Source organism: Pauljensenia sp. UMB10120 (assembly GCF_030212035.1).
Classification (GTDB): domain Bacteria; phylum Actinomycetota; class Actinomycetes; order Actinomycetales; family Actinomycetaceae; genus Pauljensenia; species Pauljensenia radingae_A.
This window is the reverse complement of the sequence record NZ_JASODH010000008.1, coordinates 1-57,544: the sequence shown is the minus strand read 5'-3', so window position 1 is coordinate 57,544 and position 57,544 is coordinate 1. Positions and strand designations below refer to the sequence as shown.

General features: G+C 60.3%; 54 protein-coding genes, 1 tRNA gene, 1 other RNA gene and 2 pseudogenes (1 of these 58 cut by a window edge). 38 read left to right on the top strand and 20 right to left on the bottom strand.

What is annotated here, in order from left to right:
• The 5 genes from QP093_RS08405 to QP093_RS08385 form a co-directional block, all read right to left on the bottom strand.
• Nucleotides 1-1,046, bottom strand: the 5' portion of a protein-coding gene (locus QP093_RS08405; protein ID WP_285016087.1) for an ABC-F family ATP-binding cassette domain-containing protein. 724 nt of this gene lie to the left of the window's left edge; the window shows 1,046 of its 1,770 coding nt (coding positions 1-1,046); the start codon lies at nt 1,044-1,046; the stop codon falls past the left edge of the window.
• Nucleotides 1,047-1,193: 147 nt separating this feature from the next.
• Nucleotides 1,194-2,897, bottom strand: a complete 1,704-nt coding sequence (locus QP093_RS08400; protein ID WP_285016086.1) for a hypothetical protein — start codon at nt 2,895-2,897, stop codon at nt 1,194-1,196.
• The gene (locus QP093_RS08395) at nt 2,882-3,643 is read right to left on the bottom strand and encodes an ABC transporter ATP-binding protein (RefSeq protein ID WP_285016085.1); all 762 of its coding nucleotides are present in this window, start codon (nt 3,641-3,643) and stop codon (nt 2,882-2,884) included. Before QP093_RS08395 ends, QP093_RS08400 begins: the two co-directional genes overlap by 16 nt.
• Before the next feature lie 38 nt (nt 3,644-3,681).
• Entirely contained in the window at nt 3,682-4,188 is a 507-nt protein-coding gene (locus QP093_RS08390) for a MarR family winged helix-turn-helix transcriptional regulator (protein ID WP_058236178.1), read from the bottom strand.
• A gap of 43 nt (nt 4,189-4,231) precedes the next feature.
• Nucleotides 4,232-4,855 carry a TetR/AcrR family transcriptional regulator gene (locus tag QP093_RS08385; RefSeq protein ID WP_058236177.1) on the bottom strand — a complete coding sequence of 208 codons (624 nt, stop codon included), beginning with the start codon at nt 4,853-4,855 and terminating at the stop codon, nt 4,232-4,234.
• An 80-nt stretch (nt 4,856-4,935) separates the two neighbouring features.
• Between QP093_RS08385 and QP093_RS08380 the strand changes: the two genes are divergently transcribed.
• From QP093_RS08380 to deoC, 12 genes are all read left to right on the top strand, one after another.
• Nucleotides 4,936-5,006: transfer RNA gene (locus QP093_RS08380), tRNA-Gln, on the top strand.
• Between the two features lie 254 nt (nt 5,007-5,260).
• A complete protein-coding gene (locus tag QP093_RS08375) occupies nt 5,261-6,241 on the top strand; it encodes a ribose-phosphate diphosphokinase (protein ID WP_058236176.1) in 981 nt (326 codons plus the stop codon).
• Nucleotides 6,242-6,402: 161 nt separating this feature from the next.
• Entirely contained in the window at nt 6,403-7,035 is a 633-nt protein-coding gene (locus tag QP093_RS08370) for a 50S ribosomal protein L25/general stress protein Ctc (RefSeq protein WP_092648260.1), read from the top strand.
• A 70-nt stretch (nt 7,036-7,105) separates the two neighbouring features.
• Nucleotides 7,106-8,167, top strand: a complete 1,062-nt coding sequence (locus tag QP093_RS08365) for a mannose-1-phosphate guanylyltransferase (protein ID WP_285016084.1) — start codon at nt 7,106-7,108, stop codon at nt 8,165-8,167.
• Nucleotides 8,168-8,280: 113 nt separating this feature from the next.
• Nucleotides 8,281-9,411, top strand: a complete 1,131-nt coding sequence (locus QP093_RS08360) for a BMP family lipoprotein (protein WP_285016083.1) — start codon at nt 8,281-8,283, stop codon at nt 9,409-9,411.
• Between the two features lie 105 nt (nt 9,412-9,516).
• Nucleotides 9,517-11,094, top strand: a complete 1,578-nt coding sequence (locus QP093_RS08355; RefSeq protein ID WP_285016082.1) for an ABC transporter ATP-binding protein — start codon at nt 9,517-9,519, stop codon at nt 11,092-11,094.
• Nucleotides 11,091-12,317 (top strand): ABC transporter permease, encoded by a 1,227-nt coding sequence (locus tag QP093_RS08350; protein ID WP_257590373.1) that lies wholly within the window; start codon nt 11,091-11,093, stop codon nt 12,315-12,317. The genes QP093_RS08355 and QP093_RS08350 overlap by 4 nt, the downstream gene beginning before the upstream one ends.
• Entirely contained in the window at nt 12,314-13,579 is a 1,266-nt protein-coding gene (locus QP093_RS08345) for an ABC transporter permease (RefSeq protein ID WP_285016081.1), read from the top strand. Before QP093_RS08350 ends, QP093_RS08345 begins: the two co-directional genes overlap by 4 nt.
• 28 nt (nt 13,580-13,607) lie before the next feature.
• The gene (locus QP093_RS08340) at nt 13,608-14,048 is read left to right on the top strand and encodes a cytidine deaminase (protein ID WP_285016080.1); all 441 of its coding nucleotides are present in this window, start codon (nt 13,608-13,610) and stop codon (nt 14,046-14,048) included.
• The gene (locus tag QP093_RS08335; protein ID WP_285016079.1) at nt 14,038-15,333 is read left to right on the top strand and encodes a thymidine phosphorylase; all 1,296 of its coding nucleotides are present in this window, start codon (nt 14,038-14,040) and stop codon (nt 15,331-15,333) included. The genes QP093_RS08340 and QP093_RS08335 overlap by 11 nt, the downstream gene beginning before the upstream one ends.
• Nucleotides 15,330-15,878 (top strand): hypothetical protein, encoded by a 549-nt coding sequence (locus tag QP093_RS08330; RefSeq protein WP_285016078.1) that lies wholly within the window; start codon nt 15,330-15,332, stop codon nt 15,876-15,878. Before QP093_RS08335 ends, QP093_RS08330 begins: the two co-directional genes overlap by 4 nt.
• 20 nt (nt 15,879-15,898) lie before the next feature.
• On the top strand, nt 15,899-16,552 hold the full coding sequence (gene deoC, locus QP093_RS08325) for a deoxyribose-phosphate aldolase (RefSeq protein ID WP_058236166.1): 654 nt from the start codon (nt 15,899-15,901) through the stop codon (nt 16,550-16,552).
• Nucleotides 16,553-16,558: 6 nt separating this feature from the next.
• Here the strand turns inward: deoC and QP093_RS08320 are convergent, their stop codons facing one another.
• Both QP093_RS08320 and QP093_RS08315 read right to left on the bottom strand, forming a co-directional pair.
• On the bottom strand, nt 16,559-18,256 hold the full coding sequence (locus QP093_RS08320) for a phospho-sugar mutase (protein ID WP_285016077.1): 1,698 nt from the start codon (nt 18,254-18,256) through the stop codon (nt 16,559-16,561).
• Between the two features lie 26 nt (nt 18,257-18,282).
• A complete protein-coding gene (locus QP093_RS08315) occupies nt 18,283-19,146 on the bottom strand; it encodes a purine-nucleoside phosphorylase (protein WP_285016076.1) in 864 nt (287 codons plus the stop codon).
• Nucleotides 19,147-19,234: 88 nt separating this feature from the next.
• On the opposite strand from QP093_RS08315, the gene QP093_RS08310 reads away from it, so the two are divergent.
• Complete coding sequence (locus tag QP093_RS08310; protein ID WP_285016075.1) at nt 19,235-19,984, top strand: LOG family protein; 750 nt, start codon at nt 19,235-19,237, stop codon at nt 19,982-19,984.
• A 125-nt stretch (nt 19,985-20,109) separates the two neighbouring features.
• The gene (locus tag QP093_RS08305; protein WP_070725565.1) at nt 20,110-20,274 is read left to right on the top strand and encodes a DUF3117 domain-containing protein; all 165 of its coding nucleotides are present in this window, start codon (nt 20,110-20,112) and stop codon (nt 20,272-20,274) included.
• 67 nt (nt 20,275-20,341) lie between these two features.
• Here the strand turns inward: QP093_RS08305 and QP093_RS08300 are convergent, their stop codons facing one another.
• From QP093_RS08300 to QP093_RS08285, 4 genes are all read right to left on the bottom strand, one after another.
• Nucleotides 20,342-20,995, bottom strand: a complete 654-nt coding sequence (locus QP093_RS08300) for an O-methyltransferase (protein ID WP_285016074.1) — start codon at nt 20,993-20,995, stop codon at nt 20,342-20,344.
• Nucleotides 20,996-21,060: 65 nt separating this feature from the next.
• On the bottom strand, nt 21,061-22,206 hold the full coding sequence (locus QP093_RS08295; protein ID WP_058236238.1) for an Mrp/NBP35 family ATP-binding protein: 1,146 nt from the start codon (nt 22,204-22,206) through the stop codon (nt 21,061-21,063).
• 66 nt (nt 22,207-22,272) lie between these two features.
• A complete protein-coding gene (locus QP093_RS08290; RefSeq protein WP_058236161.1) occupies nt 22,273-22,857 on the bottom strand; it encodes a DUF1003 domain-containing protein in 585 nt (194 codons plus the stop codon).
• Nucleotides 22,850-24,157 (bottom strand): magnesium transporter MgtE N-terminal domain-containing protein, encoded by a 1,308-nt coding sequence (locus QP093_RS08285; RefSeq protein WP_257590375.1) that lies wholly within the window; start codon nt 24,155-24,157, stop codon nt 22,850-22,852. The genes QP093_RS08290 and QP093_RS08285 overlap by 8 nt, the downstream gene beginning before the upstream one ends.
• A 95-nt stretch (nt 24,158-24,252) precedes the next feature.
• On the opposite strand from QP093_RS08285, the gene QP093_RS08280 reads away from it, so the two are divergent.
• Nucleotides 24,253-24,945 (top strand): YflT domain-containing protein, encoded by a 693-nt coding sequence (locus QP093_RS08280; RefSeq protein ID WP_285016073.1) that lies wholly within the window; start codon nt 24,253-24,255, stop codon nt 24,943-24,945.
• Nucleotides 24,946-24,973: 28 nt separating this feature from the next.
• Here QP093_RS08280 and QP093_RS08275 read toward each other — a convergent pair whose 3' ends face one another.
• Complete coding sequence (locus QP093_RS08275) at nt 24,974-26,524, bottom strand: aminopeptidase P family protein (protein ID WP_285016072.1); 1,551 nt, start codon at nt 26,522-26,524, stop codon at nt 24,974-24,976.
• 85 nt (nt 26,525-26,609) lie between these two features.
• Here QP093_RS08275 and QP093_RS08270 point away from each other — a divergent pair, with 85 nt between their 5' ends.
• Nucleotides 26,610-27,458 (top strand): PHP domain-containing protein, encoded by an 849-nt coding sequence (locus tag QP093_RS08270; protein WP_285016071.1) that lies wholly within the window; start codon nt 26,610-26,612, stop codon nt 27,456-27,458.
• On the top strand, nt 27,455-28,090 hold the full coding sequence (locus tag QP093_RS08265) for a MarC family protein (protein WP_285016070.1): 636 nt from the start codon (nt 27,455-27,457) through the stop codon (nt 28,088-28,090). The genes QP093_RS08270 and QP093_RS08265 overlap by 4 nt, the downstream gene beginning before the upstream one ends.
• A 22-nt stretch (nt 28,091-28,112) precedes the next feature.
• Here the strand turns inward: QP093_RS08265 and QP093_RS08260 are convergent, their stop codons facing one another.
• Entirely contained in the window at nt 28,113-29,477 is a 1,365-nt protein-coding gene (locus QP093_RS08260; RefSeq protein ID WP_285016069.1) for a hypothetical protein, read from the bottom strand.
• Nucleotides 29,478-29,561: 84 nt separating this feature from the next.
• Nucleotides 29,562-29,717: pseudogene (locus QP093_RS10080) on the bottom strand (SWIM zinc finger family protein); the annotation flags it as partial.
• A gap of 220 nt (nt 29,718-29,937) precedes the next feature.
• On the opposite strand from QP093_RS10080, the gene QP093_RS08255 reads away from it, so the two are divergent.
• The 4 genes from QP093_RS08255 (at nt 29,938) to QP093_RS08240 (ending at nt 32,423) form a co-directional block, all read left to right on the top strand.
• Nucleotides 29,938-30,363 carry a GntR family transcriptional regulator gene (locus QP093_RS08255; protein WP_285016068.1) on the top strand — a complete coding sequence of 142 codons (426 nt, stop codon included), beginning with the start codon at nt 29,938-29,940 and terminating at the stop codon, nt 30,361-30,363.
• Nucleotides 30,344-31,045, top strand: a complete 702-nt coding sequence (locus tag QP093_RS08250; protein ID WP_285016067.1) for an ABC transporter ATP-binding protein — start codon at nt 30,344-30,346, stop codon at nt 31,043-31,045. Before QP093_RS08255 ends, QP093_RS08250 begins: the two co-directional genes overlap by 20 nt.
• A complete protein-coding gene (locus QP093_RS08245; protein WP_285016066.1) occupies nt 31,042-31,854 on the top strand; it encodes a hypothetical protein in 813 nt (270 codons plus the stop codon). Before QP093_RS08250 ends, QP093_RS08245 begins: the two co-directional genes overlap by 4 nt.
• 98 nt (nt 31,855-31,952) lie before the next feature.
• A complete protein-coding gene (locus QP093_RS08240; protein WP_285016065.1) occupies nt 31,953-32,423 on the top strand; it encodes a hypothetical protein in 471 nt (156 codons plus the stop codon).
• A gap of 145 nt (nt 32,424-32,568) precedes the next feature.
• Here the strand turns inward: QP093_RS08240 and QP093_RS08235 are convergent, their stop codons facing one another.
• A complete protein-coding gene (locus QP093_RS08235) occupies nt 32,569-34,365 on the bottom strand; it encodes a DEAD/DEAH box helicase (protein WP_480295720.1) in 1,797 nt (598 codons plus the stop codon).
• A gap of 234 nt (nt 34,366-34,599) precedes the next feature.
• On the opposite strand from QP093_RS08235, the gene QP093_RS08230 reads away from it, so the two are divergent.
• Nucleotides 34,600-35,229, top strand: coding sequence for a ferritin-like fold-containing protein (locus QP093_RS08230; RefSeq protein ID WP_285016063.1), 630 nt, complete (start codon nt 34,600-34,602; stop codon nt 35,227-35,229).
• Nucleotides 35,230-35,241: 12 nt separating this feature from the next.
• Here the strand turns inward: QP093_RS08230 and QP093_RS08225 are convergent, their stop codons facing one another.
• The gene (locus QP093_RS08225) at nt 35,242-35,466 is read right to left on the bottom strand and encodes a DUF3107 domain-containing protein (RefSeq protein WP_285016062.1); all 225 of its coding nucleotides are present in this window, start codon (nt 35,464-35,466) and stop codon (nt 35,242-35,244) included.
• A 108-nt stretch (nt 35,467-35,574) separates the two neighbouring features.
• Between QP093_RS08225 and QP093_RS08220 the strand changes: the two genes are divergently transcribed.
• Together QP093_RS08220 and QP093_RS08215 are read left to right on the top strand one after the other, a co-directional pair.
• Entirely contained in the window at nt 35,575-38,760 is a 3,186-nt protein-coding gene (locus QP093_RS08220) for a UrvD/REP family ATP-dependent DNA helicase (RefSeq protein ID WP_285016061.1), read from the top strand.
• The gene (locus QP093_RS08215) at nt 38,757-42,125 is read left to right on the top strand and encodes an ATP-dependent helicase (RefSeq protein ID WP_285016060.1); all 3,369 of its coding nucleotides are present in this window, start codon (nt 38,757-38,759) and stop codon (nt 42,123-42,125) included. The genes QP093_RS08220 and QP093_RS08215 overlap by 4 nt, the downstream gene beginning before the upstream one ends.
• 19 nt (nt 42,126-42,144) lie before the next feature.
• Here the strand turns inward: QP093_RS08215 and QP093_RS08210 are convergent, their stop codons facing one another.
• Nucleotides 42,145-43,257, bottom strand: coding sequence for a phosphotransferase (locus QP093_RS08210; protein WP_285016059.1), 1,113 nt, complete (start codon nt 43,255-43,257; stop codon nt 42,145-42,147).
• Nucleotides 43,258-43,490: 233 nt separating this feature from the next.
• On the opposite strand from QP093_RS08210, the gene QP093_RS08205 reads away from it, so the two are divergent.
• Genes QP093_RS08205 through QP093_RS08175 form a run of 7 tightly spaced genes read left to right on the top strand, consistent with a single transcriptional unit; the run spans nt 43,491 to nt 48,044 of the window.
• Nucleotides 43,491-44,702: a TadA family conjugal transfer-associated ATPase gene (locus QP093_RS08205; RefSeq protein WP_285016058.1), complete on the top strand. Its 1,212-nt coding sequence runs from the start codon at nt 43,491-43,493 to the stop codon at nt 44,700-44,702.
• Nucleotides 44,699-45,559 (top strand): type II secretion system F family protein, encoded by an 861-nt coding sequence (locus QP093_RS08200; RefSeq protein WP_285016057.1) that lies wholly within the window; start codon nt 44,699-44,701, stop codon nt 45,557-45,559. The genes QP093_RS08205 and QP093_RS08200 overlap by 4 nt, the downstream gene beginning before the upstream one ends.
• Nucleotides 45,556-46,458 (top strand): type II secretion system F family protein, encoded by a 903-nt coding sequence (locus QP093_RS08195; RefSeq protein ID WP_285016056.1) that lies wholly within the window; start codon nt 45,556-45,558, stop codon nt 46,456-46,458. The genes QP093_RS08200 and QP093_RS08195 overlap by 4 nt, the downstream gene beginning before the upstream one ends.
• Before the next feature lie 55 nt (nt 46,459-46,513).
• Nucleotides 46,514-46,723 carry a hypothetical protein gene (locus QP093_RS08190; RefSeq protein WP_285016055.1) on the top strand — a complete coding sequence of 70 codons (210 nt, stop codon included), beginning with the start codon at nt 46,514-46,516 and terminating at the stop codon, nt 46,721-46,723.
• Nucleotides 46,724-46,730: 7 nt separating this feature from the next.
• Entirely contained in the window at nt 46,731-47,159 is a 429-nt protein-coding gene (locus QP093_RS08185; protein ID WP_285016054.1) for a TadE family protein, read from the top strand.
• On the top strand, nt 47,156-47,584 hold the full coding sequence (locus tag QP093_RS08180) for a hypothetical protein (RefSeq protein WP_092648283.1): 429 nt from the start codon (nt 47,156-47,158) through the stop codon (nt 47,582-47,584). Before QP093_RS08185 ends, QP093_RS08180 begins: the two co-directional genes overlap by 4 nt.
• Nucleotides 47,577-48,044, top strand: a complete 468-nt coding sequence (locus QP093_RS08175; protein WP_157886314.1) for a hypothetical protein — start codon at nt 47,577-47,579, stop codon at nt 48,042-48,044. The genes QP093_RS08180 and QP093_RS08175 overlap by 8 nt, the downstream gene beginning before the upstream one ends.
• A gap of 64 nt (nt 48,045-48,108) precedes the next feature.
• Here the strand turns inward: QP093_RS08175 and gdhA are convergent, their stop codons facing one another.
• On the bottom strand, nt 48,109-49,470 hold the full coding sequence (gdhA, locus tag QP093_RS08170; protein WP_092648285.1) for an NADP-specific glutamate dehydrogenase: 1,362 nt from the start codon (nt 49,468-49,470) through the stop codon (nt 48,109-48,111).
• A gap of 376 nt (nt 49,471-49,846) precedes the next feature.
• Between gdhA and prfB the strand changes: the two genes are divergently transcribed.
• From prfB to QP093_RS08135, 7 genes are all read left to right on the top strand, one after another.
• Nucleotides 49,847-50,971: a peptide chain release factor 2 gene (gene prfB / locus QP093_RS08165; protein WP_070725556.1), complete on the top strand. Its 1,125-nt coding sequence runs from the start codon at nt 49,847-49,849 to the stop codon at nt 50,969-50,971.
• 115 nt (nt 50,972-51,086) lie between these two features.
• Nucleotides 51,087-51,776, top strand: a complete 690-nt coding sequence (gene ftsE, locus QP093_RS08160; RefSeq protein ID WP_058236236.1) for a cell division ATP-binding protein FtsE — start codon at nt 51,087-51,089, stop codon at nt 51,774-51,776.
• A gap of 7 nt (nt 51,777-51,783) precedes the next feature.
• Complete coding sequence (gene ftsX, locus QP093_RS08155; protein ID WP_285016053.1) at nt 51,784-52,698, top strand: permease-like cell division protein FtsX; 915 nt, start codon at nt 51,784-51,786, stop codon at nt 52,696-52,698.
• 12 nt (nt 52,699-52,710) lie between these two features.
• Nucleotides 52,711-54,075, top strand: a complete 1,365-nt coding sequence (locus QP093_RS08150) for a peptidoglycan DD-metalloendopeptidase family protein (protein WP_285016052.1) — start codon at nt 52,711-52,713, stop codon at nt 54,073-54,075.
• Between the two features lie 63 nt (nt 54,076-54,138).
• Nucleotides 54,139-54,666 (top strand): SsrA-binding protein SmpB, encoded by a 528-nt coding sequence (gene smpB, locus QP093_RS08145; protein ID WP_058236136.1) that lies wholly within the window; start codon nt 54,139-54,141, stop codon nt 54,664-54,666.
• A 125-nt stretch (nt 54,667-54,791) separates the two neighbouring features.
• Nucleotides 54,792-55,168: a transfer-messenger RNA gene (gene ssrA / locus QP093_RS08140) on the top strand.
• A gap of 175 nt (nt 55,169-55,343) precedes the next feature.
• Nucleotides 55,344-56,489 carry a site-specific integrase gene (locus QP093_RS08135; protein ID WP_285016051.1) on the top strand — a complete coding sequence of 382 codons (1,146 nt, stop codon included), beginning with the start codon at nt 55,344-55,346 and terminating at the stop codon, nt 56,487-56,489.
• A gap of 255 nt (nt 56,490-56,744) precedes the next feature.
• Here QP093_RS08135 and QP093_RS08130 read toward each other — a convergent pair whose 3' ends face one another.
• Both QP093_RS08130 and QP093_RS08125 read right to left on the bottom strand, forming a co-directional pair.
• The gene (locus tag QP093_RS08130; RefSeq protein WP_285016050.1) at nt 56,745-57,299 is read right to left on the bottom strand and encodes a DUF2746 domain-containing protein; all 555 of its coding nucleotides are present in this window, start codon (nt 57,297-57,299) and stop codon (nt 56,745-56,747) included.
• Nucleotides 57,296-57,544, bottom strand: a pseudogene (locus QP093_RS08125) (hypothetical protein); the annotation flags it as partial. The pseudogene QP093_RS08125 and the gene QP093_RS08130, both read right to left, overlap by 4 nt.

Genomic DNA, 57,544 nt, shown 5'->3' with positions numbered 1-57,544 from the left:
ACAGTCTTACCCTGACGTACTCGCCCCGACGTCGGCTTCAGCGCACCGCTGATGACGTTGAGCAGGGTTGACTTGCCCGCACCGTTCGGGCCGAGGATAGCGCTGCGCTCTCCGGGTGCGATCCTCCACGTCACGTCGCGCAGAACCTCGTTCGTTTCAAACGAAACCGACACGTCCAGCAGATCCACCACCTGTTTGCCCAGGCGTGCCACAGATAGCCGCTGCAGTTCAATCGGGTTGCGCACCTGCGGTACGTCAGCGATCAGCTCATTCGCCGCTTCGATACGGAACTTCGGCTTGGACGTGCGCGCCGGCGCTCCGCGACGCAACCAGGCAAGTTCCTTGCGCATCAGGTTATGGCGCTTCGCTTCGGTCGCAGCCGCGATCCGGTCACGTTCCACACGCTGCAGGACGTACGCTGCGTATCCGCCTTCGAACGGTTCAACCGTTGTGTCATGCACCTCCCACATGCGGGTGCACACCTCATCAAGGAACCACCGATCGTGCGTCACAACGATGAGCGCACCGTCGCGCGGACTCCACCGGTACTTGAGATGGTCAGCCAGCCACGCGACCGCCTCGATGTCCAGGTGGTTCGTTGGTTCATCCAGAATCAGCACATCCCACTCGCCCACAAGCAGGCGCGCAAGATCGACGCGTCGGCGCTGTCCACCTGAAAGATCACCGACGAGGGAATCCCATGCGATATCCGAAGCCAGTCCAGAAATAATGGATCGGATATTCGCGTCGGACGCCCACTCATACTCCGGGCGATCTCCCACTAGTGCTTCTTTGACGGTGTGAGACGGATTCAGACGATCAGACTGGCTGAGGTATCCCAGGCGCAGGTCGCGACGATGAGTGACGCGACCGCTGTCAGGTGTGATCTGGCGGGTCAGTAGCCGCAAGAGTGTGGATTTGCCGTCTCCGTTGCGGCCCACCACGCCGATTCGGTCGCCCTCGTCAACTCCGACGGTGACCTGATCAAGGACGACGGTCGTGGGGTATTCCATATGCAGGTTGTCTGCGCCGAGAAGATGTGCCATATCGGCACATATGGTACGTCAAAATGCGCTGGTGAGGAGACCCCGGAATCCCCATATCAATCGAGATGATGTGAGTGTGGGGTTCGAAGAGCAGGATAAATGGCCTCTTACCTGCGTAAATGGTGGGATCGTGCGCGTGGATTCCGATCAGGCCGCCTTCGCGTGGCCTGGCCAGGCCTTGATCTGCTGCAGAAGCGTCACTGCGTGGCGATCCCACATGTGACCGCCCACGATGACGCCGACGACCAGACATACCAGCGACCAGACTGGGGCAACGATGTAGCCGATCCAATCTGGCAGGATGCCGAAGAAGCCGAGTAGCAGAACGACTGAGGCCGGCAAAGACGCCACAAGAGCCGCGAGCCACTGGGCGAACTGCACCAGCATCGTGGCAGTGAAGCTGCCGGTGGATTTTGTCGATATCGGGTTCGCGCCGGGCGGAGGAACAGGGTAGAGCCAGCGTGCATGCAGGATCTGGCCTGCGCCGGCAGTCGCGCAGAACAGGAGCACCGTGGTGACTGCGAGGTAGATGAGCGAACGCCCTTGAATCCCCGCGGCGAAAGCCAGCAGTGCCATGACAACGGCGAAGAGGCTGATCGCTGAGGGTAACGCGCCCACAAGACGCCCCAGACGCTCGTCGCGTCCGCGTATTCCAGCAGTGATGCTCAGCCAGTTCGCCGTTGAATCCCATGCCATCAGGGTCGCGACGACACCGCCGAAGAGCATTGCACCAAAGAGCGTGAAGAAAATGGCGAACGTGTTGCCAAAGCTGAAGTCCGAATTCGACCCCATAAACGAAATCGCGATACCCAGCACGGGCAGGACGCCGACCGCGATCAGCTGTGAGAGCAGACGCGGATCGCGGATAAACTCGTGACTGGTGCGGGCCGCCAGCGCGGCCGCTGCCCGTGGCAAACCCAGACGCAACCACGGGTCGACATACTTGAAGGAGCGCTGGTCAGCGCGCGCCGAGGGAGCAGCCTGCGTGGGATCGATCAAGTGGCGTCCCTCTGCAATCGCCTGACGGGCCTCAGCACTGACTGGCCGTGCCTTGCCATTCATGGCGAAGGGGAGTACGTACTGCCACAGCTTCCATCCTGCCCACAAAGTGACCAGTGAAATGGCCAGCCGCGCGAGGGCAACAAGGTAGTTGCCTTCATAGACGGATTGACTGATCGCGAACGGGGCGCCCATCGGTGTCCAGCCGACGATCGTACCGAGTCGGGTGACGAAAGCGGCGTTGAAGTTGTCGATTCCGGCATTGACGTACAGACCCAGAGGCGTGACGAAGAGAAACAGCGCGACCGTTGCGATGACGCCCTGTAGATCGCGCCTACGGGTGGAAGCCGTCATCTGAACGCTCATCCACGTCGTCACGGCACGTGACCACACCAGCGATATGGCAAGTGCCAGGCAGGCGCTGATCACACTGACGAGCGCCACCACCACATGGCCGGAGACAATCCAGGCGACGAAGGGAATCAGAAGAAATAACGCAGTGCCAATGCCGGCGAATCCCACGAAAGCTGCGGCAATCATGCCGATCGCGAAACGCCGTGAAGGTGCGGCAAACGGTGCGAGGCGAACCGGATCCAACGTGTTGTCAGCCGATGCCATAAGCGCAGGAGCTATCACCCATGCCAGCACAGCTAAGGCACTGATCAAAGTGAACATGACGCTGGCCAGGTCGGCGTAGCCCTCGAAGATGGAAAACACGGCTCCGACGGCAATCATTCCGACGTAGCCGGCGATGCCCAGGGCCCCCAGGAATGACAGGACGAGGAAGGCTGTCTGACGCTTCATCGAGTTCCACGTCAGCTTCGCTTTCATCCGCATTAGGAGTGCAACCATGACAGCCCTTCGTGAGTGATGCGGCCTCCGACGATCTGAGTGAAGCGCTCTTCGAGGTCACCGCCTGCAGCTACCTCGTCAGTCGTGCCGGAAATTACGACCTGACCGTGATGGATGATCGCAACGTGGCTGCACAGTTTCTGCACGGTTGACATTACGTGACTGGACAGCACAACTGTGCCGCCCTGGCGCACGAACGATTTGAGAATCTCACGGATATTGGCGGCCGAAACTGGGTCGACCGATTCGAACGGCTCGTCCAGAACCAGGACGCTGGGGGAGTGGATCAAGGATGCGCCCAACGCGATCTTCTTGGTCATGCCGGCCGAATAATCGCCGATCATTTTGTCAGACGTTTCAGTCAGATCCAGGGCTTCGAGCAGGTCCTGGGTACGTGAGCGCGCAATGTCAGTGTCCATCCCGCGCAGCAAGGCCACGTAGGTCAGGAAATCCGGGCCGGAGAGGCGGTCCAGCAAATGCATGCCGTCAGGCATTACTCCGAGAAGTTTCTTAGCCTCGGTTGGATTGGCCCACATGTCAACGCCGTGGACGTAGGCTGTTCCTTCATCTGGGCGCAACAGGCCGGTCGCCATCGTCAGGGTTGTGGTTTTGCCTGCACCGTTGGGGCCGACGATTCCATAGAACGAGCCGGCGGGAATATTCAGGCTCAGGTCGCCTACTGCGACGAGATTGCCGTACACCTTGACCAGGTGATCGAATGCGAGTGCCGGTGGTTGGTCAGTCATAAGTCCCCTCGCGGTAGTGGTCGGACGCTACTTTTAGGCTAGTACTTCGTTTCGTAAGATGCGAGGATAATTCTGAGCAGGTCAGCAAGATCGTCCTGATCGCCTCGGGAAAGCGGCGCCAGAATCTGCTTTTCACATTCGAGCAGGGAGATCAGCGCCGCATCAACGTGCTTCTTGCCGGTGGGGGTCAGGGTGACGAGGACGGCGCGCCGGTCATCCGGAGCCGGTGAACGCGTTACAAGGTGGCGACGTTCGAGGCGGTCAATACGGTTCGTCATTGTCCCGGAGGTGACGAGCAGTTCGTCCATGAGGTGCCCGGGCGTCATCGAATACGGCTTTCCGGCGCGGCGCAGGGAGGAGAGCACGTCGAATTCCCACGGGTCAAGATCGTGTTGGGCGAATGCCTCGCGCCGCTTGAGATCCAGATGGCGCGCCAGTCTGGCTACGCGCGAGAGCACAAGCATGGGGGAGGGGTCAGTGTCCGGGCGTTGACGTGCCCACCCCTGAACGATCGCATCGACCTCGTCTCGCTGCGTTTTTCTCATGACACCAAGATACTTGTTTTCGAGATACTTTCGCGAGGGGGGCTCACGCAGAATGCATACGCAATGACGGATCAGTCTTGAGGTTGCGCAGCCCGTACCACACCAGGTTGACGGCGTGTGCTGCCACAACTTCCTTCGGCATGGAGCGATCTTCGAGCCACCACTGCCCGACCTGCGCGATCAAACCGACAAGCATCTGCGCATACAGCGGTGCCCACCCCGGTTCCATATTCGAGCGTTCGAACTGTTCGGCCACAAGGTATTCCACCCGCATCGCAACATCGCCGAGCACCGATGAGAAAGAACTGGATGTACGGTCGTTGGGTGTATCGCGCACGAGGACGCGGAAGCCATCCGTATTCGATTCAATGTAATCCAGCAGTGTCAGTGCGGCCGCCTCGAGGATCTCACGCGGATGCGTGGACGATTCCAGCGACGTCTGGATCGCGGAGACAAGGGACTGCACCTCACGGTCCACGATCACCGCATACAGACCTTCTTTTCCGCCAAAGTGCTCGTAGACGACTGGTTTGGAGACGCCTGCCTGCGCGGCTGCCTCCTCCATGGACGTGCCGTCGAAACCTTTCTTTGCAAAGAGGGCGCGACCGACTTCAATGAGTTGCTCACGTCGCGCCACACCGCTCATCCGGACTCGTTTTTCTGCCATAGCAGTACTCTAGAACGTGTTGAGCTCCACACTTTAAGCTTCTGATTCTTCGCGCGACTGTGACATAATCGGGTGGTCTATCCGCCTTGGTGTAACGGCAGCACAGGGGTTTTTGGTGCCCTTAGTCTAGGTTCGAATCCTGGGGGCGGAGCTCAATGTACTGAGCAAAGTTGCACTATAGCAACGAAAAACGGTTTTACGTCATCCTCTCTGGGGGTCGCGTTCCCCGAAATAATCTCGTGCCTGCACGACACCGGAACAACAGTGCTAATCGATCCTGAAATAGCCTTGAGGGGCCTGTATCGAGTAAAGCACGCCACATCAACTCACGGATCAGGGGGATGAACCTATAGCATAAGAGACGCCGCATCCGTGTAGCGGCAGGTTGAAGGGGAGGACAACCGTATGAGTGGCTTGGTCGCCAGTGGTGAAAAACGACTCGTGCTTGTATCAGGACGGGCACACGTCGATCTTGCAAATCAGGTAGGTGAGCATCTGGGCTGCGGTGTCTCTGCGACCACTGCCTACGATTTTGCCAACGGAGAGATCTACGTTCGATTCAACGAATCTGTGCGTGGAGCCGACGTCTTCGTGCTGCAGTCGCACACCACCCCTATTAACAAGTGGCTGATGGAACAGCTCATCATGATTGATGCCGCCAAGCGCGCGTCAGCCAAGCGCATCACCGCTGTTTCACCGTTTTACCCCTATGCACGTCAGGATAAGAAACATCAGGGTCGTGAACCGATCTCCGCTCGCCTCGTGGCCGATCTGTACAAGACAGCCGGAGCTGACCGCGTGATGAGCGTGGATCTGCACGCCTCGCAGGAACAGGGCTTCTTCGACGGTCCTGTTGATCACCTGTGGGCCATGCCCGTGCTGGTCGACTACGTGCGCGGACGCGTGAACCTGTCGCACGCCACTGTCGTGTCGCCGGACGCCGGCCGCATTCGCGTGGCTGAGAAGTGGGCTGCGAAGATGGGGAACTGCCCGCTGGCATTCATTCACAAGACCCGTGACACCACTCGCCCCAACGTCGCGGTCGCCAACCGCGTGGTGGGTGAAGTCGACGGGCGTGACTGCGTGCTGGTTGATGACCTGATCGACACGGGCGGCACGATTGCTGAAGCGGTCAAGGTACTGTACAAGGCCGGTGCGAAGTCAGTGCTCGTGGCGGCAACGCACGGCGTCCTGTCCCACCCGGCAACCCAGCGCCTCTCTGAGTGTGGAGCAACTGAAGTGGTCGTCACTGACACGTTGCCCATCACTGGGGAGAAGCGTTTTGACAAGCTGACGATCCTGTCGATTGCGCCTCTGCTGGCTCGCGCCATTAAAGAGGTCTTCGAAGACGGATCGGTCACATCACTGTTCGACGGGGTCGCATAGAGCGCCCCTTTCGGGTTAGGCTATGTGTCGTTGCTCCGGCGAGGGCGTCGCATATCTGCGGTGCCGTGATCGACGAAGCTTTTACCTGCGGTGCGCCCGCGCGCAGAGAGAAGCCTTGTTGGTGTCGTCGGCGAAGAAACGACTGAAAAATGGAGGCTTCAATGAGTGAAAATCATCTTGATGCGCAGCTGCGCAATGACTTTGGTAAGGGTGCAGCACGCCGCGCACGTCGTGACGGCGTGATCCCCGCAGTCATGTACGGACACGGTTCCGACACGATGCATCTGGGACTGCCCTCGCACGAAACGTTTTTGATTGTGCGTTCTAACCCGAACGCAGTCGTTGAACTGTCGGTCGATGGTGAAACCTACCTGACATTAGTGAAGGACGTCCAGCGTCACCCCGTGTCACGCAACATCCTGCACGTCGACCTGCTGGCCGTGAAGGCCGGCGAAAAGGTTGATGTTGAGGTTCCGATCTCCGTCGTGGGCGAGCCGCAGGCCGGCCTGACGCACACCGTCGAAACCTTCCAGGTCATGGTGGCTGCGCCTGCTACCTCGATCCCCGAGTTCATCGAGGTCGACATCGAGGGCGCCGAGGACGGCCTGGTGATCCACGCAGGCGACCTGAAGTTGCCTGAGAACGTTGATCTGGTCACCGACGAAGAGGTTGACATTCTGTCGGTCGCCGAGATTCAGGAAAACGAAATTCCTGAACCTGAAGCAGCTGCAGAAGGCGAATCTGAAGGCGCAGAAGCCGCTGAAGCCGCTGAGGAAGCATCTGAAGAAGAGTAAGACCCGACTCTCCGGTCATAAACCTCCGGTCGCCGTGGAGCGGCCGGAGGTTTATGCATATTCTGGAGCCATGACGACCCATATCGCCCCGACCATTCACGCGATTATTCCGGCTGGAGGCTCAGGTACACGCCTGTGGCCACTGTCGCGCCGAAACCGCCCGAAATTCCTGCTCGACCTGACGGGCAGCGGCTGCTCCATGCTGCAGGAGACAGTGGCGAGGCTGACGCCTGTCTCCCGGTCCATCACGGTCGTCACCGGCGCCAGGCATCGTGACGCTGTCGCCGCCCAGCTGCACGACGAGTGCACAATCCTTGCGGAACCGGCTCCACGCAATTCGATGGCAGCGATCGGGTGGGCAACCTACTCCATTCTCAGGCGTTTTGGGCAGGACGCGATTGTCGGCTCATTTGCAGCTGACCATGCCATCGCGCACCCCGATCAGCTGCACCAGGCGATCGGGCGGGCAGTTCAGGCAGCCCGCAGCGGTTACCTGACAACGATTGGCATTGCGCCCACCTCGCCATCGACCGCGTACGGATATATCCATCCCGGGCCTGCACTTGGGGGAGCCAGCGGCGCCTATACAGTCAGCGAATTCGTGGAAAAGCCCAACGAGTCAACCGCCCGGCGATACGTGACGGACGGCTACCTGTGGAACGCTGGAATATTCATCGTGCGGGCGGGCACGCTTAGGGACGCCCTCGCCCATGAGAATCCACAGATGGACCGCGCCTTGAACGCGATCGTGGACCCTGACACCGACCCGAACGAGCGCGAAGAACTATGGGAGTCCATTGAATCGATCGCCATTGACTACGCCCTGGCCGAGCCGCTCGCCGCGCGCGGACGCGTCGCGGTGGTGCCTTCGCAGGATCTGGGGTGGACTGACGTGGGGGACTATCCCTCGCTCAACACGTTCGGCCAATCGGAGCGATCGGTCGTACGCGTTGATGCGCCGGGCACCAGCGTGCACTCGTCGACCGATCAGATGATTGCGCTGGTCGGGGTGGACAACATGACCGTCGTCGTTCAGGACGATGCGATTCTGGTGGTCAGCAATGACCGCGCTCAGGACGTATCTCATGTTGTGGAGCTGGCGCGTGAAAACGGACGTCTGGACATGATCTAGATCAAGAATCCGTAATTTTGCCCAAACGCCCCTACGATTTGCGCTATCGTTATGAGGATTCTGCAGCGACGACATGTCCACCGAGGGCATGCCATATTCGTGAGAGGAAGACTATGACGAAGAGCTTCAAACTAGGCGCTGTTGCAGCGATCGCAGCGCTCGCGCTCGCAGGATGCGGCGCAGCACCCGAAGCATCAAGCGGATCAACCGAACCGGCATCAGGAGCCGGCAGCCAGTCCGGTCAGGCAGCGGGTTCCAGTGAAGTCAAGGCCTGTATGGTCTCTGACGAGGGCGGCTTCGACGACCGCTCCTTCAACGAATCCGGTAAGGAAGGCATGGATCGCGCTGGCCAGGAACTGGGCGTGGAAGTCAAGTTCGCGGAATCAACGTCAGACGGTGACTACCAGACCAACGTTGACGCCATGATCCAGGACGGATGCACGCTGATCGTCGGCGTTGGATACAAGCTGGCTATCACCATGGCTGAGGCAGCACAGGCCAACCCGGATATCCAGTTCGCACTCGTTGACTCGCAGTTCCAGGACGCACAGCAGAACCCGATCGAACTGGAAAACGGCCGCCCGCTCATCTTCAACACGGCTGAGGCAGCGTTCCTCGCCGGATATGTTGCAGCCGGCACCACCACGAGCGGCACAGTCGCAACCTACGGCGGCATGGAAATTCCGACCGTCCAGATCTTCATGGAAGGCTTCGCCAAGGGCGTTGAGAAGTACAACGAAGACAACGGCAGCGCCATCCAGGTTCTGGGGTGGGACACCGAAAAGAAAACCGGTTCATTCGTGGGCGACTTCTCCTCAATCGATAAGGGACAGACTCTGACTGAAGGATTCATCTCTCAGGGCGCCGACATCATCATGCCGGTTGCCGGCCCAATCGGCTCAGGCACCTTGTCAGCCATCAACGCAGCACCGAACAAGAGCGAACTGAAGGCAGTGTGGGTTGACGCTGACGGTCACGAATCAGTGGGCGATCCAGCCATCTTCACGTCCGTCGTCAAGGAAATCGGAAATGCCGTGTTCGACACTGTCAAGGACGCGAAGGACGGCAACTTCTCCTCCACGCCATACATCGGCAACCTGAAGAACAAGGGCGTGGCGATGGCTCCGTTCTACGACATGGACTCCCAGGTTTCTCAGGAACTCAAGGACAAGGTCGAAGAGTTGAAGCAGCAGATTGTGGACGGATCACTGGATGTGTCCACGCAGTACGACCCGGCAAAGTGATGCGCTCTCTGTGAGCGTGTAACACCGACCGAATGATGAAGATGCCGTCGCAACCGAATATGAGGTGGCGACGGCATCTTCGTTCTTTCAGAAAAGAGTCAGCGAGTGAAACTCGAACTACGAGGCATCACTAAGGTTTTCGGGCCCCTCGTCGCCAATGACCATATTGATCTGACCGTTGAACCTGGTCAGATTCACGCCCTGCTGGGTGAAAACGGCGCAGGTAAATCAACGTTGATGAATGTGCTGTACGGCCTGTACCAACCAGATGCCGGTGAAATCCTCATCGACGGGGAACCCGTCCACTTTAAAGGCCCCGGCGACGCTGTGGCAGCCGGAATCGGCATGGTGCACCAGCACTTTATGCTCGTCCCCGTATTCACCGTTGCCGAATCCGTGGCCCTGGGTTACGAACCCACCGGCACGTTTGGAGTGATCGACGAGGTCGCCGCCGCCCGTAAAGTGACTGAAATCTCAGCCCGATTCGGATTCGACGTGAATCCGAAAGCACGAATCGAAGACCTGCCTGTGGGAGCTCAGCAGCGCGTGGAGATCATCAAGGCACTCTCGCGTGAAGCTAAAGTGCTGATCCTCGATGAGCCGACTGCCGTGCTCACCCCGCAGGAAACCGATGAACTTATTGAGATTATGCGCGGACTGAAAGAGGACGGCACATCCATCGTTTTCATCACGCATAAGCTGCGCGAAGTGCGCGCAATCGCGGACCGCATCACGGTGATCCGGCGCGGAAAAGTGGTTGGTGAAGCTGCTCCGGATTCAAGCGAGAACGAGCTGGCCTCGATGATGGTGGGCCGCGACGTGAATCTGACGGTGGAAAAAGGCCCGGCCTCACCTGGCGAGGTTGTGCTGGATGTGGACGGACTGTCGCTGGTTGATGCGGTGGGCGCAGTTGCACTCGATGATGTGACGTTGAGTATTCGCAGCGGAGAGATTCTGGCGGTGGCCGGCGTGCAGGGCAATGGTCAGACCGAACTGGCTGAATGCCTGCTCGGACTGGAAACACCGACGTCCGGGACGATGACAATGTCAGGAGCGCAGCTCTCCCCGATGAGTGTGCGCCAGCGCATCCATCACGGCATGGGGTTCGTGCCCGAGGATCGCTCGACCGACGGCATGATCGCAGGCTTCTCGATTGCCGAAAATCTCATCCTGGATATTTCGAACAGTGCGCAGTTTGGCGCAGGTCCGTCGTTAAATCCGAAGAAAGTGCGCGTCAACGCACTCGAAAAAGTTGACGAGTACGACATTCGTGTCACCGACGTGTCTGACCCGATCTCCACTCTGTCGGGCGGCAATCAGCAAAAGGTCGTGCTGGCACGTGAAATTTCGCGCGACCTGGACCTTCTGGTGGCCTCGCAGCCGACCCGCGGCCTGGACGTCGGATCGATCGAGTTCGTCCACCGCCGCATTGTTGCTGAGCGTGACGAAGGAACCGCGGTGCTGATCATATCCAGTGAACTGGACGAGGTTGTCGCGCTGGCTGACCGGATCGCCGTGATGTATCGCGGACGAATCGTCGGCATCGTCCCCGCCGATACACCGCGCGACGTGCTGGGACTGATGATGGCGGGTGTGCCCGCCGACGAAGCTCGCAGCCAGGCCGCTCACCATGAAACAATTCTGGGCGCTGCCGACGAGCAGGCTGAAAAGGAGGAGCAGTGAAAGAGGCACAGGAAACACCAGACGTGTCCGACCGCTCCGGTGCGCAGGCTTCCCTCATCCGACGCGTCATGTCGGGCTCCTGGCTCGTATCGGTTCTAGCCGTTGTCGTGGCACTCGTCGTCGGATCAGTGCTGATCGCCATTTCAAACCCAAACGTTCAGACAGCGGCCGGGTATTTCTTCGCACGCCCCGTCGACACGTTCGCCGCATTGTGGTCCGCAGTGGGCGACGCCTACGAGGCGATGCTGCGCGGCGCAGTCTTTGACTGGAAAGCGTCCAGCACAGCACGCATGTGGCGGCCGATCACCGAAACCCTCACCAACTCGGTTCCCCTGATCTTTGCGGGCCTGGGTGTGGCAGTGGGATTCCGGGCAGGCCTGTTCAACATCGGTGCGCAGGGGCAGGTCGTGCTCGGTGCAATCTTCGGCAGCTACGTGGGATTCGCCTGGCACCTGCCACCCGTGATTCACTTGCTGGCAGCCATGTGCGGAGCCGCCCTCGGCGGTGCACTGTGGTCCGGAATTGCCGGCATCCTGAAAGCGAAGACCGGCGCGAACGAAGTCATCACGACGATCATGCTCAACTCGATCGCCGGTTTGCTGATCGGGTACGTCCTGACCCGGCCCTCGTTCATTGGCGAGGGAAACACGAACCCGAAATCCATGCCGGTCCTCGAAACAGCGATGTACCCCAGGCTGCTGGGAGATTCCTTCCGTGTGCACTTCGGATTCATTGCCGCTCTGGCGGCTGCACTGTTCGTGTGGTGGCTGCTGGAGCGTTCAACGATCGGGTTCGAATTCCGCGCGACGGGCCTGAATCCTGCGGCGGCACGCACAGCGGGTATCTCCGTTGAAAAAGTGACGACGCTGGTCATGATTGTTTCTGGTGCGCTGTGCGGTCTGGCTGGTTCGGCCCCGGCTCTGGGCACTGAACGCTATCTGACCACCGGCATTGCCGCATCAATCGGTTTTGATGCGATCACCGTGGCGCTGCTGGGCAAGTCACGCCCACTGGGTACGGTGCTGGCCGGATTGCTGTTCGGCGCGCTGAAAGCGGGCGGTGCGATTATGCAGACTGCGACGCAGACTCCGATCGACATTGTCCTGGTCATCCAGTCCACGATCGTGTTGTTCATTGCCGCGCCGCCACTGGTTCGCGCGATTTTCCGTTTGCCTGAACCGCTGCCGCATTCCCGTATCGCGAAGAAAGAGGTGGCAGCATGAGCACCACAGCGACTACACAGTCTGTGCAGCCCGCACTGCCGGTGAAAGTTGTTGTTTCCTACGCGCTGGCGGCGGTACTAAGCGCACTGTTGGCGTTCTATTGCCACAGTTCCACGCGCTTTGCGCTGGGACGGTCCTCGGACTTCGTGGCGATCCCGGACTTCTCTGTTCCTGCACGGCCTTTCGCCATCGTGGCCACGCTGATTCTGGCAGCCCTGACAGCCGTCGCATTCATGCAGCGGCAGCGCCGCGTGAGCACTCCGCTGTGGATGCATGCAATCGTCGGCGTGCTGTTCATTCTCGTGTTCCTGACCTGGGCTGGAGCGGGGCGCGACACCGTCATCCCGATCGTCACATTGCTGGCGGGCGCACTGACCCTGTCAGTCCCATTGATTTTCGGCGCAATGGCCGGAACGGTGGGGGAGCGCTCCGGAACCATCAACATCGCCATTGAAGGTCAGCTGCTTTTCGGAGCGTTCCTCGGAGCGGTCGTCGCTTCGCTTGCCAGGAGCGCATGGGTGGGCCTGATTGCCGCGCCGATCGCCGGCATGCTGGTGTCACTGCTCCTGGTGCTGTTCGGACTGAAATACCGCGTCGACCAGATCATTGTCGGTGTTGTGCTGAACGTGCTGGTATTGGGATTGACCAGCTTCTTCTACTCCACGGTGCTGAATGTGTCAGCGGAGTCGCGCGAAGCCTTCAATTCCGGTGTATCACTGCCTGTCATTTCGATTCCGATCCTGTCCAGGATCCCCCTGATCGGCCCGGTGCTGTTCCAGCAGACCATCTTGGTGTACACGATGTACGTTGTGGTTGGAGTGCTGCAGTTCATGCTGTTCCACTCACGATGGGGCCTGCGTATGCGGGCGTGCGGCGAGCACCCGCAGGCAGCCGACACAGTGGGCATCAACGTGATGAGGACACGCATCAACAATGCGATCCTGGGTGGCGCTCTGGCCGGCCTGGGCGGTGCGTTCTTCACCATCGGGCACGGCCTGGCATTCGCCAAGGACATGGCATCGGGCAACGGCTACATCGCCCTGGCCGCCATGATTCTGGGCGGCTGGACCCCGATCGGCGGAGTGGCCGCAGCGCTGCTGTTCGGTTTCGCCATGAACCTGGGCTACACGCTGTCCATTATCGGATCACCCATGCCGTCACAGATCATGCTGATGATCCCCTATGTGGTGACGATTCTGGCGATTGCAGGCTTCGTGGGTCGTGTGCGCGCGCCAGCCGCAGAAGGCGTTCCCTACCCGTAAACTAGAAATGGAACGGCAAGGGAGAACTATGGAGATCACAGACCAGACGTGGGCTGACCTTCACCAGGCAGCCGTCAGTGCCATGCAGCGAGCCTATTGCCCGTATTCGCACTATCCGGTGGGCGCGGCCGCCCTCGTCGACGATGGTCGAATCGTGTCGGGATGCAACGTTGAGAACGCCGGGTACGGTGTGACACTGTGCGCTGAATGTGGCGTGATATCTGAACTGATCAACACAGGTGGAGGGCACCTGGTCGCGTTCGCGTGCGTCAATGCCCACCAGGAGGCGACCGCTCCGTGCGGACGGTGCCGACAGATCCTGTTCGAACATGGCGGCCCTGACCTGATGCTCGCCATGCCTGGCGGCCTGATGCGGATGGACGAGGTGCTGCCGCGCGGCTTTGGCCCGTGGAATGTGCGTGAAGTGACAGGGGAAGGCCCTGAGAACGGAGGAAGCAATGAGCGTTGAACAGTTTGACGTTGTCGACATCATCTCAGCCAAGCGTGACGGAGGTGAGCTGGACAACCAGCAGATCGACTGGGTGATCGATGCCTACACGCGAGGCGTCGTTGCCGATGAGCAAATGTCGGCACTGGCGATGGCGATTTTCATCAACGGGATGCAGCGCCGTGAAATTGAGCGCTGGATGCAGGCCATGATGAGCTCCGGGGAACGCATGGACTTTTCCAGCCTGACGCGCCCCACCAGTGACAAGCACTCCACCGGCGGTGTCGGTGACAAGATCACGCTGCCGCTGGCACCTCTCGTCGCGGTGTATGACGTGGCCGTGCCACAGCTGTCCGGGCGCGGCCTGGGGCACACCGGCGGAACCCTGGACAAGATGGAATCGATCCCCGGGTGGCGCGCGAACCTGAGCAATGACGAGATCCTGCACATGCTGGATACGGTTGGGGCGGTGATCTGCGCGGCAGGGTCCGGGTTGGCTCCCGCTGACCGCAAGCTGTACGCGCTGCGTGACACGACCGGAACCGTTGACTGTATTCCGCTGATCGCATCGTCGATTATGTCGAAGAAGATTGCTGAAGGCACCAGCTCACTGGTGCTGGACGTGAAGGTCGGCTCCGGTGCCTTCATGAAAGACATTGACCATGCGCGCGAACTGGCACGCACGATGGTGGACCTTGGTTCAGATGCAGGTCTGTCGATCTGTGCGCTGCTCACCGACATGTCCACGCCGCTGGGACGTACTGTCGGTAATGCGCTGGAAGTGCGTGAAGCTGTGGAGGTCCTGGCCGGTGGCGGACCCTCTGACGTGGTGGAACTGACCGTTGCTCTGGCACGCGAAATGCTGCGTCAGGCTGGACGAGGAGACGTTGACCCGGCTGAAGCGCTCGCTGATGGCCGCGCGATGGACAAGTGGCGTGAAATGGTCGCAGGCCAGGGCGGGGATCCTGACGCTGCGCTGCCGGCTGCCCAGCACACGGAAGTCATTGCTGCCGAAGCCTCCGGATATATCACCGCGATGGATGCACTCTCGATCGGTGTGGCCTCGTGGCGCCTGGGGGCTGGCCGCGCACGCAAGGAAGATGCTGTGCAGGCGGAAGCAGGCATCGAAATCCACGCCAAACCGGGTGAGGCCGTCACGAAGGGGCAGCCTCTGTTGACGCTGCACACGCAGACACCTGAGCGAATCGAGCGGGCGCGTGAAGCCCTGTCGGGAGCCATCGCGATTGGCCCTGATCGCCGCGGCGGTGCTGACTCCGTCGTGCTGGGTCGAGTGGATCCTCAGTGAACACCGCGCGCCCTCGGCCACTTCCCGCAGTCATGCCGCATCAGGTTGACGGCACAACGTGCGGGATCGCTGCGCTTGCAGCGGTTGCCGCGCGGGCGGGCGGACCGCAGCACGCCTATCTGAATGCTCGGCGCGATGCTGTTGACCGGATCCAGGTTGCGCTGCACGCTCAGGCCGCGCGGGTGGGGATCCCGTGGCCGCAGGCCTTAGGCACCTCGCCGTGGGCACTGGCTTCACTGGCATCAAGCGTGGTAGGAGTGCGTTACGGCTGGACGCCATGGGCATGCGGGGGTGTTGACCGGGTTCAACGGGCAGTCAACAGCGGAATCGATGCGTTCGTCTACGTGGGGGCGCACCGCCTCATCCCTCGGCACGTCATCGCCGTGCTCGCAGCGGAATCCGCTGACTCGCAGTGGGTGGTTTTCGAGCCATCCAGCGGGAAAGTCATCACTACTTCTCCCAGCGTGTTCACACAGGCTCGCGCTGGGCACCCTCGGCAAGAATTTGGAAACTGGATGCTGCCCAGCCTTGTGGTAGCGCCCTGACCTACTGAAAAGGAGACACCATGACCACTCGATCCGACGTCGCACAGATGATCGACCACACATTGCTCAAACCGGAATCAACCGACCAGGACGTGCGCGCGCTGATTGCACAGGCTCAGGAACTGGGCACCTACTCCGTGTGCGTGTCACCGTCGATGCTGCCCATCGACGCCCCTGAAGGACTCCATGTGGCGTGCGTGTGCGGATTCCCCTCCGGCGCGCACAAGGCCGAGGTGAAAGCCGCTGAAGCTGCTCAAGCCGTTCGTGACGGCGCTGACGAGATTGACATGGTCGTGAACCTTGCGCTGGTCAAGCAGGCAGACTGGGATGGTGTGCGCGCCGACATCGCAGCCGTGCGTGCAGCATGCCCCGACTCGGTTCTGAAAGTCATCATCGAATCAGCCGTCCTGACCGATGAGGAAATCGTGGAGACCTGCAAGCAGGCAGAAGCTGCCGGAGCGGACTTCGTCAAGACATCCACCGGTTTCCACCCCTCAGGTGGTGCCTCGGTCCACGCCGTTGAACTCATGCGTCAGACCGTGGGAGACCGCCTGGGAGTCAAGGCATCGGGCGGAATTCGCGACGCTCAGAGCGCGCTCGCCATGATCGAAGCAGGCGCCTCCCGGCTTGGCCTGTCCTCCTCGGCCGCCGTGCTGGACGGCCTGGACGACTAGGTTGCGCTACACGCCGAGCGCTGCGCGCAGGTCAGTTTTGACCCGCTCGAGGCGCTCGGCGGCTTGTGTTCGGGCCGCGTCCACATTCCCATCCGAAACAGGGATCACAACCTCGCAGTAGCACTTCAACTTCGGCTCAGTGCCCGAGGGGCGAGCCACCACGCGGTCATCGGATTCGGTGCGGAAAATAAGCGCATCCGTACCGGGCAGATCGAGCTGCTCCGAGCCGTTCGTCAGGTCGGTTTTCTCGATGACGGGGGAGCCGGCCAGCGAATCCACACCGCGCTCGCGCAGATTCGTCATACCGGTTGCGATCGTGGCCAGGTCATCGACACGGATCGTCAGGGGAGAGGTCGCATACAGGCCGAACTCGCAGGCCAGCTCATCGAGAACCGCCCGAAGAGAAGAACCGTCAGCCTTGCGTTCTGCTGCAAAGCGCGCCAACTGCAGGCACGCTGAAATACCGTCCTTGTCGCGCACATACCCCGGATCCACGCAGTATCCCAAAGCTTCTTCATAACCGAAGACCAGGTTCGGCACGCGGGAAATCCACTTGAAACCGGTCAGTGTGACACGGTGTGTCACGCCGTGCGCCTGCGCGATGCGCGACAGCAGACGTGAGGACACAACCGAGTTGGCAACGGTCGGGTTGCCCTCGCCGCCACGTGCCTGCGTGACTGCCCGCAGTCCCAGCAGTGCGCCTACCTGATCTCCGGTCAACTGCCTCCAGCCACCCTCGATGGAGGGATCGGGAAGCGCGGCGCTGCAGCGGTCAGCATCTGGATCGTTCGCCAGGATGATGTCGGCATTAACGTCGCGCGCCAGCTGCATCGCCAGGTCCAGTGCCCCCGGCTCTTCAGGATTGGGGAAACGCACGGTCGGGAAATCCGGATCAGGATCCTGCTGCTGGGCAACGACGTGGACATCGGAAAAGCCGCGCCTGCGCAGTGCTTCACTCATCGTTGCTCCGCCCACACCGTGCATGGAGGTCACGACGATGCGTAGCTGCGCATTTTCTGGCCCGCCCGTCACCAGTGAGGTGACGCGATCCAGATAGGCTTCCACGATTGAGTCGTCGAGTTCGTGCCAGCCTGAATGGGCGCGTGGAACGTCACGAACAGAGGTGACGGCCTGGATCGCCTCGAAAATTTCCGCATCGAAAGGTGGGACGATCTGAGAGCCCTGACCAGAATCTGTGACCACGCGCCCACCCAGGTAGACCTTGTAACCGTTATCTTCGGCCGGGTTGTGCGAGGCCGTCACCATCACTGCCGCATCGGCTTCCAGGTGGCGCAATGCGAACGCTGTGAGGGGCGTGGGCATGGCGAGCGGCAGGACGTAGGCAGTGCCGCCGGCTGCGGTCGCAACCCCCGCCGTATCGAGGGCGAACTGGCGCGACCCATATCGGGCATCGCAGCCGATCACGATCGAAAAGTCCGGGCCCGCATGGCGCTTGAGAACCTCCATGAGGCCGGCTGCAGCGCGAATGACGACAGCGCGGTTCATTCTGTTCGGCCCTCCTCCGAGATGGCCGCGCAGCCCGGCTGTTCCGAATTCGAGGAGGCCCTTGAAACGGTCGGCCAGTTCAATGCGCGCATCCTCGCTAGTGGCGGACTGCTCAAGCAGATCCGTCAGCTCGCGTGCGGTCGCCTCGTCAGGATCGTCGTCAATCCACCGGCGAACAGCTTCAACGTCGATATCCATGTGTGTCACTGTCAGTCCTTCCGCTATCACTCAGCATCAGTTGCGATTGCCTGAACGATATCAGCTAAGAGGCGCGCAATTCTGGGAGCGGCCTCCTGACCGGCTGCGATCACCTCGGCATGCGAGAGGGGTTCAGGTGAGATTCCTGCTGCCAGATTCGTCATGAGTGAGATGCCGAGGATCTCCATGCCGGCTTCGCGCGCCGCTATCGCCTCGAGCGTGGTGGACATGCCCACCAGGTCGCCGCCCAGGATCCCTGCCATCTTCACTTCGGCGGGGGTTTCATAGTGTGGGCCGGGGAACTGGACATACACGCCTTCAGGCAAGGTCGGGTCAATCGTGTGAGCGACAGTGCGCAGACGCTGCGAATACAGGTCGGTCAGGTCGACAAATGTAGCGCCCTCCAGCGGGGAAGCGCCGGTGAGATTGATATGGTCGCGGATCAGAACCGCCTGGCCGGGGCTCCACTGTGGGTTCAGCCCTCCACACCCGTTGGTCAGGACGACGGTGCGAGCTCCTGCGGCCGCTGCTGTCCTCATCCCGTGGGCAACCGCTCGCACTCCTTTGCCTTCGTAGTAGTGCGTTCGTGAACCCAGGACGAGGGCGACTGTGTCAGATCCGTGCACCCGAATTGAGCGCATGACGGGAACGTGGCCAGCCACTGCGGGAGCAAAGAAGCCCGGCACTTCTGCTGCAGGGATTTCGCTGATTGTTTCACCGATCAGGTCGGCTGCTCCGCCCCATCCTGATCCCAGCACGAGCGCAATGTCGTGGTGGTCGATGCCGGAGCGGCGCGCAATGGTGTCCGCTGCGTGCCGCGCAAGTTCACCAGGTGTGGGGTCGGTAGAGTCGTCGCAGGTGCCGTGAGTGTGAACGTCAGATCGGGTCATGAGGATAACGCTACAACGAGGACCTATTATTTTTCTGTAAACAATCGGGCAACGTCGCTGACATGCCGATCACACCAAGGAGAGGTTGATGGAAAGTCAGGAAAACCATCCCCACAAACGCACCTATATGCGCGGCCCCGTTATGCTGCGAGGAAACCAGATACCGAAGGAAACCTCGGAAATGCGCTTGCTGCGGCCACAGAAAGACACTGACTGGGTGCATGAAGACCCGTGGCGCGTGCTGAGGATCCAGGCGGAGTTCGTTGAAGGGTTCGGAGCGCTGAGCGAGCTGGGGCCGGCTGTGTCGGTCTTCGGTTCGGCACGCACGCAGGAAGACGATCCGTATTGGGAATACGCTCAGATGATTGGCCGACTGCTGGTCGAATCGGGATATGCCGTCATCACCGGCGGTGGTCCGGGGGCGATGGCGGCGGCGAACAAAGGTGCTTTTGAAGCGGGCGGGGCTTCCGTCGGCCTGGGCATTGAGCTGCCGATGGAGCAGGCAATGAACCAGTGGGTGAACATGGGGATCAACTTCCGCTACTTCTTCGCCCGTAAGACCATGTTCGTGAAGTATTCGTGTGGATTCATCGTCATGCCCGGTGGTTTTGGCACGATGGATGAACTGTTCGAAGCGGTCACGCTGGTGCAGACCGGCAAGGTCCAGGCATTTCCGTTGGTCTTGATCGGGTCAGACTACTGGGGTGGGCTGGTCGAGTGGGTACGTTCCACAATGGTGACTCACGGTGCGATTTCGCCCGGTGACCCGGACCTGTTCACGCTCGTTGACGATCCGCGTGAAGCTGTCGCCATCATTCGTGAACGCACGAAAGAGTGATTTTTCAGCGTAATTTCGCCTGTGCGCATCCCATTTTGCGGCAGTCACGGTAGAATGGATGTGTCCACTGCCAAGCGCAGATTGCGTGTCGGCAGCAGTGAAAACCATACCAAGGAGCGTGAGACATGGCAGCCATGAAACCTCGGACTGGTGACGGTCCCCTCGAGGCCACCAAAGAAGGGCGCGGCATTGTGATGCGTATTCCCAGTGAAGGTGGCGGGCGGCTGGTCATCGAGCTCACGCCTGAGGAGGCGAAAGACCTCTCCGAGGCACTGTCACAGGCTGTGTGACGTGTAGCTGGACCAAGGGGTCTCATCGTGCGGCAGACGCATGGTGAGACCCTTCGTTTATGTCCGGTCAGGCTTTGACAGCAACCAGGACGCCGTCACCGACCGGAAGCAGCGAGGTGACGAAATCCTCCGTTTCACCCATCACGCGAATCACTTCACGCATGACAACGGTTTCCTCGTCACGGCGGGCCGGATCTGCGACTCGGTCATGCCACAATGCGTGTACCACCACCGCTGTGCCGCCTGGGCGGAGGATGCGCAGCGCATGGTCGAGGTATTCGGGCGTTTCCTTCACGTCAGCGTCAATGACGATCATGTCGTAGGCACCGGCTGCCATGCGGGGCAGTACATCAAGCGCCCTGCCAGAGATCAGGCGTGTGTGGCCGGAACCCCGGCCGGCCGATTCAAATGCGCGGCGGGCATGACGATGGAATTCAGGTTCTACGTCAATTGTGGTGAGCACACCGTTGGTCGGGATCCCCTCAAGCAGCCACAGGCCTGACACACCTGCACCCGTGCCGATTTCCAGGACAGCTTTCGCTCCGGTGCACGAGGCAAGCATCCGCAGCGTTGCGCCGACACCTGTTGAAATAGGCTCAGCTCCCAGCTCGATGGCAACGTCGCGCGCGCGCCGAATGGTCTCAGATTCGCTGACGTATTCTTCTGAAAAAACCCAGGTTTGCGCTTTATCTGATGTCACGACGTCCTCCCACACCCACATGAATCATTCACGTTGTCCTCAAGCCTACCTTGATTGAACGGCGGCTGGTGATTTCACGTGCCGCGCTATCCGAGGCGCCCTCCCTGTGCAGGTGTCACGTTCAGGTGCATTCCGGCCAGTCCGCGCTTGCGCTGTCCCAGCAGCGCGCCCACCGTTTTCAAGACGGTTGCTGCGTCACCTTCGCCACTCAGGACGATGGGGGAGCCGGAGTCGCCGCCCTCGCGCAAGTGAATGTCGAGCGGAATCTGGGCCAGGAGCGGCACGTCGTATCCGAGTTGTGCACTCAGGCGTGCCGATACGGATTCGCCGCCGCCGGTGCCGAACACTTCGAGGCGCGACCCGTCCGGCTGGACCAGGTAGGACATGTTCTCGATGACGCCGAGGACGTGCTGCTGGGTCTGCGCTGCGATGGAGCCGGCACGTTCCGCAACCTCTGCCGCCGCAACCTGCGGAGTGGTGACGACCAGGATTTCAGAGGTTGGCAGCAGTTGTGCAATGGAGATTGCCACATCACCGGTGCCGGGAGGCATATCGATGAGCAGAACGTCCAGGTCACCCCAGAATACGTCCGCGAGGAACTGCTGGAGTGCGCGGTGCAGCATCGGTCCGCGCCACACGACGGCCTGGCCGTCCGGAACAAACATGCCGATTGAGACGACCTTGACGCCGCCGGCACCGATCGGCGGAATGATCATGCCGTCCAGAACCTGCGGCTCATGAACCACGCCCATCATGCGCGGAATGGAGAAGCCATAAATGTCAGCGTCGAGGACGCCAACTTTCAGGCCGGCGGACGCCATTGCTCCGGCCAGGTTCGCCGTCATGGACGACTTGCCAACCCCGCCCTTGCCGGATGTGACCGCAATGATGCGGGTGAGTGAATCGGGCTTGTTGAAGAGGATCTCGCGTTCGGCCTTCCCGCCGTTGAGCTTTTCACGTAAAGCTTTCTTTTGCTCGTCATTCATGACGCCCATCGTGACCTCGACGGTTTCGATACCGTCAACGGCACCCACCGCAGCCTTGATGTCGCGCGTGATCGTCTCGTGGAGGGGACAGCCCGCAGTGGTCAGCAGGACACCGATATGAGCGGTGGTCCCGTCGATACGGACCTCGTCAATCATGTTGAGGTCGGTGACCGGGCGGTGCAGTTCCGGATCCATCACCGTTTCAAGAGCGGAGTGGACAGCGTGTTCAATGGACGTTTCAGACATGTAATCCATCGTACTTGGCCGACACAAACTCGCCAGGTGGGTCACGCCACACGGGGACGGATAATGCTAGGCGTCCTTCTGCCCAGCCAGTTCGGCGCGGACCTGTTGGGTCACTTCCTGGCGGACTTCGTCCTCCAGTTCGGCGCGGATCCGGGCGCGTAGGGACGCCTCGTCGGTTCCGTTGCCTTCCTGGAGTTCGTCGAGCATGTCACGAAGTTCGGAGCGTACGAAGTCGCGGGTGGCCATATCCTGCAGGCTCAAACGCAAACCGGCGATCTCGCGCGTGAGGTATTCCGTGTCCGTCAGGTTGCGTTCGGCGCGCTGCCGGTCCTGCTCGGCCTGTACGCGGTCACGATCGTCCTGACGGTTCTGCGCCAGCAGGATCAGAGGTGCCGAGTACGATGCCTGCAGTGACAGCATCAGCGTCAGTGCGGTGAAACCAAGTTCTGCCTTGTCGAATTGGAGCCTGTCGGGCGCCAGAGTGTTCCAGCCGATCCACAGGGCGACGAACACCGTCAGATAGACGATGAACTGCGGGGTGCCGGAAAAACGCGCGAGGCGTTCGGCTGCGCGCCCCATTCCTTCCGATTCGAGGTTGATGCGCGGGAGCCTGCGGCGGCGGTCAGCGGGTGTGTCCAAACGGTCAGCCATCGATGCTCCTTGCCATCAACTTGTCGGTCACGTCATCATCAAAGTCACGCCAGTCGGTCGGCAGCAACGCGTCCAGGACGTCGTCAACGGAGACAGCGCCCAGAAGAACGTCGTCCTCGTCGGTGACGGGCACCAGAGACAGGTTGTACGTTGCCATCAGACGAGTGACCGTCGCGATGTGAACGGTGGGGGAGACGGCCTCAATGTCATCATCGAGGATCGTTCCCAGCAGTGTTTGGGGTGGTTCACGCAGTGCGCGCTGGATGTGCACAACCCCCAGGAACGGGCCGGTCGGTGTTTCCTGGGGTGGGCGCGTGACACACACGATGGATGCCAGCGATGCGGGCAGGTCAGTGCGTCGCACAGCGGCCAGCATCTGCGCCACGGTTGCGTCAGGGCCGAGGATGACGGGCTCGGTGGTCATCAGCGAGCCGGCCGTTGATTCGGCATAGGTCAGCAGCCTTCGCACGTCCTGTGCTTCTTCGGGACCCATCCGAGCCAGCAGGGATTGCGCAATCGGATCAGGCAGCTCAGAGATCAGGTCGGCCGCGTCGTCAGGCTGCATTTCGTCGAGGATGTCGGCGGCGCGTCCAGTCTCCAATGCGGACACGATTTGCACGCGGTCATCATCACCGAGTTCTTCGAGCACGTCGGCCAGTCGGTGTTCAGGCAGTTCCTGAGCGACCGCGAGCTGGCGGTCAGCGGGCAGGTCATGCAGGAAGTCCGCCAGGTCAGCTGCCTTCATGTCCTCGGTGTATTGGATGAGTGCGGTGGCGGTCTGGTCGGAGTCGGCAATGAAAAGGCCAGTGGTCTGTGGAATATCGACGGTCAGGGTCTCGCCTCCGCGACGGAATCCCAACGTGTTGAGGCGCTGGCGCTGGACATGCAGTTTGGTGAGCACCCAGTCACGAGGGCGACGCTGCTCCATCGCCACGTCGAGGATTTTTGCTTCGCCGCTGCCATCGTTCATTGTGATGATGCGGTCGAAGAGCTGGGAAATGACGAGTGCTTCAGCTGGCCGCTGATTGAAGCGGCGCAGATTCAGCAGGCCTGTGATGATAACAGCTCCGGATTCGATGGAGGTGACGCGAGTGAAAGGCAGGAAGATCCTGCGACGCGGTCCGACCTCGATGACGAAGCCGATGACGTTCGCCGGGGTCTTGAGTCGCATGGCCACGACGACGTCATGGATGGTGCCAACTTTTTCACCCAACGGGTCAAAAACGCCTGTGCCGGCAAGCTTGGCGACGAAGATGCGGCGACGTCCGGGCGTCACGGTGGTTGGAGCAGCAGTATTCACACAATCAGTCTAGGCTGAATTCATACGCGTCAGGTGATGTGAGGTTTCACGAGGCGCAGGAAAACTTTATGGTGTGATGTGAAAGAGGATTAAAAATGGCACGCCGCCACGGTTCGGCGCTCCTTGCGCCAACAATGCCATCCGGTACAGAGGTTGGCTCATACAAGACCTATATGGAAGCGTCAGATGCGGTTGACTATCTGAGTGATCAGGGATTCGATGTTCAGTTCATCACGATTGTCGGCACGGACCTGCACATGGTGGAGCGTGTGACCGGCAAGCTGACGACTGGAAAGGTCGCTGCGTCGGGCGCTGCGTCGGGCGCATTGTGGGGCGCGTTCATTGGACTGCTGATGTCCTTTTCACTCCAAAGCAACATGTTGCCGTTCATGCTGCTGTCGCTGGGTGGTGGCGCACTGATCGGTGTCATCATGTCGGTGCTGTTCTACGCGCTGACAGGGTCGCGTCGAGATTTCACATCACATTCACAGACCGTGGCCTCACGCTACGCGGTGTTGGCGGCGGCGCAGATCGAAGAGGCTTACAAGTTGCTGCAAAATACGCGTGGCAACCTGATCCAGCCGATCCGTCAGCGCAGGCAGCGCCCGGAACCGACTGGTCCGACTGAGTACGGCTCGCGCGCTGACGAACAGCCACGTTTTGGTGTGCGCCTGGAAGAAGGACAGCGTGAGCAGGACCAGGAACACGCGGACGAGCCTTCGAGGAATGAATCGGTCGATCCGTGGGCGGCGCCCAGCAAGGAAGGCGGGGACACCGCTCAGCGGTAGCCCGCGCCTCCGTGTGAACGGTCAGCGGTTACTTGCCGCTGGCCTGCACCTCGGCAATCCACGCTTCAACATCGTCGATGGTGCGGGGAATGTCCTCGGAAATGCGGGTCACTGAACCATCAGCGTTGACCTGCACGTCATCTTCAATACGTACGCCGATTCCGCGCAGCTCCTCAGGAACAGCGAGGTCATCGGCACGGAAGTACAGTCCCGGCTCAATGGTGAAGGTCATACCTGGCTCCAGCAGCGCATCCTGATACAGCTCGCGACGAGCCTGCGCGCAGTCATGCACGTCGAGACCCAGGTGGTGAGACGTGCCGTGCGGCATCCACCGGCGGTGCTGCTGGCCTTCACTGGACAGCGACTCCTTCGCGCTGACCGGCAGAACGCCCCACTGCTCGAGACGATCCGCCAGCACCTCCATTGCCGCGTCATGAATGTCGCGGAAACGGGTGTTCGGTTGCCCCGCACGCTTCAAGGCTGCTTCACACGCATCGAGCACAGCCTGGTAGACCTTCTTCTGCGGTTCGGTGAACGTGCCGTTGACCGGCAGTGTGCGGGTGATGTCGGCGGTGTAGAGGGAGTCGACTTCGATGCCGGCGTCGACCAGAACCAGGTCGCCCTCGCGAACGGGACCGTCATTGTCAATCCAGTGCAGAGTGTTTGCGTGATTACCGGAAGCGGCGATTGTTTCATAGCCCAGGCCGTTGCCTTCCTCGCGGGCGACAGCACCGAATGCACCTTCAATGACGCGCTCTCCACGGCGGTGTCCGACGGCGCGAGGCAGGCTGCGGATAATGTCGTCAAAGCCCTGTTTGGTGACCTCAACCGCGTGGCGCAGTTCCGACAGCTCGTATTCATCCTTCTTGAGGCGGATCTCAGACAGATGCTCCTGGAGCTTCTCATCATCGGGCAGTGCGTCTCCGCCGACGGGCAGCCCCGCCTGCTGGCGCACCTCGTTAACCATTGCTTCCACGTTCGCGTCAACGCCGGGCACGATGCGCAGCTGAACCTGGCCGGCATCTTTAGCCAGCGCGTCGCGCAGCGTGTCGATATGTGCGCACTTCAGGCCGGTCATTGCTTCCATCTCAGCGATCGACGGGCGCGCTCCCACCCAGAATTCGCCGTAGCGTGAATCAGCGTAGAACTCCTCTGAAGATCGTGAGGCGCGCGGCTTGAAGTACAGGACAGCTTCATGGGTAGCGCCCGACGCGTCACCCTCGTCAATGGGGTCGAGGACGAGGACGGTGTCAGGCTCTTTTTCCCCACCCAGGCCGGACAGGTGCGCGAACGCTGAATGCGGGCGAAAACGGTAGTCGCAGTCATTGGAACGTACCTTGTAGGTGCCGGCGGGAATGACCAGGCGCTGTCCGGCAAAGGGTGCTCCGGCAAGTTGGTGCCGGGCTGCCAGGTAGTCCGCTGCTCCGCCTTGTTCGGGCAGGTCACTGGGACGAGGACCCCAGTTCGAGCCGATGAAAGCGCGGAACGCCTCTGAGGTGGGACGGCGCGAGCGCGTATTGCCGCGGTCAGCCATCGTTTGATCAGTTGATTGTTCAGTTTCGGTTTCGTTCTCACTCATGCTTCTATGTTCTCACTTTCAGCGATCAATGCTGCGCTGAGCCCGCCAGTTTTCCTTAGCGCGCGTGTGCCGATACGGTACATACATGATCCGCATTGACCCGCATACTCACTCAGCCTGCTCGGATGGGACGGACACTCCCGCTCAACTCATGATGGCTGCATCCCGCGTGGGCCTGGACGTGGTGGGGCTGACTGATCACGACACGACCGCCGGATGGGAGGACGCGGCGGCGATGGTGGAGCGCACCGGGGTGGCGCTCATGCGTGGCATTGAAATGTCCACAGCGTCGAACGGGATCAGTGCTCACGTGCTGGCGTACATGCCTGACCCCTCGTTCCCTGAGCTGGTTGAGACGATGCGGCGCTCGCGGGAGTCGCGCGAGGGACGGGCGCGCAAGATTGTGCAGAACCTGTCAGCAGACTTTCCGATCACGTGGGGCGCTGTCGTTGCGCAGACGCGGGGCGAGAATGTGCCGGTGGGGCGCCCTCACATTGCTGACGCATTGGTCGAGGCAGGTGTGTTCCCTGATCGCGGGGCTGCATTTGACGGAGCCCTGCATCCCTCGTTGAAGTACTACGTGCACTACTGGGCTCCTGACCCGGTTGATACCGTTCGTCTGATTCGTCGCGCGGGCGGTGTCCCCGTTCTGGCACATCCGAGGGCGAGGGCGAGGCAGCGAATCCTGAGCGAAGACGTCATTGCTGACATGGCAGAAGCCGGTTTATTCGGTCTGGAACGTGACCACCGCGACCACGACGCTGCTGCTCGTGAGGAAGTGGAGCGCATCGCGGATCGGCTGGGACTGCATGTGACAGGATCGTCGGACTATCACGGCCAGGGAAAGCCGAACCAGCTTGGAGAAAATCTGACATCAGAGTATGTTTATCGGGCAGTGGAAGAACAAGCCAGCCTGGAGGTCGTACGCCCGTGAACGTCGCTGAGATCCTCAATATCGGTTTGCTCGCCACGACGTTTACGAAGCTGTTTGTCATCATGGACCCGATTGGGACGGTCCCGGTGTTTTTGTCGCTCACGGGGCGCTATTCGGTGGCCGACCAGAGGCGCGCCGCAGTGCAGGCCACGGTCACCTCGCTGGGTGTGATCTTGCTGTTCGCTGCGATCGGACAGTACATTTTGCAGTTCCTGGAGATTTCCACTGAATCGCTGCAGCTGTCGGGCGGTTTCCTGTTGTTCCTGGTGGCGATGGAGTTGCTGACGGAGAACGACCAGGACGAACCTGACACCGGGGATCACAATGTCAACGTCGCGCTGGTTCCGCTAGGCACGCCCCTCCTGGCCGGTCCGGGCGCAATCGTTGCCGTCATGGTGGCGGTGACGAATTCGGGTAAGACGATCTCCGGGTGGGTGGCAGTTGCCCTGGCTGTCGTGCTGATGCACGTGGTGATTTGGCTGACGATGCGTTTTTCCGTTGAGCTGGCCAAATTCCTGGGCCAGGGTGGCATCATGATCCTGACGAAGATCGCCGGTTTGCTGCTGGCGGCGATTGCCACACAGATGGTGATGACAGCGATCTTCACTTTTGTGCGTAACGCGGGGTTGTAGCAACGCTCTGTTTGAGCACCGATCAGTCGTCATCTTCGTCCTCGTCGTCTTCAGCGCAAACTGATTGCAGCATCTCGTCGGTGCCGTAGTAATACTGCAACTGCTGGGAGAGCATCTGCATGACTGGCTGATCGGGGTGGTCGTGCTGCCACTGGCGGGCGTACGTACACAGTAGTTTCAATACCGGCTGAAGCGAGTCATCCTCCAAGCTCCACTTGTCCCGTTCAATGCGCTCAACTGCCAGACGGATTGCCTCGCAAGGACGCGGCTGGTCCTTGCTTAGAGCCAGCATCATCCACCGCTCGTTGACGCCCCAGCGATTCGCATAGTCCCACGCCCGTTCCCTGTCACCTTCAGCCAGCGCAAGGTCAATGGGTATGTCTGCGTCCGTCCAGGGCTGCTGCGCAATCCACTCGATGACTTGTTGGAGGACACGGGAGCGCTTATGCGCTTGTTCGCCGCATGTAAGCAAAAGATTCTGGAACCCGACACTTGGCGTCGAGGTGAAAGCGGTTCGTGCGATGGCAAGTGCGGTGCGTATGCGTTTGGCTGCCAGGCAGCACAGCACCGCCTCGCGAAGGGGAATGAGGAACGGCGAGTAACCTTGGGTCGCGTCGGTGCTGATGGCGTGTGCCTGATGGGCGCGCGCCACGACGTCAGCGGCCAGATCCGGCCGGTCGATGGCCTGTAGATCGTTAAAGAACATGCTGTAAGCGAAGCGATCGCCCTGCGTCGCGCACATGCGCAGCAGGGGAATGTCATCCTGGCACAGTGCCAAGTCGCGTAAGAGAGAGTTCTCGGCGCTTTCGACCTGGATTTTCTCATGTCTGCATTCGATCAGGTAGTCGCGATAGGCAGCCGTCGCTTCCTCGCCCAGGATAGGGATGATGTCTCTAGCTGAGGCTTCCCGCCATTCGTAATTCTCGACGAAATAGTGGGCTGTTTTACGGCCGGCTTCCTTTTCGGGCATCGTGGCCATCCATATCCAGACCAGCATCACTTCGAAAATCGTCTGCAGGTGATCGGCCCATTCACGAGCGTCGTCGTGTGGATCGTCGAAGACCAGTCGTTTGAAATCGGCAAGTGCGTTGTGGCAGATCTGTTCCAGCCCGTCGGTTAATCCAACGGTGATCAGCATCTTCATCTGCAGACCGAGTGACACTATCTCGTGTCTGTTTGCAGCGAGGTCGACCCAGGAGGGTTTCCCGTAGCAGAGAAAGATCCGGCTATACGCCTGCTGTACGAGCGCCGCAGACTGCTCGGGGGACCCAAAATTGAAACTCCACGCTGTGGCGAAGAGCTGGCCGACAGGAGGAAGTGCGGCCGCCATTTTGGAGTAATGCTGGAGGAGTTGCTGGTCGACTGATTGAATGAGCTTTTTGGCCAACTCTGACGTGTCAAGGAGTTCTCGAGGCAGTGAAGGCGTTCGAGAATTCACTGGTTGGCCGTGTTTGAGTAGAACCAGGGCGAGCGCGCATTGATGTTTGCAGAAGTGTCCGGCCTCGCCATGCGGGCAGCTGCACGTCCCATCCAGGGTTCCGTCATCTTCCCACAGCAGATCAACCTCGTACGGTGAGGTGCCTCGTACAGAGGCGTTTGCCCCGTGCTCTTCTATATGTACATCCATCACGAAAGGCATATAGGGGCGTGCGCGGTCGAAAACCTTATCGCCTGCGCGGGCCCGAATATCCTCAACGCTGAAGGGGAACTCATCCATAAACGAAGTATGACAGCACCCGTGTGCATCTGGAGCCCGTCGGATTTCAGAGATCGACTATTGCCACCCCCATCCAAACTGTGCTACTGTATTAATACAGTGATACAGATGGAGGGAGGGAGACATGCAAATGAGCGGAGATTCTCGGCCAATCTGGATCCAACTGGTCGAAGAGTTTACGCAGCGTATTGTTTCGGGCCAGTGGAAGCCCGGAGAAAAAGTACCGAGCGTCAGAGAACTGGCCGCAGAATTCACAGTCAATCCGAACACCGTCCAACGAGCACTCACCCGTGCTGACGAGGACGGCCTGACACAATCGAATCGCACTGCCGGACGCTTTGTGACAGACGACCAGGACGTGATCAAGCAGCATCGCGACAACCTTGCACACCAGATAACAGCTGAATTCATCGCACAGATGAGAGCACTTGGATGTGACAAGAACGCGATCACTGAGCTGATCAATTCCCAGTGGAATACGTATGGACCTGACACAGTCGCCCTCGGCAATGAACAGAAACACGCAAAGGATCCTCATGACAACGCACGCAATTGAGGTTGCGCACCTGACCAAAAAATACGGACAATGGCCGGCGCTCAACGATATATCTTTCGCCATTGAGCCCGGGCAGATCGTTGGCCTGATGGGGGACAACGGGTCCGGGAAAACGACACTTCTGAAAATCCTGGCAGGAATACTGTCCGGTTACGAGGGGAACGTCGCCATCCACGGCCATGCGCCCGGCCCGCAGTCCAAAGCCATCACCTCCTACCTGCCGGACGAATCGGCGCTGCCAACCAGCCTGACAGCCGATGAGGCGATCCGCATGTATGCCGACTTCTTCGACGACTTCGACAGTGCTCAGGCTTTTGAGATGATCGATTTCTTCGAACTGCCACACAACAAACGCTTCCGAGAGATGTCAAAAGGTATGCGCGAAAAGGCGCAAGTGGCACTCACCATGTCCAGACGGGCAAAAGTCCACCTGCTGGATGAGCCGATATCAGGGGTTGACCCGGCGGCGCGCGACATTATCATGCGCGGCGTGCTCACAGGTTTTGACCCCGACGCCCTCATGATCCTGTCCACACACCTGATCCGCGACATCGAGCCGATCATTGACTACGCAATCTTCATGCGCCAGGGGAAGATCCTGCTGGCGGGACACGTTGATGATCTGCGAGAAGAACACGGCACGGACCTCGACACTCTGTTTAGAAAGGTGTATGCACGATGATCTGGACAATTATCCGCTATGACGCCAAAGCAACGTGGCGCCAGCTGTGCGTCATGCCTGTCGTGGCAGCATTGCTGCTGGGCACAGCAATCGGCGCAGATGCGCTGAAAATTCCAGTGTTGAAGGAAATTTCCCTGGTACTCGCAGTGGTGGCAATCGGCGGGCTGCTTGCAGTGCAGGCGCTGATATGCATCCTCAACTACTGGACATCAATGTATGGGCGACAGGGCTCATTCACGCAGACCATTCCGGTGCGCACATCAACACTTTTGAGTGGAAAACTCCTGTACGCATTTATCGTCGGCGTGCTGTCACTGATCGTGACCGCCGTGTTCACGCTGCTTGCCGTCCTGTATTACGTCGGCGCCGAAGCTGCGCGCTACGTCATTGACCAGATTCTTCAGCAGGCGTGGACCAATGCGGTCATACTGGTAATCGCAAGCGTGCTCCTCCAGTTAGTCTGCTCACTGGTGATCGTATGGTCGGTGATCACAATCAGTTCTGACGAAAAACTCTGGTCGCTCAGATGGGGCGCACCGGTCCTCGGCCTGTTCTGCACATACGTTGTTTATGAAGTCGGAGCTGCGCTGTCCATGCTGTTCATTCCGATCGGAGTGCGTATGGAAGATCCCGGGGTAGGTGACATCGTCATGGAAGGAATGTGGCCCAGCATCGTCAAAATGGTGCAGTATGACGCAGCATCGCCTGAGGTGTTGGGGCTTGGATACGTCCTGTGGGCGGTTGTTCTGGCAGTGGTGCTGCTTGTCCTCGCGCGGCGTCACGCGGATCGGCGCACATCCGTTCGGTAGTGGATTGCCAAGCAGCCCGCCTCCCTCGTCTGCTTGTCGAGGGAGGCGGGCCTGTGAGAAAGTATGAAGGTCAGTGTAGCGTGGATGTGGAGGTACCAATGTCGGACCCGGTGCGACCTGTTGGTGGCCAGGTGGAGCCGAATCGTCGGCCAGGGACGGTGTGGGCGCTGCTCATCCTCACGTTGATCTATTGCATCTTCAGCACTGTCAGAGCTATCAAGGACGCCCTCACAGCGTGGCCGCAGATGACAGACAATGGTGAGGATCTCACGATGGTTGCAGTGGTTATCGACCTTGTCATTATCGGCCTGAGTGTCCTGCTGCTGCTCGGTGCACTCCTCGTCACCATGCGAATGACCCGGATCCTGATGCTGGTTGCAGGGATCATGACGATCGGATGGGAGCTGCTGTCCGTTTTCAGCTACGCCGTTTTGCTGCAGGAGTATCACCTTGGTCGATGGGCGATCAAACTGGGCCAGCTTGGAATCGTGATTGTCATCGTAGTGCTGACGCTGGTTCCACCCACGGCGCGCTGGTTTGCAGCCAGGTTCCCGCAGCGCAGGATATAGGCGTTCGAGGGTGGATGCGCGCCCTCGCCATGCCTGAGAAAGGGATGGTCCAGCCAGTCCCGCTAAGACAACTCTGACACAGATGCCCAAGGCCGATTCGTCAGCCTTGGGCATCTGTATGCGTGAAACTTCAGGTGGTGCCGACTTACTCAGCAGCCTCGGAACCACTGGAACGGCGGCGTACACGGCGGCGAGTGCCCTGAGTGCTCTCACCCTTGGCAGATCCAGAGTCACTCTTGCGGCGACGCACACGCGTACGTTGACGACGCGGTGTCTCCTCAGATCCACCGTCCTGCGACGCTGCGCCCTTACGGCGGCCAGAGGAGCGACGCCCACCACCTCGACGCCCGGATCCTCGACCTGAACCACGCCCTGATCCGCGTCTCGGACCGTGATGCCCGCGACCGGTTTCTCCCAAATCCTCCACCTTTTCGGCTTGCAGACCCGCGCGCGTGCGCTGTGAACGCGGCAAACGGTCGGTGACATCGGTCGGGATATCCAAATCCGTGTACAAGTGATCCGACGTGTGGTACGTCTCAAGGGGGTCTGGCACGCCCAGCCCCAACGCTTTCGAGATCAGTGACCAGCGCGGCACATCATCCCAGTCCACGAACGTGACAGCGGTGCCGGATGCGCCTGCACGGCCGGTGCGTCCAATGCGATGCAGGTAGATTTTCTCGTCTTCAGGGCACTGGTAGTTGACCACATGTGTCACGTCGTCAACGTCGATGCCGCGTGCCGCCACGTCGGTGGCCACCAGCACGTCGATCTTGCCGTTACGGAATGCCCGCATTGCCCGCTCGCGCGCACCCTGACCCAGGTCACCGTGCAGCGAACCAACAGCAAAACCGCGATGCGTCAGATCCTCGCCCAGGCGCGCTGCCGTCCTCTTGGTGCGGCAGAAAATAATGGTGCGGCCTCGCCCTCGTGCCTGCAGAATACGGCTGATGACTTCCACCTTGTTCATCGCGTGAACGCGGTAAATGACCTGCTTGACTGTGCGCACCGTGGCGCCCTGATCCTCCGGGTCCTGCGCGCGGATGTGGGTCGGCTGGGACATGAAGCGGCGAGCCAGCGCCACTACCGGGCCAGGCATCGTCGCTGAGAACAGCATCGTGTGGCGCGTAGCCGGAACGCGTGCCAGCAAAGTTTCCACATCGGGCAAAAAGCCCAGATCCAGCATCTCGTCGGCTTCGTCAAGGACCACTGTCTTCACGCCGTTGAGCTTGAGCATGCGCCGCTTGAGCAGGTCGATCAGACGACCGGGAGTTCCCACAACGACGTCAGTGCCGCGTTCCAGCGAATCGATCTGCGGCTCGAACGCTACGCCACCATAAATCTCCGTGATGCGCACACCCAGTTTCGATCCGGCGACGCGCAGATCAGCCGCCACCTGCTTGGACAGCTCGCGCGTGGGGAGCACAACCAGTGCCTGCGGACAGTCGGGATTGAGCAGATCCGCATACGCCGGGCTCGAGGGCACCACCAGCTCCTGAAGCAGTGGGATCCCAAAACCCAGCGTCTTGCCGGTACCGGTTTTCGCCTGGCCGATGATGTCATGCCCGTCCAGCGCCACCGGCAAGGTGAGTGCCTGAATCGGGAACGGGTGGGTAATGGAACGCTCCTCCAACGCCTGCACGATCGGATCGCACACGCCGAAATCTGCGAATGAGCGTTCATCGAGGTGCGACGTGGAGCCGTCCTCGTCAGTGATGTCCGGGACTGCTTCGCCGGCGTGAGCGTCGAATGTTCCGTCGGCAATGTCACCCAGGCGCACCACCCCGGCTGAGTAGGTCACTGACGAGGGTGACTCGTCCTGAGGCTGCGCTTCGTTATCTGTCAAGGAATCAGTCACGATCCTGCTATCTCCATCTTCGGGACGTTGCCCGAGGTCAGGTGTGAATGCGATGCACTCACACACGAGGGGAAGCCGATCGCGCATTATCACTGGGCACATACACGCCTCATGTCGGGCGCCGTTGAATGTGCACGGACGCGGCAAAGATTTCACCAAGGTGAAAGCTCCGCGGTTCAGTCGGTATCTGACGGTGTCGTGTTGAGTCAAAGCGACCGGTCAACCGTATGTTCGTCTCCATGATATCCGTGTCGGCCGTATGAATGTGCAGGCGGTGAGGGTTATCACGTCTCATGGCTGTGATCGCGCTAGGCTGGAGCCATGCAACGTGTCTACGAAACTCCTTCACACGCCACCAGTGAAGCGCTCGGTTTTTTCGCGTACGGCGCGCTGGCGGCCATGACCCGTCTGGCCAAGGACGGTGACCAGGCGCCCACCATCGACGCCCATATCGCTCACATGGAAATGGCGGATCGCGCGTTCCAGTTCTTCACACAGATGGGAGTCTGGGCGCGTCACCGCGGGCTGGATCTGGCCGAGCTTGCCGACGAGTATTCAGGCATGTTTGACGACATTGACATGCGCACCCGGCCCAGTCAGTGGTGGGAACGCTCCGTCAAAACGTACGTCACGCTGGGTATCCTGAGTGACCTGATGCGCGAAGTCGCCGTGTGCCACAAGCTGTTTGATGAAGTGTCGGAGTCGTGGGATCTGGGTCAGGGCGCGTGGGTGGAAGAACACCTCGCGCCGCTGACTGCACAGGACGGGCAGCTGGCCGCACGGTTGTCCTTGTGGGCCAGGCGCGTGGCGGGCGAGGTGCTCGGTCTGGCTCGCGCCACGCTGTTCACGCATCCGAATCTGGCGAAAGACGGCGACACGGCTGATGCCATTTCCGCCGAGGTCACCCGGCGTCACGGTGAACGCATGGAGCGCATTAACCTCAAGCCCTGAGGTGGTTCATCTCTAGCTGACGGCGAAGCCCACTCGGCGAGGCTGTTCTGAGGCGATCGACACGTATGCCAGGGATGCTGCCGGTACGATGATGCGCTGTCCCCGCCGGTCAGACAGGTCGAGGGCGGTCGAGTCTCCGGCTGTCTGCTTGACGAGGGCGACCAGGTCTTCCTCGTCCATGTCCACGTCAAGTTGAAGTTCGCGGGCGGCGCCCTGCACTCCGATTGCTATTTTCATGTGAAACTCCTTTCTGAGCGGGCCATATCCTGATTCTCACCCTAGCAACGCTGCACCTCACGTACCGGATCGAACGCAAATGCACGTGCAGGATGTCACTATTGGGACATGGACATCACCACGACTCCGATTATCGCGCTTGAACAGCCAGATCACGGTGCTGTTCCTCAGCTGGATCAGTATCAACGCGCAGTGTGCGATGCGGTTGCCGCCGGGCGGCATGCTGTGGTGCGCTCCATGCCTGGATCGGGGCGGACGACGTGCGCACTGGCTGTTGTCCAACAGGCTGTGAACAGGTCAGACAGCGTGATGATGCTCGTGCCGGATCGCAACCGGGCGGACTGGCTTCAACCCCGTGTGGAAGCGCTCGCACCGCACACTGTTCGCCCCGTGCGAACGCCGGCCGGCTGCGCCTATCAGGTTGTCTCCACGTGGCGCACCGTGCGCGCGGATCCACTCGGTCCCGTTCAACTGGTCACCGGAGCGGCAGAAGATCAACTCATAGCGGACCTGATGACGCGTCCCGGCATTAACTGGCCGGAATTCTTGCCTGAACAGATGCGTGACATGGCGGCCTTCCGCATGGAAGTACGCAACCTTTTCGCTCGCGCCGGTGAAGCAGGTATCAGCGGTGAGGAACTGGAACGAATTGGACGTGAGCGCGGTGCAGACGAGTGGGTGGCGTGCGGGCAGCTTCTGCAGGTGTACGAGGGGGGCCCTGACTTCGCTGTGGAAACGCGCGGTACAATGCTGGCTGACATGTCGCGCATACAGCGTGTGGCGGCTCAGGTGATCGATGGGTGGGATCGTGATGCCGCGCGCGTGGGGGTGAGTACAGATGCTCCCATACCTGATGTGATCGTGGTGGATGATCTGCAGGACTGCACCCCCTCGACTGTTGAACTGCTCAGCGCGTGTGCACGCAGTGGCACCAGGATCGTGGCATTTGCCGCTCCCGATGTTGCTGTGGCGTCTTACCGAGGGGGCGAACCCCATCTGGACGCGCGCTTGGCGCGCCGCCTGGGCGTTCCCCTGATGCAGCTGGGTGCCAACCGGCGCGGCACACCTGTACTGCGCCACATGGTCTACGACGCAGTTGAACGAATCGGCGTGCAGGCCTCGGCTGCGCACCGATTGACAGAAGCTCAGGCATTGGGTGTATCGGATGGGCAGGCAGACGATACGCCGGCGACAGGTGATGTGCATCTGCACGTCGTCGCAACCGATGCTCAGATGGGGGCGCAGTGCGCGCGGGCCGTGCGCCATGCTTTTCTGCATGAGGGGATGGACTGGACGGACCAGGTCATCATCGCGCGCTCCAGCAGCATCGTTGAACAGGTCAGGCGTCAGCTGATGCAAGGCTCAGTCCCCGTTGCTGGTGGTCAGCGCGCCTTCACATTCTCCGCAGAGCCAGCAACCCGGATTCTGCTTGAGCTGATCTGTGCCGATCCGGAAGATCCGGAGGATTTGCTCACGCACCTGATCGACTCGCCCTACATCCAGGTCGATCCTCTTGACGTGTCGCGAGTTCTGCGAGCGCTGAACCGGCAGTGCCGGGACGAAGGTGCAGGCAGTGCAGATGATGGCGACGACACTGATGCCCGCGTCCAGGAGGTGAGCATCGCTGATCTCATCGCTTCGCCGCAGATCCTCGACACGCTTAAGAATGACGACGAAGCAGCGCAGGAGGCCGTGTCGCGCATCAGGGGTGAACTGCTCACAGCTCACCTGATGTGGAAAGCGGCCCAAGATGCCGCACAACTGACACCCGGCGTGGCACTGTGGCGCCTGTGGAACAGCAGCAGCGAACTGGGTGAGGAGCACTCAGTGGCGACCCGATGGCGCAATGGCGCCATTGCTGGAGGCACGGATGCCGCATGGTACGACGATCAGCTCGACGCGGTCCTGGCACTGTTCAAAGTTGCCGATGTCTACGAGCAGCGTGAGCCAGGCGCACGGGCAGGAGCTTTCGCGCAGCAGCTGCTCGGTGATGACGTACCAACCGATACGATCGCGCAGGCAGGGATTCGTCCTCGGGGAATCGAAGTACTGACACCGGCAGCCGCGATGGGGCGCGAATGGAAGCTCGTGCACATCGTGGGCGTGCAGGACGGTCAGTGGCCCAACATGACGGTGCGTGACCGAGTGCTGCGTTCCGACCTGATCGGGCAGGCTGACCCTGATCCCTCCACGCGGTTGGCGCGCCACCAGATCATGGAAGATGAACGCCGTCTGTTCGCCGCCGCTTTGTCCAGAGCTACGCGACGCGTGCAGGTTTATGCCGTGCTGAATGAGGACGAAGCTCCCTCGTCGTTCGTGGACCTGATTGCGCGATACAGTCACGCACCGCGCACCGAAGATGGAGACTGGATCGTTGAACGCGTACCTGCGCCCCTGAACATGGCTGGTCACGTCGCGCACCTGCGCCATCTTGCAGCTCAGGGTGGAAAAGAAAGCGAACAGGCCATTGAACTGCTTGCGGTGCTGGCACGCAGCGGTGTCAGCTATGCGAACCCGCGCTACTGGATGGGGACAGGCGGGGTGACGACCTCTGAGGTTACCGGCTCGAAAACGGTGCGCCTGTCACCCTCGAAAATCCAGGACATCCGCGATTGCCCGCTCAAATGGTTCTTCACGTCGATCGGCGCTGACCAGGCGCCGGGTGCCGCCCAGGAATTGGGCTCCCTCATCCATGCCATTGCTCAGCGTCACCCGCATGGACCACTCGATGTCATGATGAGCGAGTTGCGCGCCGCATATGACCTGCTGGACTTCGATGCGAACACACTGGCAGGACGCCAGCAGATCGCGCAGGCTGAACACATCATCGAGAACCTTGCCGCATATATGGAGGGAGTGCCCGGTCCGGTAGAGGTCGAACAATCCATTCACGCCACTATCGGTGATGTCATCGTGAGCGGGCGCATTGACCGGATTGAGCATGTGGACGGGAAGATACGCGTGGCGGACCTGAAAACAGGCAAGAGCGCCGTATCAAAGACCGCGGCTCAGGAACATCCTCAGCTCGCGTCCTACCAGGTGGCGCTGACAGCCGCAGGATATGAAATGACTGGAGCCCGCCTGGTGTACCTCGGAACTAAAAACGTCGCGACGCGCGAACAGTCAGCAATGGACTCCGAACAGTTCACTCAATGGTGCGACCAGATGAAGCAGTGGGGACAGATGGCGCGCGGCCCGCACTATCCGGCAACACCGTCAGAAGATGCATGCCGCTTTTGCCGTTTCGCTCAGAGTTGCCCTGCCAAAGATGAAGGACGGAGGACACTTCCATGACTACGCAGACGCTGACCCATCCTGAGATGACAGCCCGGCGCATCGCGGAACTGACAGGCCTGCCAGTTCCCACCGCCGAACAACAACGCGTCATTGAAGCTGACATGGAGCCGCTCCTCGTTGTTGCCGGCGCTGGGTCAGGCAAGACCGAGACCATGTCGATGCGAGTGCTGCACATGGTCGCCGCGCGAGGACTATCCCCCGACCAGATCCTCGGATTGACGTTCTCACGCAAAGCAGCCGCTGAACTCGGTCAGCGGCTTCGAGCGCGCCTAAGCACACTGAGCCAGCACTGCGACGGCATCATCACCACTGAGGATCCGGTATGTATGACATACCACTCCTTCGCACAGCAAATCGTCCACGACCACGGGATGCGTCTGGGTATCGACCCGAACCAGCGTCTGATCGGACAGGCAGGCGCAGTCCAGATGATGACCGACATCGTTGAGATGTGGCCACACGATCTGGGAAGCGACAAGAGCGTATCCAGCCTTGTGGACAGCGCACTGGGTCTTGCCGGCCAAATCGCTGAACACGCAATGAGCATTGATGAGATGCGCGTATTCCTCGACGAATTTGGAACGGCGCTGCGGGAAATTGGCAAGCCGACCGGCGTGCTCAAAAACATGGTGGACACCAACGACCTGCGGCTGCGCCTCCTTGACCTGATCGACGCCTTCTCTGAACGCAAACGCAGTGAACGAGTCGTCGACTTTTCCGACCTGCTGATCTTGGCCAACCGGCTCGCCCACAGCGCGCCCGCTGTACGCGACCAATTGAGAGCCGACTATCACGCCGTGTTTCTGGACGAGTTTCAGGACACCTCCGTCATTCAGATGAAGTTCCTGGCGGCACTGTTTCACGATCATCCAGTGACAGCGGTAGGCGATCCCAACCAGTCCATCTACTCGTGGCGTGGTGCCTCAGCCGGATCGCTGAAATCATTCCTGGACCGCTTCTGTTCGGATACGCCTCACGTCGAGCAAACACAGTACCTCTCGACAGCGTTCCGAAACGACCGCATGATTCTCGATGTCGCCAACCACGTGTCCAGGCCGCTGCGTGAGGATTCCGACATACCGCAGCTCAAAACGCTCGAACAAACACTGACTGCTGACTTGGAGCGCGCGCGACGCGAAGCGGCTCCCGTTGCTGAACAGCAGCGCCTCGAACAGGCGGTTCAGGCTGCGCGCGAGCGCGCCCATGACGGAGTTGTGGACGTCGCCTTCGAGACCAGCACCCAAGACCAGGCCGAAACAGCGGCCCGCTTCCTCGTGAAGCACCGCCAGCGCCGAGGCTCCAGATGGTCAAGCGCGGCGGTGTTGTGCAGGCGAACCTCCGATTTTATTGCAGTGGAAAAAACACTTCGAGCACATGACATTCCTACCCAGGTAATTGGTTTAGGAGGACTGCTTCAACAACCTGCGGTCGCAGATGTGCGGGCAGCATTGCGATTGAGTGTTGACGTGAGCGATTCGCCTGCAGCACTGCGGCTGGTGACGAACCTCGACCTGGGAGCCTCGGATCTGCAGGTGCTCGGCAAGTGGGCCAGGGCACGAAATACGCGTACGCCGGGAGACCATCCCCTGACCTACCTTCTCGACGCTCTTGATACGCCTCCGCCCGTGCACTGGCGCGGCGATGATGCTTCCCCTGCGATCTCTGCAGCAGCAGTGGCGCGCGTCGAGGTCCTGTCCAGCAAACTGCGTGCCATCCGTGAATGGTCCGGGCATCCGGTGACAGATCAGGTGGAACGTGCCATCTCGATACTGGGAGTGGCAACCGATGCTATTGCCGACCCCATGCCCAACGACGGACGCGAAGCGCTGGATACGTTCGTGGATGTGGCCCGAAACTTTGAGAAAGATGCCCCCGATCCGTCGATGCGCGCATTCCTTGCGTGGCTGGATGTGGCCGAACAGGAAGAACGTGGCCTTGCCGGGCCGCACACCGACCCGGATCCCGATGCGGTGCAGATTCTCACCATCCACGGGGCGAAAGGTCTGGAATGGGACAGTGTGGTTGTCTACGGACTGGGGGATGGGATTTTCCCTTCTCACCGCTCGAACTCAGTGACGTGGCGCGATGACCCGCCCGGAGCGAGCGGATGGTTGGAGCGAAGCAGCGAGATTCCCTACCCGTTGCGAGGCGATGCCGACTACCTACCGGCCTTGACGATCGGTGAAGGGGAGGGGCGAACACCTCAGTCAGCGTTCAACAACTGGATTACGCAGACCTATCGACCTGAAATGGGCTGGCAGACGGAGCGCGAAGAGCGCCGTCTCGCATACGTCGCATTGACCAGGGCACGCCATCAGATGCTGCTGACCGGTGCATGGGTGGCATCGTCAGCGAAATTGCACTTTCCCTCGCGCTATCTGATGGAACCACTTGAAGCTGGGCTGACGGCTGCTGACCCTGAACGTGCGATCGCGCCTCAACCTGAACCTGAAGAAGTCGCACAGCTCCTGGCCGCGCAAGACTCACCGCTCTTTCCGGCACCTCCTGACGTATCGCGCCAACGCATGACGCAGGTGACTCACGCAGTGCAGGATGCGATGACACGGCATAGCGGTGAGGCGACCGATGGTGACACGCATCTGGCGCGCACCCCGCACCCGCTGGCCGCCGATACGCGCGTCCTTCTCGACGAGCATCTGCTGCGCAAACACGACGATGCGCTTGTTGTGCCACTGAGCCGCATTCCGGCAACCTCGGTGACACGACTGCTGAGCAGTCCAGATGAGTATGCGCGCGACTTGCGTCGGCCCATACCGCGCGAACCCAGCGACGCCGCGACCCTGGGGACACTGTTCCACTCATGGGTCGAACGCCAGCTGCGCATGGTCTCAGGTGAACTGTGGGATGAGCACATTCCCGGCGAAGAAACGCTTAGCTCGGCGCAACACAGGCGCTTTGACGCAATGAAAGGCATTTTCAACACCCTCCCCATTGTCAATACAGGAAAGCCGATCGCGGTAGAAGAACCCTTCTCGGTGCGGATCGGCTCCTTGAGTATTCCCGGCCGCTTCGACGCTGTGTTCGAGGATGCCGACGGCCGGACAGTGATCATCGACTGGAAAACAGGTCGCGCCCCGACGCGCAATCCAAGCGGAGCGCTCACCGCGCAGGCGCATCTGACTCAGTTGCGCCTCTACACCGCCGCATGGGCGCAGCGAAGCGGAACAGACCCGGACGACATTCATGCCCGCATCGTCTACCTGGGTGGTAATCCTTCCGTTCCAGCAGATCAGCGCATGTATTCCAGGGAAGCTCTGGACGCAATCGTGCGCGAATATGACTCACCGATCAACGACCTGGAAACCGCGTTGCAGGCAGTGTTCACGCAGTCGCCAGCATAGAGCGCGCCTGCGCGTCGCTTCAGGAAAACTGTGGGGGAGTGCGAGTCGGATCACCATCGGCATGCCAGTCAATGACGGACTCCACCTCGTCCATCGACACCGGCTCCGTCACGTTCTCAGGCGAAGCAGTCCAGGTTGGCGCGGCGGGCTCAGGTTCATCCGCGGGGGCATTCTCATCCTTGGGTTCAGGCGCGAGCTCATGCTCCGTCAGCAGGTCATCGCCCACGTCGAGCGACACATCCGTCAACATCTGCGACGCGTCGCGAACGATCTCCTTGTCCTCGGCATGAAGCCCGTGAGACAGCCAGCGCACGATTGCCAATTCAGACAGCAACTGAGCGCGCGTCACCAGGTGCAAGTCCGTCGCCATCCTCGTCATCGAATACGACGACTGGAACGTTTCAAGGAAACCATCAGACGCCTGAGACAAAATCCACGCCACGTCGATCGCCGGATCACCCACGTGCGCAGAGGAAAAACCACTGATGGACAGCACGATCCCATCTGCGACCTTCACCGACTGCACATGCAGATCGCCGTGAACAGGGCACGGGCGGAAACGCCACAAAGCGTCATCATCTAAGGCAGCTCGCCAGCGGCGCACAAGATTCGCAGGAACCGTCACAGCTGCCAACACTTCCTGGAGGACAGCACGGTGGCGGTCACGGCATTCAGAGGCCGAATACTGCGGAACATTCACATCCGAATACGTTGAGACAGGCAGGTTATGCAAGCTGGCGATTGATCGGGCCAGCGAGGCCGGCAAAATACCCGACTGATCGAAGTCCTCATCACCCATGAAACGGCCCGCAAGATCCTGATGCACCATCACCGACACGCCCTCGCGGGTGCGGGCAATACCAGCAGGACGCGGCACATCAAAACCGACCTCACCCGCATCGTGAGCAGACGCCAGGCGGGCAAGGACCGCCCACTGTGCCCTCAAATCCACACCGCCCACATCTTCATGCGGACACACCACGGTCCAGCGGTTCCCCTGATCATCGACAATGCCGGTCATGGAGACAACCTCGTCACTGAATTGAGGCTCACGTAAAGCCGCAACAGAAAGGCCGGGTACCGCCGCAGTCGCCAACGCAGCCAATTCAAGAGGTGTTCGTGGTGTACTCACCCTCTTACGGTACATGGCCTGTCCACACTTCGAGCCGCTTCATTAATGGTGTTTCACGCCCCGTTTGGGAAAAACTGCAGGTCACTGGCGCACCGAACGCTCACCGATACCCAAACCCCCACCCGAAGTTATCCACAGTTCAGTAGAAAGGGTTCCCATCAGGATGCTACTTTGCTACGTTCGGTGACAGTAATCACAAGGACAGCCCACTGCAACGCGAAAGGAACGGCACGATGGCGAGCACGCCCGATACAGCCACACAGCTGCGCAGCGCACTCGCATCCCGCGGCATCGACCCTTTCACGCACACCCAACGCGCCCGGCAGCTGGCCGAGGAAACCGTCACGCAGATGCTCGGGCCGCTCACCCCCGACGAAATCCACGAGCACACAGAAAACCTGCTGGCCGAGGTTATCGGCTTTGGCCCCCTCCAGCGGTATCTGGACGATCCAGAGGTTGAAGAAGTGTGGATCAACGACCCCTCGCGCATCTTCATCGCGCGAAACGGCCAACCCGAGCTGACCACATTGATCCTGTCCGACCAGCAGGTGCGAGACCTCGTGGAACGAATGCTGCATCATTCAGGCCGGCGCCTTGACCTGTCAGCACCCTTCGTGGATGCAATGCTGGCCGGCGGGGAACGCCTGCACGTCGTGATCCCTCCCGTGACCGGCCAGCACTGGTCAGTCAACATTCGCAAACACATTCAACGTGCCCGCTCGCTGCGCGACCTCGTCAATGTGGCCATGCTGCCCGACTATGTTGCTGAATTCCTTTCCGCCGCCGTGGACAGTGGCTTATCCATCGTCGTGTCGGGCGCCACCCAGGCAGGAAAGACAACACTCCTGCGCGCACTATGCGGAGAAATCCCGGGCGCGCGCCGCGTCATCAGTTGTGAAGAAGTTTTCGAACTCGCATTGCCGGCTCGCGACTGCATTGCGATGCAGACACGCCCCAGCTCGATGGAAGGCACAGGCGAAATCACGCTGCGTGACCTGGTGCGTGAATCACTGCGAATGCGCCCCGAAACGCTCATCGTCGGAGAGGTGCGCGGTCCAGAAGCGCTCGACCTGCTGCTCGCACTCAACGCGGGTGTTCCAGGAATGGCGACCGTGCATGCCAACTCGGCCCGCGAAGCACTGTCGAAACTGTCCATGCTCCCCTTGCTCGCCGGCGAAAACGTCACCCCTCAGTTCGTTGTCCCCACGCTTGCGCACAGCGTTGACATCGTGTGCCACGTTGAACGCAACCACGACGGCACACGCGTTGTGTCCGAGGTGCTCGCCGTGCCCGGACGAATCGAGGAGATGCGCATCGAATCAGCAGATCTGTGGCGCTATGACGGTGCCACGTGGGTGCGAGGCCGAGGCGCACTTGACGCGCATGAACGCTTCGCTCTGGCCCACCATGATCTGAGTGCCCTGCTGACGGGTGGGCCGTCATGAGCGCCACACTGATCGGAATCGTCCTGGGGATCGGTGTGAACTGCATCCTCCTGGCCTTCGTCGGCACACCTCAATTGCCGAGGTGGTCACCGAACTGGTGGCAGGCGTGGAACGACACCCTGATCAGGTCCGGAATTTCCTCCCTGACCCGCAGCACGCACGTCCTGGTCACGCTGGCGATCATGAGTGGTGTCTTCCTGGGCGTGCTGGCCTACACACGCACATGGACCGTGGCCATCGTGGTCGCACTGATGATCGCACCTGTTCCCACCATGGTGATCGTGGGTCGCGCTGCGCGCGTGACCAAGCAGACTCGAGCGGCGTGGCCCGATGTGGTGGATCAACTGGTGGCAGGTATCCGATCGGGTGCTTCCCTGCCCGAACTGCTCATCGACTGCGGTGAGCGCGGACCGCGAATCTTGCGTCCCTATTTCCTCACGTTCAGTACGGAGTACCGCGCTGACGGCAGATTCGACCATGCGCTGACGGGACTGAAAAACCGGCTCGCAGACCCGGTGGCAGACCGCATTATTGAAGCGTTACGCCTGGCACGCGATGTCGGCGGATCAGACCTGGCGGTCCTGCTGCGAGACCTGGGAGTCATGCTGCGTGAAGATGCACGCATCCGCGGAGAACTCGAAGCGCGCCAGTCATGGACAGTTAACGCAGCCAGGCTGGGAGTGGCAGCCCCGTGGATCGTGCTGGTGTTGATCTCCGCACAGGCCCAGGCCGCCAGCGCGTTTTCCACTCCACAAGGCGTGGTGATCCTCAGTGTGGGGGCACTGGTCTCGGTCGTCGCGTACTTCGTGATGAAGCAGATCGGCAAACTGGAAACGGAACGGCGGACCCTGCGATGAATGGGATGACGTGGGCGGCTGTCGCGATAGGGACGACTCTGGGTATTGGAATATGGCAGCTGGCGATTGCCATCCGTGCCCGCAACAATCTGCTCGCCGTGCGCGTGTGGAGCCAGCGCTCGGACACCACGTGGCCTTCCGATATGCCGGGCAGTCGGGTACGTTCACTGGCGGCGCAGTGGCTCGCACGCGTAATGGACGCAATTGGCTCCACATCCACCAGCGTTGTTCGCCGCCTGGAACTGCTCGGCTCGGGCAGGGAGCTCGCCACTTTTCGCCTGCACCAGTTCATTGCGGCAACCTGCCTGATGCTCCTGGCCGCAGTTGCGATCATCCCGCTGATTCACCGCACCCCCGCAGGAATCATGTCACTCATATGTGCTCTGGCGGTGGGTGCATTGACGGGAGCCGCACTGTGGGACCAGCTCCTGAGTGTGCAGGCCAGGCGTCGACAGCGTCAACTGGACAGTAGTGTCCCTGACGCCTCTGAGCTGCTCGCACTGGCAATCGGTGCCGGTGAATCGGTGCCGGCAGCCTTGTCGCGTGTGGCGGGAATCTCCCAGTCGCACTTGGCCCGCGAACTGAACTACACGGTCACTCAGATACGGATGGGCCGTGCCACCACGCGGGCACTGACCGACCTTGCCGCCCGCAATGATTCACCCAACTTGTCACGACTGTGTCAGACCCTTGTTACCGCCATCGAACGCGGAGCGCCACTGGCTCAGACCCTGCACGACCAGGCGCGCGACATTCGCGAAGTAACTCGGCAACGACTCATGGAACAAGGTGGCAGGAAAGAGATCGCCATGCTGTTCCCGATCGTCTTCCTGATCCTGCCCATCACTGTCCTGTTCGCACTGTACCCCGGGCTGCTTGCCCTCCAGATCGGACCGTGACATGCATATCCCAATACCACACCACCACCGCACCGACAGAAAAGAGAGAAACCCGATGCACACCTTCTTCCTATGGATCGCAACACTGACAGACAGGTTCATCCACCTGCCGACACAGCCTGACGAGGGGGAACGCGGCGACGTACCCGGATGGGTCCTCATCACGCTCATGACCGTCGCCCTCGTCATCGGAATTTGGGCGATCGCCGGTCCGCAACTGCAAAACATGCTGGAACAGGCATTGTCTTCCGTCAACTTCGGGTAAGGCCACCATGACAACGCAGGAGCGGACGCATTGGAGCGAAGAAGGCTCAGAGGTGGTTGCACACGCCATGATGCAGACACTGGTCGTCATCGTCTTCCTGATCATCCTGCAAACCGCGTTCGCCCTGCACACTCGTAACCTGGCGATCTCTGCCGCCAGTGAGGGAGCACGCCGAGGAGCCCTGGTCGGCGCGGTCGACGCAGATGCCATCCAGCGAACCGGCGACCTGCTCGATGATTCTTTGGGGCAGGGACGTCCCCGTGACATTTCGACATCCCACCACCAGTGGCAGGGGCAGGACGCCCTCGTCGTGACAGTACGCACAACGATGCCTGTGTTCCTCACGTGGGGCCCACCCAACTGGCTCACCGTGCACGGACGCTCACTGGTGGAAGACGGTGAGCCGACCGCCCAGGCAGAAGGAACCGAATCGTGAGGGACACCAGGGCCGCGCGAGACATACGTGAAGACGGGAACGCCATCGTCGAATTCATCATGATGATGGTTGTGCTGGTCATCCCCGCGCTGTACATCGTTGTCACCCTTGCATCAGTGCAGGCGGCAGCGTTCGCAAGTGAATCAGCCTCCCGTGAAGCCGCACGGCTCCTGTCGGCGGATCCGCAGCGCACTGAATTTGCATCACAGCAGGCGCACGTCACCTTCGCAGATTTTGGGCTGCCTGCTCCAGAATCAGTCACGACGCGCTGCGACCCGTCATGTTCCACCAGCGGCGCCCTTCTGACGGTCACAGTCTCCACAACTGTTCCGCTGCCCTTGATCCCATCGTGGATCGGCGCTCGCGGAGTTTTCCCCGTCTCCTCGACGACGCAGGCAGTCATCGAGGGGGTGCGCATTGAATAGGAACCGATACCGGAGCGCTGCGCATCAGCCGCACAGCGAGGACGGCCGGATCACTGTTTTGCTCATCGGGCTGGTCACAGTGGCGTTGCTGGCCGTAGCAGTCGGCGTGGTTATCACGTCCGTTCACCTTCAACAACGTGCGCTCCTGAGCTGCGCTGATCGAATCTCTGCAGCAGGCGCAGCAGTACTGTCTGCGGAGAACTACTACGGCGAAGGTGGCGCCGAACTCGCAGCGCCATCTGAAAGCGGGGCGAGGCAGGAAGCCTTCAGGACCCTGGAGCGCCTGTTAACGACCACGTGCGCAGTGGGGCAGGGCGTAGACATAACGGATCTGACGGTCGGAGAAAACGTCATTCAGGTCACTGTGCGCACTCAGGCCACATTGCCGTTGCTGCCGCCCGTTCTGCAAGGCGTTGCCGCGCCCACCATGACGCAGTCCTCATCGGCGCGCACGGTCTGAACATACAGGCGCCGCAGCAGTGGTATCCGCTGCGGCGCCTGTCAGATTACTCGTGATGAGTCAATCAGATGACACCCATCGCCAGCATGGCGTCAGCCACCTTCAGGTAGCCAGCCAAGTTCGCGCCAGTCTGGTAATCAGCTTCCGCGCCGTACTCATTGGCAGCGCTCAAGCAGTTGTCGTGAATGGTCGCCATGATCTCGTGGAGACGGTTGTCGGCATGCTCAAAGGTCCATGGATGACGAGCAGCGTTCTGCTCCATCTCCAGAGCCGACGTCGCCACGCCGCCAGCGTTCGACGCCTTACCAGGAGCAAACAGGACGTGGTTATCGTGGAACAGGTCGGTTGCTTCCGGTGTGGTCGGCATGTTCGCACCCTCAGCAACAAGACACACACCGTTGTCAATGAGCTGGCGTGCGTTCGCCTCGTCCAATTCGTTTTGCGTCGCGCACGGAAGTGCCACATCACAGGCGACCTCCCACGGCTTTGCACCTTCAACGAACTTTGCGGAAGGACGCTGATCGGCATACTCCTTGATGCGACCGCGCTCGACCTCTTTGATCTGTTGGAGCAGTTCGAAGTCGATGCCGTCCTCGTCCAGCACGTAACCGGACGAATCGGAAGCGGTTACCACGTGAGCGCCAAGCTGTTGCGCCTTCTGGATGGCATACAGTGCGACGTTCCCGGAACCGGACACCGTCACGCGCTTGGAGTCGAGGGATTCGCCCTGCGCCTTGAACATCTCGTCAGTGAAGTACACCAGGCCGTAACCCGTTGCTTCGGTGCGCACCTCGGACCCTCCCCAGGTGATGCCCTTGCCGGTCAGCACGCCCGCGTCGTAACGGTTCGTGATGCGCTTGTACTGTCCGAACAGGTAGCCGATTTCGCGCCCGCCCACGCCAATGTCGCCTGCGGGAACGTCGGTGTTTTCACCGATGTGGCGGTACAGCTCAGTCATGAAGGACTGGCAGAAACGCATGATTTCGCCGTCTGACTTGCCTTTGGGGTCGAAGTCGGAACCGCCCTTGCCGCCGCCGATTCCCAGGCCGGTCAGAGAGTTCTTGAAGATCTGCTCGAAGCCGAGGAACTTGATGATCGACAGGTTGACGGAGGGGTGGAAACGCAGGCCACCCTTGTAGGGGCCAAGCGCCGAGTTGAACTCAACGCGGTAGCCGCGATTGACGCGCACGTTGTTGTCATCATCTACCCACGGAACGCGGAACATGATCTGGCGTTCAGGTTCGCACAGGCGCGTGATGATGGAGTAACGGTCATCGTCAGGACGGCTGCCTTCGAGGCGTCCCAGTGACAGGAACACTTCGTAGACGGCTTGCAGGAACTCCGGTTCTGACGGGTTGCGCTCCTGGAGCGCGTGGAACTGTGACTGCAGGGAATCGCTTAAGCGAGAAAGATCTAAATCGGTCATGGAAAAATTGTGGCAGACGCGGAAGACTTTGCCGACTACCTTTCCATTATTTGGTTATTTTTACTTCAAGGTATTCCCATATCGGTGCCGAGGGTGCACAATAAGGACGTCTTTTACCCCTGAGGTGCCGTGCGTGTGGGTAGGGGTTTTCTTATGCGATGAACGAGGGAGTCGCGCCATCATGCGGTTTTTTGGTCGTCGTTGAAGAATCGGGCGACATCCTGCCACGCGCCGCAAAGTAAAGAAGTGGTCAAATAAACGTTGGTGTGACATGAAACGTTGAGGCATCGCACGGTCGGCCGCTTATCGGCGGTGGGTCAGATGTATAACAGCAGGGGAGTCCTGATCGCTGCCCTCGATCGTTTACAGTGGGAGGGTGACCATCGAGTTTTCTGAAGAAATACCAGCACTGCGCACCACTATGGAGAATATTCTGGCTGTCTCCCAGCCGGATAAGCTGCGATCCACGATTGCTGACTTGTCCAGGCAGGCGGCCGCACCTGACCTGTGGGATGACGTGGAACATGCGCAGGAAGTGACCACTGCACTGTCGCATGCGCAAAATGAACTCGAACGCCTCACCACCATGGAAGAGCGTATTGACGACCTCGAAGCGATGGTGGAGCTGGCAGGTGAAGATTCCGATGAGTCGGGCGATCTGCTGGATGAAGCGGAAAATGATCTGCAGGCAATCCGTGATGACCTGTCATCGTTGGAAATCCGCACATTGCTGGATGGTGAATACGACGAGCGCAACGCCGTGGTCACCATTCGTTCAGGTGCCGGCGGTGTGGATGCCGCCGACTTTGCCGAAATCCTCATGCGGATGTACCTGCGCTGGGCGGAGCGCCACGGCTATCCCACTAAAGTGATGGATACCTCGTACGCGGAAGAAGCCGGAATTAAGTCCGCTACCTTCGAGGTGCAGGCACCCTACGCGTATGGCACCTTGTCAGTGGAGGCCGGTACGCATCGTCTCGTGCGTATCAGCCCGTTCGACAATCAGGGCCGACGCCAGACATCTTTTGCCGCCGTCGAAGTGATCCCGCTGATTGAGTCAACGGACCACATTGATATTCCTGAGTCGGATCTGAAAGTTGACGTCTTCCGCTCGTCGGGGCCTGGTGGCCAGTCCGTGAACACGACGGATTCGGCTGTCCGTATGACCCACTTGCCGACCGGCATTGTTGTGTCGATGCAGGATGAGAAGTCTCAGATCCAGAACCGCGCGGCAGCCCTGCGTGTGTTGCAGTCACGTCTGCTGGTGTTGCGTCACGAGGAAGAGCAGGCCAAGAAGAAGGAACTGGCTGGCGACGTGAAAGCCTCGTGGGGTGACCAGATGCGCTCCTATGTCCTGCAGCCCTATCAGATGGTCAAGGATCTGCGCACCGAGTTCGAATCAGGGAACCCGCAGGACGTGTTCGACGGCGGTATTGACGATTTCATTAACGCAGGGATCCGCTGGCGCAAGAACCAGCAGAACGAAGCTGAATCGGCCTGATGTGAGGTGGTGACGCGCGCAGAATGCGCGCGTCCGCGTGTCGCACGCCGGCCATGAGGGCGAATGCCCATAGTCTGACAATGATCTGTTGTCTGATGAAAACGGCGTTCTGTTCATGATTCGATTTGACCACGTCACCATGGTGTACAAGCCGGGTGCGCGCCCCGCCCTCGACGATGTGTCCCTTGAGGTTGAGCGCGAAGAATTTGTCTTCCTGGTGGGCAAATCAGGTTCCGGCAAATCGACGTTCCTGCAGCTGGTGATGCGAGAAAATATCGCCACTTCGGGGCATGTGTGGGTTTTGGGGCACGATGTTGGTGAACTGACACGCTGGGCCGTGCCGAAACTGCGCCGCCAGATTGGAACGGTCTTCCAGGACTTCCGGCTGCTCGAATCAAAGACCGTGTATGAGAACGTCGCCCTGGCCATGCAGGTCATCGGAAAACCCAAGCACGCGATCCAGACGGCTGTACCGGACGTGCTGGAACTGGTGGGACTGTCCGGTAAGGAAAAACGCCTGCCTCACGAACTGTCCGGCGGTGAGGAACAGCGCGTGGCGATCGCGCGCGCAATGGTGAATCGGCCGTCCCTGTTGCTGGCTGACGAGCCGACCGGCAACCTTGACCCGGATACGTCGCTGGGCATCATGCGCCTGCTTGACCGCATTAACCGCAACGGCACCACTGTTGTGATGGCCACGCACGACGCCGACATCGTCAACCAGATGCGTAAACGCGTCATCGAGCTTCAGGACGGCACAGTGGTGCGCGATCAGTCCCGTGGTGTCTACGGAGCAGCAAGGTGATCGAGGGATGAAACTACGCTTTATCTTTTCCGAGGTCGGCAAAGGCCTGACCCGTAATCGCGCGATGTCGGTGGCCGTCATCATCGTCACCTTCGTGTCACTGCTGTTCGTCGGCGTGGCCGGCCTGGCGCAGATGCAGGTCAACCGCATGAAGTCCGACTGGTACGACAAGATCGAAGTGTCGATCTACATGTGCGCGCAGGGCGATGAGATCCCCTCGTGTAACGCCGAGGAAGCCGCCGGCGACCAGATTGACGCGGTGCGCACCAAGCTGACGTCCGGTGAGCTGGCCCCACTGATCAAGGACGTGTACGAAGAATCGAAGGAAGAAGCGTTCGAGAACTTCCAGAAAATCATGGGGGAGAACCCGATTACGCAGTGGACCACGGTGGACATGATGCCGATTTCGTTCCGCGTGCGCCTGGTTGACCCTCAGCAGTATTCGATCATCAAGGAAGAATTCTCCGGCACTCCCGGCGTGGCGCAGGTCAAGGATCAGCGCGAAATTGTGGAGCCGCTCTTCTCCGTGATCGACAAAGCCAAGCTGATGTCACTGGGGCTGGCCGGCGTCATGATTGTGGCGGCCATCTTGCTGATCACAACGACGATCCGCCTGTCCGCGATGAGCAGGGAACGTGAGACGTCGATTATGCGACTTGTCGGTGCGTCCTCGCTGTTCATTCAGGCTCCCTTCATGATTGAGGGTGCTCTGGCCGCTCTGACTGGCGCGCTGCTCGCTGTCGGATCGCTCTTCCTGGGTGTGAAGTTTGTGATCGGCGGGTGGATCGCTCCGGCGTTCAAGTGGACAAGCTTTGTCGGCATGCGCGAAGTGTGGATTATGACTCCGGTGCTGGTTGTGGCAGCGCTGCTGCTGGCGGTAGTCGCGTCGGCGTTCTCGCTGGCAAAGTATACGAAGGTTTAAAGCGAGGGTGCGATGAGTCAGGTTCGTCAGGTTCGAGGGCGCCGCCGCCGTGCCGCCCTCACCGTGGGAACAACGGTTGCGTTTATCAGTGCTCTGGGCATCGCCGGGCTCGCTGATGGCGACGCGTTGGCAGCCCCAGCGCAGGCCGCGCCATCACCTGCAGTGCTGATGCCCGCAGCTGACGGTGATGATGATCGCGACTCGGTGGCTCGCAAGCAGGCGGACTCGGCTCAGCATATTGATGAGCTGACCAGTCAGCTTGAGGGAATTGATTCGTCACTGGCGCAGGTGTATGTGGATCTGGAACGTCTCAACGGTCAGATCCCGGGGGCTGAAGCTCAGTTGAAGTCAGCGCAGCAGGCGTTCGAGGCGGCTGACCGCCAGCACCAGTTGGCGCTTGACCAGCTCGACAGTGCTGAAGCTGAGCAGAGCCGTATCGCTCGGGAAATTGATGAAGCTGAAAAGCAGCAAGACGAAGCCAACCAGGCGATCGGTGCCCTCGCCCGTGAAATGTATCGCGGCGACATCTCCAGCCCTGAACTGCTGGCTCTGACCTCGCAGGGGACGGGAGAAATCGGGGATCGTGCAGCTGCAGCTGACACATTGATGCGTTCGCACACCCGTGCGCTCAATGAGGCTCTGGCGTTGAAGGCTCGCCAGGAAAACCAGGCGCAGCGTCAGGAAGCTGTCACGGAGCGGATCGCAAACCTTGAACAGACAGCACGCCAGGCATCCGAGCAGGCGCGCACCTCCAAGGAAGAAGCCGATAAGCATCTGAGCGAATTGACGGCGATGAAGTCGGATCGCGATCAGAAGAAGAAAGAATGGGAGAGCCAGAAGAAGACGGCTCAGAGCCAGTTGACCAAGTGGCAGGAAGAATTTGACGCGATGAGTGCCAAACTTGCTGAGATCGATGCCGCTAACCGCGCCGCAGCAGCTCAGCAGGCAGCCACGTCAGGTAACTTCGCACCTGCTGGATCCATATTCACCTCTCCGCTGCATATTCCGCTGCAGATCACTTCTCCCTTTGGGTGGCGTCACCACCCGATTCTGGGTGTGGACAGGTATCACAACGGAACTGACTTTGCTGCTCCGTGTGGTTCTCCCCAGTATCCGATTGCTCCGGGGACGGTGGTGGCTGCTCAGCAGGAGACGGCCGGTGGCAACGTGCTGTACATCAACCACGGCATGATTAACGGTCATTCGTGGGTTTCTGCGCACGTGCACCTGTCGAGTTTCGCTGTGCCGGTGGGTGCTCACGTGGACCGTTCGACCGTTGTGGGATATACCGGTGCGACGGGGTATGCGACCGGATGTCACCTGCACCTGTCGTTGATGCAGGACGGTGTGGACGTTGATCCGACCGATTTCCTGTAGAATGGGTGGCTGCTGAGTGAGCGGTGCTGGAGGGTACCCTCGTCAATCCTGGGAGGAGGGGACATGCCGAAGGACTGGAAGAAACCGAAACTGAGCGAGGCGCAGAAGCGCAAGGAAGATTCTGACGCGAAGAAGATGATTGCACGCAACAAGAAGGCGCTGCATGACTATTCGATAGATGAGTCGTTTGAGGCCGGTCTTGTCCTGTCCGGGACCGAGGTCAAGGCGCTGCGGATGGGACGCGCGTCGTTGGTTGATGCGTGGGTGGAAGCGCGCGATGGGGAAGCGTGGCTCTATCAGGCGAATATTCCCATGTATTCGCAGGGTTCCTGGAACAATCACACGCCGACCCGTAAGCGCAAGCTCCTGCTGCATCGTGATGAGATTGCACGTCTGGAACAGCGCAGCCAGGCCAAAGGTATGACGATTGTGCCGTTGGAACTGTATTTTGTGCGCGGGCGCGTCAAGGTTGAGATTGCGCTTGCCCAGGGCAAGCAGGAGTGGGACAAGCGTCAGGCGTTGCGCGAGGCTCAGGATAAGCGTGAAGCTGAGCGTGCGATGCGGCGCTACGTGAAGCAGGCTCGTCACTGACGAGGGTGGCCGGCCTTGCTGGCTTCAACTGGCTATTGAAAGTGTACCGACTGCTCGCTATACTTTGATGTCCGGCGCTGGTGACGCTGCGAAAGTGGCGCAGCGACGGGTTTGTGAATTACATAGGGGATGATCGGTTTCGACGGTGGTCGTCAATCGAGGGGAAGCGGGTCGAGGACGCATGCTCATCTCGTCAACGATGCGTGCAAACCAATAGGTGCCGAACAGAATCGCACCGACTACGTTCTCGCCGCCTGATATTGCGGCTTGAGAGCCTTTAGTCCGTCAGCCCGGGTGATGCTCCCAGCCCGGATCCTGGCGTCGTTTAGGGAGCCACTGGATGGGCGCCTTGTCAGTGGGCGGTCGTCAACACTTAGCTGACTAAGCTTGCCTCATCTGGTTTGTCAGTAGAGGCGGGTCGAAAATCTTTTGGCAAACTGCACCCGGAGAAGACCTCGGGGGCGGCTGTCGGACGGGGGTTCGATTCCCCCCATCTCCACTTTTGCCCCGCTGCCTCGTTGAGGTGGCGGGGTTTTTTGTTGCAATAGTGCGGAATACTCCCTATCCGTAGTTGCGTGTTTGTTTGTGGTTTATAGTGGTTTTTATTGGTTTCGTGTTGCACGTGGGTTGCACGACAAGTTGCACGCCAGACTTCGTGCAACAGTGAGGAGAGGGCCGTGGGCAAGCGCCGAGGATTTGGAAACATCCGCAAACTACCGTCCGGCAGGTTCCAAGCCTCCTACCGTGGCCCTGATGGTGAGCGGCACAACGCGCCGATCACTTTTGAGCGCAAGCGTCAGGCTGAGCAGTGGCTCGCCACAGTGCAGGCCAGTATTGCTACCGGCACGTGGCAGAGCGAGGAAGAGCAGAAGCAGGAACGCGTGTCACGGCTGGAGGCTGAGCAGGCCGCAGCGTTGACGTTCACCGACTGGTCGGAGCGCTGGCTCGCGTCGCTGGAGAGTATAGGTAGGGCTGAGAAGACGATCCAGACATACCGGTACCGCGTGCGCCAACTCAGGGAAGTGTTCGGGAGTACTCCCATAGTGCTCATTACACCCAGCGACGTGCAGGACTGGTACAACCAGAGCATGAAGGAGCGCGGCCAGGGCGTGACGCGCCCCTTGTACATGACGTTATCCTCATGCCTCGGTGCAGCAGTCAAGGCCGGGAAGCTCACACAATCGCCATGCCGCGTGCAGGGCGGGCAGCAGCACAAGCCAGTCGCAGACCCACAGCGTCAAGTGGCAACACCAGCAGAGGTGCTGGCGTGCGCTGACGCGATGCCACCAAGCCTGAGGCTGACTGTCCTGCTGGCTGCGTGGTGCGCACTACGGGAGGGTGAGATCATTGGGCTGAGGCGCGCGGATTTCACGCTGACCGATATGCCTGTGGTGCGTGTCGAACGACAGGTGCAGTATCTGGCTGGCAGGGGCCCTGTGGTGGTGCCGCCGAAGAGCGAGACCGGCAGGCGCGCCATTTCGATCCCCTCGTCGCTCGTGCCTGCGATTCGGGAGCATCTGGACGCGTGGAGCGGGGACCAGCTGGTGTTTCACCGTGAGGGCGACCAGTCGATGCCGGTGCATCCGAACACGCTCAGGGCAGCGTGGAACCGCGCGCGTAAAGCCGCTGGAATCCAGTGGTTCAAGTTTCACGACCTGCGCCACACGGGACTGACCATTTACGCGCAACAAGGCGCAACGCTCGCTGAACTCCTGCACCGTGGCGGGCATAGTGACGTGGAAGTAGCGCTCCGATACCAGCACGCGACCGCAGAACGCGACCAAGCACTTACCACCATGATGAACACCCACATCATTGTGTGAAACAGCGCGCACAAAAAAGGGGGCACGCCTCCTAAAGGATGACACTGATGATTAATTAACCCGGTGGGGATCGAAAATGTCAGAACCAATTTCGATCCCCACCGCAGGGCCAGTCTATCGGACCGCACACCGCAGGCGAAGCGTCCAGGGCGTGGAGCGCGAACCGACCTGCACTAAGACACATAAAAAAGAAGAGCGCCACCCACGGGATGACATTCCCCGGTGGGTGGCGCTACTCTACGTGCGTGCCGTGTGTTACTTGTTCATGTCGGGGTGCAGTTTCCGCACCGTCTCATCAACCTCGGTAAACCGTTTCTTCGTATCACTGGCGAGGTCTCTGACTTCCTGCTTCGTCTCATTCACGCGAGAGTGCAGGAGTTCGCGCTCACGGACAGCGTTCTCAGTGGCAGCCCGGAGGTCTTGCCGGATGCCGAGGACGCGTTCTTCGCTTTGCGCGTCACGCTGGTGCTGCTCGTGCTGAGCCTCCCGCGCCCGTCGATCCTGATCAGACAGCGACGCTTTGATCTCGCTGAGCTGCTGCATGACCTGAGCAGAAAAAGACTGAAAGTCGGCGCTAATACGGTCCAAATCGTCCCTGAGATTCATGTCGTGATTATTCGCTACCTGGTCGTGAGTCGCGTCTGCCGTTCTCGCGATGCCGGTGAGACGGTCCTCAAATTTCTTGGTGATGACACGCACGATGGCGGTGATGCCACCGAGGAGGGCGACGATGAGGGCGATCAGCCCTGCGCCGACTTCGGGCGCGCTGAGTGCGACGGCTATGGTGTCTGGCGTGACGCTTCCACTCATACGCGACCCCCGTCCTCGTCTTTGGCGAGGTGCTTGGGCTGGTAGGGTTCCCCGCCAGGCGTGACACGTCCCACCCAGTCGATCACACCAACCTGCTTGAGTACCGTGAACGCTGCACTAGCCGCGCCGATCACGACACCGGCCTGCGTGCAGAAGATGCGCCATGACGCGGGGTACACGCCTGCCAGCCAGATCACGACACCCAGCAGCACGCCCGCGATCAGGACGATCAGCCGTCGCCGGTT

Bases quoted from the DNA above. Each gene is read 5' to 3' on its own strand.
- QP093_RS08400 (WP_285016086.1), bottom strand. From the start codon at position 2,897: ATGGTTGCACTCCTAATGCGGATGAAAGCGAAGCTGACGTGGAACTCG.
- QP093_RS08395 (WP_285016085.1), bottom strand. From the start codon at position 3,643: ATGACTGACCAACCACCGGCACTCGCATTCGATCACCTGGTCAAGGTG.
- QP093_RS08390 (WP_058236178.1), bottom strand. From the start codon at position 4,188: ATGAGAAAAACGCAGCGAGACGAGGTCGATGCGATCGTTCAGGGGTGG.
- QP093_RS08385 (WP_058236177.1), bottom strand. From the start codon at position 4,855: ATGGCAGAAAAACGAGTCCGGATGAGCGGTGTGGCGCGACGTGAGCAA.
- QP093_RS08375 (WP_058236176.1), top strand. From the start codon at position 5,261: ATGAGTGGCTTGGTCGCCAGTGGTGAAAAACGACTCGTGCTTGTATCA.
- QP093_RS08370 (WP_092648260.1), top strand. From the start codon at position 6,403: ATGAGTGAAAATCATCTTGATGCGCAGCTGCGCAATGACTTTGGTAAG.
- QP093_RS08365 (WP_285016084.1), top strand. From the start codon at position 7,106: ATGACGACCCATATCGCCCCGACCATTCACGCGATTATTCCGGCTGGA.
- QP093_RS08360 (WP_285016083.1), top strand. From the start codon at position 8,281: ATGACGAAGAGCTTCAAACTAGGCGCTGTTGCAGCGATCGCAGCGCTC.
- QP093_RS08345 (WP_285016081.1), top strand. From the start codon at position 12,314: ATGAGCACCACAGCGACTACACAGTCTGTGCAGCCCGCACTGCCGGTG.
- QP093_RS08340 (WP_285016080.1), top strand. From the start codon at position 13,608: ATGGAGATCACAGACCAGACGTGGGCTGACCTTCACCAGGCAGCCGTC.
- QP093_RS08335 (WP_285016079.1), top strand. From the start codon at position 14,038: ATGAGCGTTGAACAGTTTGACGTTGTCGACATCATCTCAGCCAAGCGT.
- deoC (WP_058236166.1), top strand. From the start codon at position 15,899: ATGACCACTCGATCCGACGTCGCACAGATGATCGACCACACATTGCTC.
- QP093_RS08320 (WP_285016077.1), bottom strand. From the start codon at position 18,256: ATGGATATCGACGTTGAAGCTGTTCGCCGGTGGATTGACGACGATCCT.
- QP093_RS08315 (WP_285016076.1), bottom strand. From the start codon at position 19,146: ATGACCCGATCTGACGTTCACACTCACGGCACCTGCGACGACTCTACC.
- QP093_RS08310 (WP_285016075.1), top strand. From the start codon at position 19,235: ATGGAAAGTCAGGAAAACCATCCCCACAAACGCACCTATATGCGCGGC.
- QP093_RS08305 (WP_070725565.1), top strand. From the start codon at position 20,110: ATGGCAGCCATGAAACCTCGGACTGGTGACGGTCCCCTCGAGGCCACC.
- QP093_RS08300 (WP_285016074.1), bottom strand. From the start codon at position 20,995: ATGTGGGTGTGGGAGGACGTCGTGACATCAGATAAAGCGCAAACCTGG.
- QP093_RS08295 (WP_058236238.1), bottom strand. From the start codon at position 22,206: ATGTCTGAAACGTCCATTGAACACGCTGTCCACTCCGCTCTTGAAACG.
- QP093_RS08290 (WP_058236161.1), bottom strand. From the start codon at position 22,857: ATGGCTGACCGTTTGGACACACCCGCTGACCGCCGCCGCAGGCTCCCG.
- QP093_RS08280 (WP_285016073.1), top strand. From the start codon at position 24,253: ATGGCACGCCGCCACGGTTCGGCGCTCCTTGCGCCAACAATGCCATCC.
- QP093_RS08275 (WP_285016072.1), bottom strand. From the start codon at position 26,524: ATGAGTGAGAACGAAACCGAAACTGAACAATCAACTGATCAAACGATG.
- QP093_RS08270 (WP_285016071.1), top strand. From the start codon at position 26,610: ATGATCCGCATTGACCCGCATACTCACTCAGCCTGCTCGGATGGGACG.
- QP093_RS08255 (WP_285016068.1), top strand. From the start codon at position 29,938: ATGAGCGGAGATTCTCGGCCAATCTGGATCCAACTGGTCGAAGAGTTT.
- QP093_RS08250 (WP_285016067.1), top strand. From the start codon at position 30,344: ATGACAACGCACGCAATTGAGGTTGCGCACCTGACCAAAAAATACGGA.
- QP093_RS08245 (WP_285016066.1), top strand. From the start codon at position 31,042: ATGATCTGGACAATTATCCGCTATGACGCCAAAGCAACGTGGCGCCAG.
- QP093_RS08240 (WP_285016065.1), top strand. From the start codon at position 31,953: ATGTCGGACCCGGTGCGACCTGTTGGTGGCCAGGTGGAGCCGAATCGT.
- QP093_RS08235 (WP_480295720.1), bottom strand. From the start codon at position 34,365: ATGCGCGATCGGCTTCCCCTCGTGTGTGAGTGCATCGCATTCACACCT.
- QP093_RS08230 (WP_285016063.1), top strand. From the start codon at position 34,600: ATGCAACGTGTCTACGAAACTCCTTCACACGCCACCAGTGAAGCGCTC.
- QP093_RS08225 (WP_285016062.1), bottom strand. From the start codon at position 35,466: ATGAAAATAGCAATCGGAGTGCAGGGCGCCGCCCGCGAACTTCAACTT.
- QP093_RS08220 (WP_285016061.1), top strand. From the start codon at position 35,575: ATGGACATCACCACGACTCCGATTATCGCGCTTGAACAGCCAGATCAC.
- QP093_RS08215 (WP_285016060.1), top strand. From the start codon at position 38,757: ATGACTACGCAGACGCTGACCCATCCTGAGATGACAGCCCGGCGCATC.
- QP093_RS08205 (WP_285016058.1), top strand. From the start codon at position 43,491: ATGGCGAGCACGCCCGATACAGCCACACAGCTGCGCAGCGCACTCGCA.
- QP093_RS08200 (WP_285016057.1), top strand. From the start codon at position 44,699: ATGAGCGCCACACTGATCGGAATCGTCCTGGGGATCGGTGTGAACTGC.
- QP093_RS08195 (WP_285016056.1), top strand. From the start codon at position 45,556: ATGAATGGGATGACGTGGGCGGCTGTCGCGATAGGGACGACTCTGGGT.
- QP093_RS08190 (WP_285016055.1), top strand. From the start codon at position 46,514: ATGCACACCTTCTTCCTATGGATCGCAACACTGACAGACAGGTTCATC.
- QP093_RS08185 (WP_285016054.1), top strand. From the start codon at position 46,731: ATGACAACGCAGGAGCGGACGCATTGGAGCGAAGAAGGCTCAGAGGTG.
- gdhA (WP_092648285.1), bottom strand. From the start codon at position 49,470: ATGACCGATTTAGATCTTTCTCGCTTAAGCGATTCCCTGCAGTCACAG.
- ftsE (WP_058236236.1), top strand. From the start codon at position 51,087: ATGATTCGATTTGACCACGTCACCATGGTGTACAAGCCGGGTGCGCGC.
- ftsX (WP_285016053.1), top strand. From the start codon at position 51,784: ATGAAACTACGCTTTATCTTTTCCGAGGTCGGCAAAGGCCTGACCCGT.
- QP093_RS08150 (WP_285016052.1), top strand. From the start codon at position 52,711: ATGAGTCAGGTTCGTCAGGTTCGAGGGCGCCGCCGCCGTGCCGCCCTC.
- smpB (WP_058236136.1), top strand. From the start codon at position 54,139: ATGCCGAAGGACTGGAAGAAACCGAAACTGAGCGAGGCGCAGAAGCGC.
- QP093_RS08130 (WP_285016050.1), bottom strand. From the start codon at position 57,299: ATGAGTGGAAGCGTCACGCCAGACACCATAGCCGTCGCACTCAGCGCG.